Below are 56,788 nucleotides of genomic sequence, written 5' to 3' on the forward strand. Positions count from 1 at the left end.
TGGGGCAAAGGTAGGGATCTCTTTGCTCATCTGCTCAGCTTCGATCTGCTGAATGATTTTGTTGGTCATGCTGTGCTCCTAAGGTAAATCGTCTGACTTACCATCGATACGTTAACTATCGTCCCGCTCGCGAATGTATTCATCGAGCAGCTTCTTCTCTTCTCCAGAAAGTGAGCGACTTTCCAGAAGATCGACGCGTCGTTCATAGGTCCGCCCAAGGGACTGCTGTAAACGCCAACGCCGGATGTGTGCATGGTTGCCACTTAGCAACACGTCGGGAACACGCTGATCCGCATACACCTCAGGTCGGGTGTAGTGCGGGCAATCAAGCAGACCGTCGGTGAAGGAATCTTCCTCCGCCGAGTCCACATGCCCTAAAGCTCCGGGCAGCAGCCGCGTAACCGCATCGATCAGCACCATGGCCGGCAGCTCGCCCCCGGATAGCACATAGTCGCCAATCGACCACTCTTCATCGACATGAGCTTCAATGAAACGCTCGTCGATGCCTTCATAACGACCGGCGATCAGGATCAACGATTCCTGTTGCGCCAGGCCTTTGACCGCCTGCTGATCCAGCTTGCGGCCTTGTGGCGAAAGGTAGATCACCTTCGCCGCTGCTCCGGTCGCCTGCCTGGCATTCACCAGGGCGTCTTCCAGAGGCTTGATCTTCATCACCATGCCCGGACCACCGCCAAAAGGCCGATCATCCACCGTATGGTGGCGATCAGTGGTGTAGTCCCGCGGGTTCCAGCAGGTCACTTGCAGCAACCCCTGTTTGACCGCCCGGCTGGTAATGCCGTACTCGGTGATGGCCGAGAACATCTCGGGAAACAGCGTGATGACTTCTACGCGAAGGTTGCCCATCGGTTAAAAGTCCGCGTCCCATTCGACCCGCATCACGCCCGCTTCCAGGTCGATTGCCAGCACGCATTGCTCCGTATAGGGCAACAGCCGCTCGCGATCATCCAGGCTGCCTGCGCAAGGCTTGACCACCATTACATCGTTCGCGCCGGTCTCCAACAGGTGATCAACCGTGCCGAACAGCTGTTCGTCCTGGTTGATGACTTTCAGACCCGTCAACTGGTACCAGTAGTACTCGTCGCCAGGCAGGTTGGGCAAAAGGCTTCGCGAGATGCAAATCTCGTAACCGCTCAGAAGACGGGCTTCATCACGATCGTCGAGGCCTTTGAGCTTGGCGACCAGATCCTTGTGTGTGGAACGGCCACTGACCAGCTCGACCTGTTTCACCACGCCTTCGCGCCGAAGCGTCCAGTTGCGGTAATCCAACAGGTTTTCAATCGGATCGGTAAAGGAATACACCTTCACCTCGCCGCGAACGCCGTGAACCGAAAAAATCTTGCCGACGACGATCAGGTCGTCCGCTTTTTCTGGCGTCGCGCTCATACTATTCAGGCTGCAGCCTTGGCCGCTTCCTTCAGCAGCTGAGCAACACGCTCAGACGGCTGTGCGCCAACGCTCAACCAGTGAGCAACGCGATCTTCTTTAACGGACAGACGAACTTCCTGACCACGGGCGATCGGGTTGAAGAAGCCAACCTGCTCGATGTGGGAGCCGTCACGCGGGTTACGCGAGTCGGTTACGGTCAGTTGGTAGAATGGGCGCTTTTTGGAGCCGCCACGGGCAAGACGGATGGTTAGCATTGAACATCGTTCCTGTAGTCGGTGCTGCAAATCATGATGCACAGCGGGCACACGGGTACCCGAAAGGCCGCATATTCTCAAGGAATATACGGACTTTTGCAAATCCCTTTTTACCTTGGGCAAAAGGGCTGCCTGCTGATCTGCGTGATTGGCCGCCTTTATACAAGGCAGCGGTTTTCCCGCCAGGGCGGGTTCCGGTCATCGGCACGGTAGGCCGATGACCTGAATCGGGTTACATCTTCGGCATGCCGCCGCCAGGCATCATGCCGCCCAGGCCGCGCATCATCTTCGACATGCCGCCTTTGGTGGAGAATTTCTTCATCATTTTCTGCATCTGCTTGTGCTGCTTGATCAGGCGGCCGATGTCCTGCACCTGTGTGCCGGAACCCATGGCGATACGGCGTTTGCGCGAACCGCTGATCAGCTCAGGGTCGCGGCGCTCGGCCGGGGTCATGGAGTTGATGATCGCCTCCATCTGCTTGAACTGCTTCTCGGCCGCGCCCTGGGCATTGCCCATCTGCGACAGGTTGACCCCACCGATGCTCGGCAGCTTGTCCATCAGGCCACCGAGGCCGCCCATGTTCTTCATCTGCTGAAGCTGGTCGCGGAAGTCCTCGAGGTCGAAGCCCTTGCCCTTCTTGAGCTTCTTGGCGAGCTTGTCGGCCTTTTCCTTGTCGATGGTCTGCTCGGCCTGTTCGATCAGGCTGAGCACGTCACCCATGCCGAGGATCCGCGAGGCGATACGATCGGGGTGGAACGGCTCGAGCGCTTCGCTCTTCTCGCCCATGCCGATGAACTTGATCGGCTTGCCGGTGATCGCGCGCACCGACAGCGCCGCGCCGCCACGGGCGTCACCGTCGACCTTGGTGAGGATCACACCGGTCAGCGGCAGCGCATCGCCAAACGCCTTGGCCGTGTTGGCGGCGTCCTGGCCGGTCATGGCGTCGACCACGAACAGGGTTTCGACCGGCTTGACCGCAGCGTGCAGGTGCTTGATCTCGGCCATCATCTCGGCGTCGATGTGCAGGCGACCGGCGGTGTCGACGATGACCACGTCGATGAACTTGAGCTTGGCTTCGCGGATGGCCGCCTCGGCGATGGCCACCGGCTTCTGGCTGATATCGGACGGGAAGAACGTCACGCCGATGTCGCCCGCCAGGGTTTCGAGCTGCTTGATCGCCGCCGGACGGTAGACGTCGGCCGACACCACCATCACGGACTTTTTCTTGCGCTCTTTAAGGAAGCGCGCCAGCTTGCCCGCGGTGGTGGTCTTGCCCGCACCCTGCAGGCCGGCCATCAGCACCACCGCCGGTGGCGTGGCATTGAGCGCGAGGTCTTCGTTGGCCGCGCCCATCAGGCCTTCGAGCTCGGCCTGGACAATCTTGACGAATGCCTGGCCCGGGGTGAGGCTGCGCGAGACTTCGGTACCGACGGCGCGGTCCTTGACCTTGTTGACGAAATCCTTGACCACCGGGAGGGCGACATCGGCCTCGAGCAACGCCATGCGCACTTCGCGCAGGGTTTCCTTGATGTTGTCTTCGGTCAGCTTGGCCTTGCCGGTGACATGGCGCAGCGTCTGTGACAGGCGATCGGTCAGGTTTTCGAACATGGTGATCCTTTCAGGCTCCGTGAAGCCGGGGTTTGTCAGGCGCCCTGCGCCGCGACTCGGCAGGCCGTGGGCACGGCAAGCTGGCGATTATAACGAAGACTGTGGCGCGCGCACACCATGAGCACCGCCGCCGGTCTTCCTTGGCGCAGGCGTTCTATGCCAAACTCAGCCTCTTTAGGGTCTGCCTAACAGGACTTATGCTCTCCTTGTCACCCAGCCTGATCCCCAACCTGATCGCCGCCTGCCTCTACGCCGCCGCGACTTTCTATCAGGGCACCCGCCTGGCCAACGGCACCCGCGCCGACAAACGGCTGCTGGGCGTGCTTGGCGCGCTGGCGGTCGTCGCCCAGGGCACGGCCCTGTTCTGGCAACTGCTCACCCCGCTCGGACTGAGCCTGGACTTCTTCAGCGCGGCGAGCCTGATCGCCACGGCGGTCATCGCGCTCACGCTGCTGGCCTGCCTGCGCATCCCGGTGGAAAACTTGCTCCTGCTGCTCTTCCCGCTGGGCGCGGTCACCGCCCTGCTGTCACAGTTCGCGCCGCCTGGCACGGTGCCGCTGATCAACGAAGAGCCTGGCATCCTCGCGCACATCCTGCTGTCGATCCTGGCGTATGGGCTGTTCACCATTGCCGTGTTCCAGGCCCTGCTGCTGTTGCTCCAGGACCACCAGCTCAAGCACAAGCACCCGTCGGGCCTCATCCGTAATTTCCCGCCCTTGCAGACCATGGAAAGTCTGCTGTTCGGATTCCTCTGGGCGGGCTGGTGCCTGCTCTCGCTGTCGCTGATCTCCGGCTGGCTGTTCCTCGACAACCTGTTCGCCCAGCACCTGGTGCACAAGACCCTGCTGGCCTGCGTCGCCTGGGTGGTGTTCAGCGTACTGCTGTGGGGCCGCACCCGCCTGGGGTGGCGTGGCCACAAGGCAATCCGCTGGACCCTCGCCGGCTTCTGCCTGCTGATGCTTGCCTACTTTGGCAGCAAGCTGGTCCGTGAATTCATCCTGCACATCTGACGGCCCCCGACATGGATACCCTGCCGTTTGCCCCCTTGATCGGCACCCTGATACTGGCGCTGCTGTGGTCGATGCTGTTCAGCGCCGTGGATGCCGCGCGCCAGCAACTGATTGCCGCCGCGCGCAACGGCGACGCGCAGGAACCTGCTGTCGCCCCCCAGTCCCTGGTGCTCTGCGCAAGTCTGGGCAAGCTGCTGGTGCTCGGCCTGGCCTGCCTGATCGGCCAGCGCCACAGCGGCGAGCACGGCTTCTGGCTGGCGGGCCTGGCTGCCGGCGCGGCGCTCCTGGTGCTGGCCGACTACCTGCCGCGCCGCCTGGCCCGGCGTAATCCCCAGGCTCTCGTGAGCCTGGGGAACAGCTTGCTGAAACCGCCGTTGGTGCTGCTGCAACCGCTTGCCTGCCTGCTTGACGGCTGCGCCCGCCTGCTGATGCGTCCTTGGCGCACCCGGTCCGCACGCGTGGAGATGCGTGCGGAGCAGGCCGACGCCTACAACGGCGACGAACCGCGCGTCGAACTGCGGCCCGGCCTGATGGACGGCCTGCAGTCGCTGGACCGCATCACCGTCAACGACATCCTCGTCCCGCGCAGTGATGTCGACGGCATCAACCTCGACGACCCGATCGAGCTGATCATCGAGCAACTGATCATCAGCCGCCACACGCGCCTGCCGGTCTACCATGGCGATATCAACCAGGTCGAAGCGATCCTCAACACCAAGCTCATCAGCCACCTGCTGCCGCGTGCCGAGCTGAACCTGGAAAACCTCCACGCCGCCTGCTACGAGCCCTACTTCGTGCCCGAGAGCACGCCGCTGCAACTGCAGCTGCTCAACTTCCACAAGCAGCAGCGCCGCCTGGGCGTGGTGGTGGACGAATACGGCGAGGTGCTGGGCATCGTCACCCTCGAGGACATCCTCGAGGAAATCGTCGGCGAGTTCGAGGACGAGCACGGCATGGACAACCCGCACATCCATCCCCAGGCCGATGGCCGGTTCGTCATCGACGGCGCCGCCTCCCTGCGCGACCTCAACCGCAGCCTGGGCTGGCACCTGCCCTGCGACGGCGGGCCAAAGACGCTCAATGGCCTGGTCACCGAAGCGCTTGAAAGCATCCCGGCAACCGCCGTGTGCCTCAAGATCGGCCGCTACCGGATGGAAATCCTCGAAACCGAAGACAATTGTGCCAGCCGTGTACTGGTGTGGACCGTGACCCGATAGTTATACTCCGGTCACGCTTACCCAGCCCCGCCGTGTCGCCTGCTACCCGCACCTGGCGCCGCACGGCCAGTCCGCACGACTGACGCGCCGTTTTGTGGCCCTGCTTCACACCCCGATCAGTGCCCTCCTGCCCCTATCCCCCACGGGCATTCGTTCAGTCAGCGACCTACAACAATACGCTCCGGCGTCTGCGCGTCCGTGCCTGCCTGGGCCGTGCGCAGGCCATGCCCATGGAGCACCATGACTGTCAGGGACCTACGCATGACAACCAGCACCTCCTACGCCGATGCCACACCCGCGCCGGTCAACTCGCCCGCGCGGGTGGCCACCGCCAGCTTCATCGGCACCGCCATCGAGTTCTACGATTTCTACGTCTACGCCACCGCCGCGGCCCTGGTGATCGGCCCGGTGTTCTTCCCCTCGGGCTCCGGCACCGCGCAGATGCTCGCGGCGTTCATGACCTTCGGTATCGCCTTTCTGGCCCGGCCGCTGGGTTCGGCCCTGTTCGGCCACTTTGGCGATCGCATCGGGCGCAAGTCGACGCTGGTGGCGTCCTTGCTGCTGATGGGCGTCTCCACCACCCTGATCGGCGTGCTGCCAGGCTATGCCAGCATCGGCGTCTGGGCGCCAATCATTCTGTGTTTGCTGCGCTTCTGCCAGGGCCTGGGGCTCGGCGGTGAATGGGGCGGCGCCGCCCTGCTCGCCACCGAGAACGCCCCGCCCGGCAAACGCGCCTGGTTTGGCATGTTTCCCCAGCTGGGCCCGTCGATCGGCTTCCTGGCGGCCAACGGCCTGTTCCTCGGCCTGGCCATGGGCCTGACCGATGAGCAGTTCCGCGAGTGGGGCTGGCGCATTCCGTTCCTGCTGAGTGCCGCGCTGGTGCTGGTGGGGCTGTATGTGCGGCTCAAGCTTGAGGAAAGCCCGGTCTTCGCCAAGGCCGTGGCACGCCAGGAGCGGGTGAAGATGCCGGTGGTGGATGTCTTCGCCAAGCACTGGCGGCCGACCCTGCTGGGCGCCGCGGCGATGGTGGTTTGCTATGCGCTGTTCTACATCTCGACGGTGTTTTCGCTCAGCTATGGCGTCTCGACCTTGGGCTACAGCCGGGAGACGTTCCTGGGCCTGCTGTGCTTCGCGGTGGTCTTCATGGCCCTCGCCACGCCGCTTTCGGCCTGGCTCAGCGACCGCTACGGGCGCAAGCCGGTGCTGGTCGCCGGCGCCCTGCTGGCGGTGGCGTCGGGCTTCACCATGGAGCCGCTGCTGACCTCGGGATCGACCACCGGGGTGGCGCTGTTCCTGGCGATCGAGCTGTTCCTGATGGGCGTGACGTTCGCCCCTATGGGGGCGCTGCTGCCGGAGCTGTTCCCCACGCACGTGCGCTATACCGGGGCGTCGGCCGCGTACAACCTGGGCGGAATCGTCGGAGCCTCGGCAGCGCCGTTCTTTGCGCAGAAGCTGGTAAGCATGGGTGGGTTGAGCTGGGTGGGCGGGTATGTGTCGGCGGCAGCGGTGTTGAGCCTGGTGGCGGTGTTGTGCCTGAAGGAGACACGCGACACGGCGCTGTGATACACCCTGACTGCAAGGTCGCTCCTGTGGAGCGGCCTTGTGCCGCTCCACAGGATGGATGGATCAGAGCTCGACCTTCACCGACTGGGAAGCACGGGTCGCCTTGGCCCGGGCGGCTTCGATCGACTCGTCGCGTGCCAGGCATACGCCCATGCGGCGCTGGCCGTTGACCTCGGGCTTGCCGAACAGGCGGATCGCGGTATCCGGCTCGCTCAGCGCGGCGCCCAGGTTGGCGAACGCGGTCTGCTGCGATTGTCCTTCGACCAGGATCACCGCCGAGGCCGATGGCCCGAACTGGCGAACCACCGGAATCGGCAGCCCCAGAATCGCACGCGCATGCAGCGCGAACTGCGAGAGGTCCTGGGAGATCAGGGTCACCAGACCGGTGTCATGCGGGCGTGGCGAGACTTCGCTGAACCACACCTGATCGCCCTTGACGAACAACTCCACCCCGAACAGACCCCGGCCACCCAGCGCATCGGTGACCGCCTGGGCAACCCGCTCGGACTCGGCGAGCGCCTTGGGGCTCATGGCCTGGGGCTGCCAGGACTCCTGGTAGTCGCCCTTCTCCTGGCGGTGGCCGACCGGCGCGAGGAAGGTAGTGCCGCCGACGTGGCGCACGGTCAGCAGGGTGATCTCGTAGTCGAAGTCGATGAAGCCCTCGATGATGACCCGGCCCTTGCCCGCACGCCCGCCTTCCTGGGCGTAGTCCCACGCCTTGCGCAGGTCATCGGCGCCGCGCAGCAGGCTCTGGCCCTTGCCTGACGAACTCATCACTGGCTTGACCACGCACGGGTAACCCAGGTCCTCGATGGCCTTGCTGTAGTCTTCGAAGGTGTCGGCGAAGTGGTATGGCGAGGTGGGCAGGTCCAGTTCCTCGGCGGCCAGGCGACGGATCCCTTCGCGGTTCATGGTCAGCTGGGTGGCGCGGGCGGTGGGCACCACGGTGAAGCCTTCGTTTTCCAGCTCGACCAGGGTGGCGGTGGCGATGGCCTCGATTTCCGGAACGATGTAGTGCGGCTTTTCGGCCTCGATCACCGCGCGCAAGGCAGCACCGTCGAGCATGTTGACCACGTGGCTGCGGTGCGCGACCTGCATGGCGGGGGCATCGGCGTAGCGGTCCACGGCGATGACTTCGACGCCCAGGCGTTGCAGTTCGATCACCACTTCCTTGCCCAGCTCGCCACAGCCGCAGAGCAGTACACGGGTCGCGGTCGGCGACAATGGGGTTCCGATACGGGTCATCTCAGGTCCTCGAAGGCAATGCGGGGGGCTGGCCGGGGGGCGGGGCAGCCGTTGAAAGGGCGGGTAGTTTAGCAAAAAGAGGTGGGGGCTGGGTTGGGGGCTGGGGGCTGAGGGCGCTTTGGGTGGCGCTTTTGTTGGGTGAATATCCATTTGCGATGGTGGCGCTGAGTACGGTTTCGCCCTTACGGCGAGTCACTTTTGGCAGTCGCCCCAAAAGTAACCAAAAAGGCTTGCCCCTCCATTGGCCCTCCGCTTCGCTACGGGTCCCCTCCTTCCGGTGTCGCTACGGGGCTGCGCGGCCCTGCTCGCGCCTTCGGCTTCGCCGAAGGTGGGCTACGCCCACGCCCCTCCACGACACCTCCACTCGGCCGGCTGGAAAGGGGCGGTAGATCAAGATCAAAAGCAGATCAAAAGCAGATCAAGCAGCTTGAGCAGCTTGAGCACGATGCAGTCTTTGAGTTCGAAGATGCGTTTGTGCAGGCGCCGCCGCTAACTTGCGCCCCCTTTGACGGCCGAGTGGAGGTGTCGTGGAGGGGCGTGGGCGCAGCCCACCCGAGGCGAAGCCGAGGGCGCGAGCAGGGCCGCGCGGCACCGGAGCGGCACCGGAAGGAGGGGACCCGTAGCGAAGCGGAGGGCCGGAGGTGGGGGCGCCCGGTTTTGGTTACTTTTGCCACGACAAAAGTGACTCGCCGTAAAGGCGAAAAGCGATATCAGTGCCTACAACAAAACTGGATATCCACCCAACATAAGCGCCACTGCACCAACATCAACCCTACCCCACCAAAGCCCCCTTCCTCACCCGCCACGCCATCACCCCCCAAACCACCGTCACCCCGGCAAACTTCGAAGCCATCGCGGTCCCCACGACCACAGGCGTCAACGCCCCGATCATGCCAAAGAAGATAAAGGTATCGACAGGAATACTCAGCGCCGAACTCAGCCACAACCGATCCCGCAACGGCCGCCGGGTAACACTGAACACCACCCAGTCGATCAGCTCGGAAATGGCGAACGCCGTGGCGCTGGCCAGCGCGATGGCAGGCTCGGAAGTGACATACGACAACACCAGCGCCGCCAGCATCGCCGCCAAGGCGCCATGCCCGTACCGCGTCTGCACCATGTCACGCAGGATGAACACCAGCCCGCCCCACGCTGACCAGATCACGTCCAGGTGCGGGGCGCTGGAAAAGGCGAAGTTGATCAGCACTACGCTGCTGATATAGGCAACAAGAAAGAACATGGGGCATCAACCGTCGGACAAGCCGCACAGATTACTAAAGCCGCCGCCCCCGGCCAAGCGTCACTGGCACAGGATCAACCCTGCGGCGAGCGCCCGCTCATGGCACAAGCGCAACACGTCGCGCCGCTCGGGGTTGTCCATCCGCCCCCAGCGGGTGATCTCGGCCACCGTGCGCTGGCAACCGGTGCAGATGTCCTGCTCGTCCAGCGCGCAGATGCTGACGCAGGGCGAGGCGACCGGACGCTCGTCAAGGCTCATCCTCGGTCCTCCTGCGGCGCAAGGTCACGCGCATAGCGCTGGGCATTGTGCACATAGTGCGCGGCGCTGGCTTCGAGCATGCGCTTCTGGGCCTCGGTCAGCTCGCGCACCACCTTGCCGGGCGAGCCCACCACCAGCGAGCCGTCGGGGATCTCCTTGCCTTCGGGGATCAGCGCATTGGCGCCAATGATGCAGTGCTTGCCGATCCTGGCGCCGTTGAGCACCACCGCGTTGATCCCGATCAGGCTGTAGTCGCCCACGCTGCAGCCGTGCAGCATGGCGTTGTGGCCGATGGTCACGCCCTTGCCCAAGGTCAGCGGCGAGCCCATGTCGGTGTGCATCACGCTGCCATCCTGCACGTTGCTGTCCTCGCCGATGTCGATCAGCTCGTTGTCGCCGCGCAGCACGGCGCCGAACCAGACGCTGGCGCGCGCCTGCAGGCGTACCTTGCCGATCAGCGTGGCGTTGGGCGCGGTCCAGCTGGTGGGATGGGTCTCGACCCGCAGGTCGCCCAGGCGGTAGTTCATGCGATGCTCCTCAGGATACGGCGATGCAGGCGGGCTGGCCCCGCTCAAATATTGATGAAACGCTCGGGCGGCTGGTGCAGGCTGATGCGTGCGTCATACAGCAGGTTGACCAGCTCGACGATCATGATCGCCGACAGCCCCCAGATCTTGTACTCACCGAAGCGGTAGCTGGGCACGTACCAGCTGCGCCCTTGATAGTCGATCCGGTGGGTGTGGTCACGCGGGTCCTGGCGGAAAAACGCCAGCGGGACAGTGAACACCGCGGCGATTTCCGCGTCATTCGGCCGGTATTCGACGTAGTCGGGAATCAGCCCGACGAACGGTGTCACCTTCAGGCCGTGCAGCGAGATCAGTGGACTGAGCGGCCCGAGCACCTCGACCAGCCCCGGCGGCAGGCCGATTTCTTCCTCGGCTTCACGCAGGGCGGTGAACACCAGGTCGGGATCTTCAGGGTCCCGGCGCCCTCCGGGGAACGCCACCTCGCCGCCATGGGTGGAAAGGCCTTGGGCACGCAGGGTCAATACCAGCTCGGGTTCATCGCTGCGAGTGATGGGCAACAGCACCGCGGCTTCGGGAAAACGGCGATCGCCCTCCAGCGGAGCCGGGGTATGGTTGCTCATTCGGCGAAGAAGCTCGTCCAGCATTACGCACTCTCGATTCCAGGGCCTGCCCTGCATGATGCACCAAAGCCGCGAGGCGCCCAAGTCCTGCTTGGAAGCTGCTTGCGGGACGACCGCCCGGCACGCCAAGATAGCCCGACACTACAGGAAGCAAAGCATGAAATTCTGCAGCGCGTGCGGCCAGCCAGTGATCCAGCGCATTCCCGAGGGCGACAGCCGCCTGCGGTTCGTGTGCGAGCACTGCCATACCATTCATTACCAGAACCCCAACATCGTCGCTGGCGTGTTGCCCATCTGGGGCAGCCAGGTGCTGCTGTGCCGGCGCGCCATCGAGCCGCGACGGGGCTACTGGACCCTGCCGGCCGGTTTCATGGAAAACGGCGAGACCATGGAGCAAGCCGCTCGTCGCGAAACCGTCGAGGAAGCCTGCGCGCGGGTGGGGGCCATGAGCCTGTATCACTTGTACGACTTGCCGCACATCAACCAGGTGCATGTGTTCTTCCGCGCCGAACTCGCCGACCTGGACTTTGCCGTGGGCGTCGAGAGCCTGGAGGTCAGGTTGTTCGAGGAAAACCAGATCCCGTGGGGCGAGCTGGCTTTCCGCACCGTCGCGCGTACCCTAGAATGCTACTACCGCGACCGCATCGGGCAGCATTACCCCATTGGCAATGAATACATGCCGCCGATGAACGTCTCGTCGTCCCATTCCTAAGTCTTCGGGGTCCCGATTTCATGCGCTGGTTGCTTGCCCTTTTCTGCCTTGCCGTGGCTTCGGTGTCCCAGGCGGCCTTCACCGAAACCATCATCCGCAAGCCCGTGGACGCGCAGCAGCCAGGCACCACGCGCATGTCGAGCATCGACAAGGTGCTGGTGATCAAGTCCGAGCGCCGCCTGCAGCTGATAAGCCGGGGCGAGCCGCTCAAGACCTACCGCATCTCCCTGGGCAAGCAGCCCTTGGGCGCCAAGCAGCGCGAGGGCGACAAGCGCACCCCAGAGGGCTTCTACTGGCTCGACTGGCGCAAGGTGAGCGATCGCTACAACCTGGCCATGCACGTCTCCTACCCCAACATCAGCGACTCGGCCCAGGCGCGCCGCGAGGGCATCGAGCCGGGCGGGATGATCATGATCCACGGCACCCCGCTGAACGAGGAGTACCCCGAATGGTACTTCCACACCCTGGACTGGACCGAAGGCTGCATCGCCATGCGCAACGACGACATGCGTGAGGTCTGGAGCCTGGTCAAGGACGGCACGATGATCGAGATCCGTCCCTGAGGTCCTACGCTTCCGCTGTAGGCTGTCAGAAACGCCCTACCTTCCAAGCATCCCTCGCCGACAGACAAGTCGGCGCGGGACCGCATCCAAACGAACCCCGGCATTTTTAGAATCCACGCAGACGAGTAGTTCACTCGTGCAGCCTGCGGGATTTCATGATGCCCAAGATACCTTCGCACCGCTTCCACTGCCTGTTGCTGGGCCTGATGCTGGCGCCGCTGGCCATCGCCGACGACCCTGCCAGCCGGCAGTTGCGTGACCAGCGACAGCAGTTGCAACGCTTCGACCACGAACAGCGCGTGCGCCAGTGGGAGCACCGAGGCCGGCTTGTCGAAGACCAGGACGTGCCACCGCCGGTGGCGAGCACCGCATGCTGGCAGGTATCAGGCGTGCGCCTGTCGGGCCACCGTGTGCTCTCGGCGCAGGTGCTTGACGGAGCAGTGCAACCGCAGCTGAAACCGTGCATGGGCGTGGCTGACATCAACCGCCTGCTCAAGGCCATCACCCAGCGCTATGTGCAGGCAGGCTACCCGGCCAGTCGCCCGCTGCTGGCACGACGGCCCACGCCCGGCGCGCCGCTGGACATCCGGATTGTCGAGGGCTTTGTCGAATCCGTCGAATTGGCGGACCCGTCGCAGCCGTTGTCCATGCGCGGGGCGTTTCCCGGACTGGTCGGCGACCCGCTGCGCTTGCCGGACCTGGAACAGGGGCTCGACCAGCTCAACCGGCTGGCGGCTTTCGACGTCACCGCCGACGTGCGACCTGGGGAGATGCAAGGCGGCACGCGGGTCATCGTGCAGCCTCGACAGGTGGCGCGGCGCTGGCGCCTTGGCACCACCTACGACAACCCCGGCAGCGAGTCCCTGGGTGCGCACCGCCTGGTGTCCACCGCGATCGTCGACAGCCCGTTCGGACAGAACGGCCTGCTCAGCCTGGGGTACACGAAGGCCGCTGGAGACGCCCTGGGCAGCAGCGGCGGCCCTTCCTTTCACTACGATGTGCCCTACGGCCCGTGGAGCTTCGCACTCAACGCCGTTCACTTCAGCAACCAGGCCAGCACCCCGGAAAAGCTTCACACCTACGACAGCAAGACGCGCTTCTACCAGCTGAACGTGGAGCGCGCCCTGTGGCGCAATCAGCAAGGGATGCTCAGCACCCTCGCGCGGCTGGATCACAAGCGGTTGCTCAGCAGCTTCGACAACGCGCCGATAGCGAACCAGAGCCCGACCCTCACCAGCGTCGAACTGGGCGTCAACCTGCTCTGGCTGGAAGGGGGTCTGTGGAATGCCTACATGGGGGTCGCGCAAGGCGTGGACTGGTTCGGTGCGGACCGCGAGCCGCCAGGCAGCGCTGCCTTCAAACCCCTGCACCGCACCTACCGCGCCAACCTGTTTCATCTGCGCCAAGGCCCCTCCCGCCACCCCTGGCGCTGGCAGAGCGAGCTCAATGTTCAGTACAGCACCGACGACCTGCCTGGCACCGAACAGTTGGCTCTCAATGGCGACCATACCGTGCGTGGCTTTCGTGAGCGGTTCTACACGGGCTCCACGGGCGCCGTATGGCGCAATACCCTCAGCTATCCCCTGCCCTTTTCCTGGCCAGCCAACTTCGAGCTGCGCCCTCACCTGGGCCTGGATCACGGCCGCACCCGCTCAGCCGAAAAAGTCCCGGCTCATCGCCTGACCGGCGCGACGCTCGGCCTGAACCTCACCTTCCCCGGCAACCACATCCGCCTCGACTACCAGCACCCGCTCCACGCCAGCGGCATGCGCCGCCAGGACCTGGAGCCGGGTTACTGGGTCGTGCGCTGGGCACTGACGATCTGATTCACCACAACAAGAGCGAAAAAACCTGTGAAAACCACCCTGCACTCTCCCCGTCTGCGTCCCGACGCCCTGCGCTGGGCCATCTTTGTCAGCCTGCTGGCACCCCCCGCCGCAATCGCCAATGGCCTCACCCCCGCCTCAGGGCCCGGCGGCACCCCCCTCATCAACAACGGCCACGGCGTCCCGGTGATCGACATTGTCGCCCCCAACGCAAACGGCCTCTCGCACAACCAGTTCCTTGACTACAACGTCGGCCGCCCGGGCGTGGTGCTCAACAACGCCACCGCCACCGGCCAGTCCCAGCTGGCCGGTGCGTTGTCCGCCAACCCGCAGTTCCAGGGCCAGGCCGCCTCGACCATCCTCAACGAAGTCATCAGCCGCAACGCCTCGCTGATCGAAGGCCCACAGGAGATCTTCGGCCGCCCTGCCGACTACGTGCTGGCCAACCCCAACGGCATCACCCTCAACGGCGGCAGCTTCATCAACACCACCCGCGCCGGGTTCCTGGTCGGCACGCCGGATATCCAGGACCAGCAACTCAAGCACCTCGACACCCTTGAAGCAGCGGGCTCGCTGCTGGTGCTCAAGGGCGGCCAGAGCAACCTCGAGGGCGCACTCGACCTGATCGCCCCGCGCATTGAAAGCCTGGGCCCGCTCGAGGCCCGGGACGACCTGACGCTGACCGCCGGCCTGAACCGTGTCGAGGCCGCCAGCGGCGAAGTGCTGCATCACCTGCCGGGCACCGCGGGCACCCTGGATGCCAGCCTGTTCGGCGCCATGCGCGCCGGGCGTATCCGCATCCACAGCACCGCCGAGGGCGCTGGCGTGCGCATCGGCGCGACCACGCTGCATGCGCGTGATGGCATCGACATTCGCTCGGGAGGCAGTCTGGCCGTTGGCGGCACTGGCAGTCGTCAGGCACGATTGCTGAGCGATCGCGGCACGCTTTCGCTGACGGCCCGTGATGGGCTCTCCCTGAGTGCTACGACAGGCAAGGCCGACCGTATCGAAGCACAGGCAGGCAAGGACTTGCGGCTCACCCCACAGATGCGTGAAAAGATCAAGCGCCAGAACGAGGACTGGGACAGCCAATGGCTGTTCGTGACGACCGAAACCTATGAACGGGACCGCACCCAGACCGACCAGCGCCAGCTGGGCAGCGAACTGCACGCCAGCGGCGACATCGCCTTGCGCTCGGGCGAGAACACCTTGATCAAAGGCTCCCAGGTCGAGGCTGGCGGCACGCTGTCGGTCGACAGCGGCGGCGCCGTGGACATCGTCGCTGCCGTCGACAGCACCCAAGTGAAGGAGCAGGTCCGTCACCGCAAGCACCTGTGGCGCGGCGACCGGGATTCCAGCAGCTACCAAGAAACGGCCGTCGGCAGCGGCCTGCGCGGCGAACGCGTCGACCTCAAGGCCGAGGGCGACCTCAAGATCGCCGGCAGCCGTGTCGAGAGCCGTGCCGACATGGCTCTCAAGGCCAGGGAGATCGAGGTCGGCACGGTCTCGCTCAAACGCGAGGGGAGCGTTCGTGACTACCGAGGCGATCTGGTCTCCGGCACGTTCTTCGGCGATCGCCAAGGCAATGACAGTCAGGGTGACGAGGTCCAGGGCAGCAGCATCCAGTCGGGCGGCACACTCGACATCACTGCCGAACAGATGCGCATCAAGGGCAGCAACGTGCACAGCGAGTCAGACGGTGTGTTGTACAGCAGCAAAGGGTTGCTGGCGCTGGAGTCGGCGCAAGGCAGCTCAAGCGTCCAGCAGCGTGACAGCGACAGCAAGCTGTTCGGCCTGATCGGCAGCAAGCGCGAGCACACCACCCGTGAGCGCCAGGTGCTGGTCACCGACGTCACCTCCAGCACCAACCTGCGCCTGGCCAGCGCCGAGGAGATGCAGCTTCACGGCGCCAAGGTCTCCGCCGGGCAGGCCTTGCAGTTGCAGGCGGAAAAGGACATCAGCATCGCCAGCGCCGAAGGCAGCCGCGACAGCCAGACCCTGACCCAGACCCGCGGGCTGAGCGCCAAGGCCGCGCAGACCCAGGACGCCCAGGACGGCAAGCCCGATTCACGGCAGTTCACCGCCAGCGTCGGCTATCAGGTGGACCAGAAGACCAGCAATACCGGGCAACGCACCCAAACCGCCAGCGAACTCGACGGCGCGACGGTCAGCATCAGCACAGGCAGCGCTCTGGAAATCAACGGCTCGAAGGTCAACGCACGCGAGGGCGACCTCGACATCAAGGCCGAGCGCGTCACCCTCGGCGCCACCCGCAACGAACAACAGTCGCAGACACGGACCACCGACAGCGGCGGCGGCCTGGCCGTCAGCGGCGGCATCGACCGGATCGGCAGCGCCTTCGAAGGCCACCACAACCGCCACCAGGTGCGCGAAAAAACCTCGACCGCCCAGCGCACCGAGCTTGGCGCCAGCGGCGACCTGAAGATCACCGCCCGCGAGGTGATCAGCGACGCCGCGCGCACCCAGGCAGGCAAGCAGTTGCTGGTCGATGCCGAGCGTATCGATAACCGCGCGGTGCACGATACCCATGAGCGCGAGGAAAGCACCGACAACTGGCGCGGCAACCTCGGCGCGAGCGTCGAGTACCGCGGCCTCACCCGCCCCATCGAGAGCCTGGTGCTGGGCCAGGAAGCCGCGCGCTTCCAGCAAGGCTCGGTGGAAGATGCGCTGGCGGCGCCCAGCGTCGGCGCCGACCTTGCCCTCGTGCATGTCGAGCGCACGGCCACCGACAGCCGCAGCACCGCGCAGGTCACCGAGCTGACAGGCGCGACGGTGCACGCCCAGGCGCCAGTCATCAACGACGAAGGCACCGCCTACCGCGCGAGCGCCGAAACGCTGCGGATCGACGCCGACAGCCACACCCTGCTGGCCGCTCGGGATAGCCAGACCAGCAGCCTGCAACGCCTGGACTACGAGGGCGACCTGCGGGTCGACACCAACACCGGCACCGACGTCAATGCGCGCCTGGCGGGCAAGGGCGGCTCGCTTGCCACCAGCAAGGTCCAGGAAACCGCCCGCCCCGGCAGCCTGTATGGGCAGACGGGCATCCAGGTGCAACTGGGCAGCGATGGTCTGTACGAGGGCACGCGCATTGACGGCGGGGACGGCAAGGTACTGATCTCGAGCAAGGGTGACCTGAAGCTGCCCCAGGCCAACGACAGCCAGCACACGCTGGAGCGCGCGCTGGACGGCAGCGGCTGGGCCAAGGGTGGCAACAGCCCGACCGGCACGGGGCTGGAGGCGCGCGGGTACCTCGATCAGCGCATCCGGGATACCGTCGACACCCAGGCGCGGGTCGCGCAGATCGATGCCAAGGGTGAGGTCAGCCTGCACAGCGGCGGTGACCTGTTGCTCGAAGGCACGCGCATCGGCGGGCGTACCGCCAAGGCTGGCGACATCAGCCTCGACAGTGACGGCCTGCTACAGGTCAAGGCAGCCAGCGATACCCACAAGGCCAACGGCAGCACGCTGGGCGGCGGGCTGGAGATCGGCGCCAGGCACGGTGACGCCAACAGCGGCAGTCTGGGCGGACATTTCGAGACGGGCAAGGTCAACGAGAACGACGCCACCGCCAGCAACGCCAGCTTCACCTCGTCGGGCACACTGAGCGTGGCCAGCCAGGCGCGTGACGACCAGGCCATCGATGTCCAGGGGCTCGACGCCGCCGCCACGCACATCAGCCTGAAGGCCGAGAACGGCGGCATCCTGGTCGCGTCATCGAGCAACAGCGAGCACCACGACAACCTCGAGGTGGCCGCCGGCGCCGGCTTCAACATGACCCGCGCGGCAACGGCCGACGCCAGCACCCAGGGCCTGCACGGACGGGTTCAGCTGGCCATGGACCGGCGTGACAACCTGACCCACAACCCGAGCCAGCTGCGCGCCGACCAGGTGTCCTTCAACAGCCTGGGCGACACGCGCATCGAAGGCGTGCGGGTCGAGGCCGACCGCATCGAAGGCCAGGTGGGCGGTGACCTGCGGGTCGCAAGCCGCAAGGACAGCGTCGACAGCCTCACCCTCAAGGTCGATGGCCGCCTGAGCAAGGAGACCAATCCGCAGGGTTACCTCAATGCGACCAAGGCGCTCGCCGGCCCGGCAGGCGGCAAGGTCGGCGACAAGGCAGGCGCGGCGCTGAGCAAGGTCGAGCCTGGCCTGTCGCCGACCTTCACCCTCGACCTGTCGCACCGACAGAACGACAGCGTCGCCAGCCAGAGCGTGCTCAAGGGTCATCAGGGCATCGATCTGCAGGTCGCGGGCGACACCCGCCTGACCGGCGCCACGCTGTTGTCGGGCGCGGGCAGCGTCGAGCTCGGCGGCAGCACGGTCAGCCAGCAGACGCTCGGCGGGCGCGACTACCGGCGAGACGTGGCGATCGATGCCTCGAACGCGCCGGTCGACCTCGGCACTGCTGTGCTCAACGGCATCAGGCACAGCGGCGCCAGCAGCGGCGAGAACCCGCTCGACCTGGGCCTGCTGAAGACCAGTGGCCATGACCGCAGGGAGCAGTGGAGTGCCGGTATCCAGCAAAAGACGCCGTCCCAGCCGTAAGCGCGTTACCAGCTGATACGCCGTTGCAGCTGGGTGGCCCCGGCGTCCAGCCATTGACTGCCGCGCAGCACGGGCAGCAGCGCGGCGTCAGGCTGGAGTTCCACCTTCAGCCGGGCCTGGCGAGCCAGCAGGTCCGCATCCAGCGACGCCTGGTGCTGGCCTGTCAACGCCAACTGGCCTGCCAGGTGCCAGCCCTTGCTGCAATCAACCTGCAGCCAGCCCTGCCCTAGTCCTAGCGACCAGGGTGCGACCAGCGCGAGGTCATCCACCGCGATCCGCCCTTGAGCGCCACGGCACTGCTGCCCGGCACCCTGGAGGTGGATCGCGCCTTTCCATTGCCCGGCCAGGCGATAGGCGGAATCGGCACTGCGTTGGGTGCCCAGTGCCTGCAATTGCGCGTGCCAGTCCCATGGCCAACCTCGCACCTGCACTTCCCACTCCTGACCCTGGTAACCGAACCATGCCTGGGCATGCAGGCGCCAGGGTCGCCAGTGCCAGCGCAGCGGTCCGGCCTCGGCCACCTGCCGGGCCTGGCCTTGCCACAGGCTGCCCGTCACGCCCTGTGCCGGCAATGCCAAGGCGCGGGCCAGCCATGTGGCGGGCAATTCCAGCAGCACGGTCAGGCCGAATACCAGCGCCACCCACAACGATGCACGGCGGCTCACGGCTGCACCTGCACATCGAAGCGCAGCCCTGCCGTGTCCTGCTCGAGCGTCCACTGCAACGGCCGCACGCCTTCGCCTTGCAACGCCTGCAACCACTGCTGCAAGGCACGCGCATCGGCGACTTGCCCGTGCAGTTGCCAGACAGCACCTCTGGCATCGACACCCGCCAGTTGCACGTGCCGCGCCTGGGCCGACTGGCGCAGCCGTTCAAGGCTCATGGAAGGGCCGCCGGGCAGGCCCGCTGCCGTCTCGGCCAGCGACTTCCACTGGGCGAGCTCGCGCCATTGGGCCACGCCTTCGCGCAGTCCGAGGATCGCCAGCAACAGGCCGATGACGGCCCCGGCAAGCGGCTTGCGGTAACGCGTCAGCAAGGCACTGTTCATGTGGCACCGCCGAGGTCGAACACCACCTGCCACTGCGCCGGCTGTGCGCCGGGCTGCACCTGGACCTTGGCATCGGCGGCGCTGGCCATGGCTTGCCAGGGTGGACTCTGGCCCTCACCGCTCAGCCCCAGTTGCCAGCGCTGGCCGTCGAAGCGCACGGCGTGCAGGCGCCACTCGGGGTTCTGGCCGAGCCAGTCCTGCAATTGCGCCTGCAGGCCATCGAGCTTGCGCAGGTGCAGCTGCTGGTCCTGCGTCTCGTCGCGCAGGCGCTTGAGGGCCTGGGCAGCCTGACGCGGCGACGCCTGATCACCGGTCACCGCCAGCACCTGCGAGCGGTAGAGCTGGGCCTGGCGCCACTGCTGGGTCAGCCACAGGCCTCCCCAGAGCGTCGCCAACAAGACGCAGGCCACGCCAAGGCGCGCGTGGCCCGGCGGCACCCCGGAGCGCCGCCGGGTGCGGCTTGCCTCGAACAAGGCCGGCAACCCGTCCAGCACGGCCAGGCGCGACGGCCAGCACCCCTGCAAGGGCTCAAGCCGCAGGCCGGTCCAGGGTGCCGGTCGCTGATCACCCAGCATCGCCGGCCAGGCCAGCCAGTGTTCGCGGCCGTCTTCACCACGGCCGCGAAGCAGCGCACCGCCGTCGTCTCGCCGCCACTGCCAGGCCTCACCGTTCGCAGGTTCAGGCAACAGCTGGAATTCGGCCCAGCAGCGCTCGACCGGCACGCCCCATCCGGCGCACACGGCCTGCCACTTCCCCATCAGCTCGCGATCGACGCACACCAGCCGCAACTCGCCCGAGCGGCGCTCGAGGCAGGCGCACAGCACCTGCTCCGGGCCTTGCAGCAGGCGGTCCTCAAGCAGCAACGGCCACTCCTCGCGCTTGAGTCCGGGCGGCGCGGGCAGCTGGAAATGGCTGCACGACGCGCCCGGCACGATCAGCGCGACCTGCGCTTGCAGGTCCGCGGGCGGGCGCCCCTCGCCCTCCCGGCGTGCCCCGCCCGCCTCCACCAGCAACCAGTCCCACGGTCCGGCGTCCAGTCCCGGGCGCAGCAGCAGCCAGGGGCGCGCGGCAGAAGGCCGTCGCCATTCACGTTTCATGAGCGCCCCCAGGGCAAGGCGAAGGTACACACATACGGCGCTCCATCATGCTGAAAGTGCACCCGCACGCCACGGTCAGGGCGCGCGGGCTGGTCAGAGGGCCAGGCCAGCCAGCGGCCGCCCTGGTAGAACAGAAAACGTGGGCTGGTCACGCCCTTGAGTTGCTCGCGCGCTAGCCAGCGCGGCTCGCCCGCGGCATACAGGTCGGCCGAGCTGTCGAGCCGCAGCGTCTGCTCGCGGGCGTCGTAGCGCAGGCGCTGGCGTTGCAGGCGCGCGCCGCCCTTCGCTTCAGGCCAGGCTGCCGCGGACACCCACAGCAGCTGGTTGCGGTCGGGCTGCCAGTCGAGCCAGCGCATGGCCAAGGGCAGGCGTTGCTCGGACAGCCGGCGCAACGCCGGGCTGTCGAACCGGCGCTCCAGCGCCAGGCAGAACTCCAGCACGGCGCCAGACTCGGCGGGACTGTCGAGACGCTCGCGCACCTTGATCCAGCCATTGACCAGCGCCGCCAGCATCACCCCGAGCACGGCGGTGAGCGCCATGGCCACCATCAGTTCGATCAGGGTCAGGCCTATTTGCCGACGCTTCATGGCCGCACCAGGAAGATGTTGTACTGCCCAAGCGGCAGACGCGCATCACGGTCGGCGAACAGGTGCAGCTGGCCACGGCGCAGGTGGGTCACGCCGGTGCGGCGCAACTGCAGCTGCCAATGACAGGCCTGCCCGCCCTGGTGCAGGACGCCCTGGTCCTGGTGCGCCTTGGGCCAGTACTGCTCGACGCTGAAGCGCGCCTGCAGCTCGCGCGCGCACAGCACCCCGAGACGATGCTGCTGCACGGCGTCCTGGACCGCCAGGCGCTGACGCAACACCTGGCTGGCCATGACCGCCAATACCGCGGCAATGCCGAGCGCCACGCTGACCTCAAGCAAGGTAAAGCCCCTCTGGCCGCGCTTCACGGGTTCACGGCCAGGCGCAGCTGCCCGTCACGCCGCCACGTCCAGCGCTGGCTGCCTTGCGGCCATTGCCACAGCACACTGCCAGGCGCCGCCCAGCCATCGGGAGTGAACACCAGCTGCGGTGCACGGCTGGCCGGCCAGTCCGGGCGCAGGTCCTTGGGCCAATCACCAAGCGCCACCGGCTCGATGACCCAGCCACTGCCCACACGCCGCACGAACTCAGGCCGCTCGCCATTCCAGCGCACGCCACGCAACTGCCCGGCGTGGCGTGCCAGGCCGGCCTGCTCGCGAATGCCCGCGGCCAGCCGGGTCAGCGCCTGCTGCACGCCGGCCTTGCCGCTGTCGAGCCAGGCGACGCTGAGCCCGGTCATCAGCCCGGCGATGGCCAGCACCACCAGCAGTTCGATCAGGCTGAACCCACGCTGCCCGTCCATGCTTCAAAGCGCCCAGTTGCCCAGGTCGGCATCCAGGTCTTCGCCCCCTGGCACGCCATCGGCGCCCAGGGAAAAGATGTCGACCCGGCCGTGCTCGCCAGGCATGCGGTACTGATACGGCGTGCCCCACGGGTCTTCGGGCAGGCGGCGGATGTAGCCGTCGCTGCGCCAGGCACGCGGCAGCGGTTCCTGCACAGGCTTTTTCACCAGCGCGGCGAGGCCTTGCTCGTTGCTGGGAAAGCGCAGGTTGTCGAGCCGGTACATGTCCAGCGCCTGCTCGAGGGTGGCAAGGTCGGCCATGACCTTCTGGCGCATGGCCTTGTCCTGGTTGCCCAGCACGCTGGGCGCGACCACGGCGATCAGCAGGCCGATGATGAAGATCACCACCATGATCTCCATCAGGGTGAAGCCACGCTGGCGCGCGCGTTGTCGGTGCATTGTCTTGCTCCTCGTCACAGTGTCAGGCCCTGGTTGAGCTGCATGATCGGCAACAGCACCGCCAGCACGATGAACAGCACCACGCCGCCCATCACCAGGATCATCAGGGGTTCGAACAACGCCATGGCCGTGTCGACCTGGCGGGCAAAGCCGCGCTCCTGGTCGTCGGCCACGCGTTCGAGCATGTCGGCCAAGGTGCCGCTGGCCTCGCCGCTGCCCACCATGTTCACCAGCAACGGCGGAAACCGGCCGCTGGCATCCAGGGCACGGTGCAGGCTGGTGCCGCCCTGGACCTGCAGGCTGACCTGCTCCAGGGCCAGGCGCACACGGCGGTTGGCGACCGTCGCCGTGGCCACCTGCAGGGCTTCGAGCAGGGTCACGCCGCTGCCGGTGAGAATCGCCAGGCTGCGCGACAGGCGCGCGCTTTCAAGCACCTGCAACAGGCTGCCAATGCGCGGCAGGCGCAGCAGCAGGTCGTCGCGGCGCAAGCACCAGTGCGGTTTGCGCAACAGCCAGCTGGCCAGCACGCCGAGCATCACGCCCGCGCCCAGCAACCACGGCCCGGCGCTGACCAGGCCCTGGCTCAGCCCGATCAGCAGCGAGGTCAGCAGTGGCAGGGTTTGCCCGGAATGGGCGAACTGCTCGGTAAGCTTGGGCACCACGAAGGTCATCAGGCCAACCACCACGGCCAGCGACACGCCCATCAGCACGCTGGGATAGATCAGCGCGGTGCGGGCCTTGTGCTGCTGGCGCTGCACCTGCTCCAGGTGGCCGGCCAGGCGTTCGAGCACCTGGGCCAGGCGCCCGGAACGCTCCCCCGCCTCGACCAGCGCGCAGTACAGGCCGGTGAACGGCGGTCCTTGGCGGGCCAGGCTGCGCGCCAGACCCAGGCCTTCGGCCAGCGAGCCGCGCAGCGCCACCAGCAGGCCCTGCAAGGCCGGCTGACGCAGCTGACGCTCCAGGGTCGCCAGGGCATCGACCAAGGGGATGCCGGCACCGATCAGCGTCGCCAGTTGCCGGGTCAGCTCGCACAGCTGGGCGCGGGTCAGGCGTTGCCGGCGCGGCTGCGACACGCCCGCCTCGACCCGCTGCAACTGGCGGGCGAACAGGCCCTGCTCGCGCAGCAGTTGCCGGGCATGACGCTCGCTGTCGGCCTGCACGCTGGCCTTGTGCGGTTTGCCGGCAAGGTCGAGGGCCTGATAGCGATAAGTCGGCATCGGTCAGCCCTGCACCGCGCGCAGCACTTCGGCCAGGCTGGTGTCGCCGCGCGCCAGGCAGTCGCTGGCCATCGCCGCCAGGCTTTGCCGGCGCTCAGCCAGGTAGTCCTGCATGGCCGGTTCGCTGGCGCCGTCGTACAGCAGGGCGATCAGGCCGGCGTCCAGCTCGATGAATTCGTACAGGCCCAGGCGCCCGTTGTAGCCACTGCCCTGGCACCGCTCGCAGCCTACCGCGTGGTAGCTCTGGCTTAGGCCCTCGAGCTCGGGCCAGAGCTGGCGCTCGGCCGCTTGCAACGGCTGCGCCTGGGCGCAGCTGCACAGGCGCCGCACCAGGCGCTGAGCCAGCACCCCGCGCAGGCACGAGGCGATCAGGAATGGCTCGATGCCCATGTCGCGCAGCCGCGTCACGGCGCCTACCGCGCTGTTAGTGTGCAGAGTCGAGAGCACCAGGTGGCCGGTCAGGCTCGCCTGCACGGCGATCTGCGCGGTCTCCTGGTCGCGGATTTCGCCGAGCATGATCACGTCCGGGTCCTGGCGCAGGATGGCGCGCAGGCCGCTGGCGAAGGTCAGGCCGGCGCGCGGGTTGATGGCGGTCTGGCCGATACCGGCGATGGCGTACTCCACCGGGTCCTCGACGGTGAGGATATTGCGGCTGCCATCATTCAGGCTGTTGAGGCTGGCATACAGCGTGGTGGTCTTGCCCGAGCCCGTGGGGCCGGTGCTCAGCACGATGCCGTTGGGCCGCCCGAGGCAGCCGCGTAGACCTTGCAGCGCCTGCTCGGGCATGCCCAGGTTGGCCAGCGACAGCAGGCTGGCCTGCTTGTCGAGCACGCGCATCACCACCCGCTCGCCGTGGATCCCGGGCAGTGTCGAGACGCGCACATCCACTTCGCGGCCCGCGGCGCGCAGGGTGATGCGGCCGTCCTGGGGCTGGCGCTTCTCGGCGATATCCAGGCGCGCCATCACCTTGATCCGCGACACCAGCATGACCGACAGCGCGCGTGGCGGGCGCAACACTTCGCGCAGGTGGCCGTCGATGCGCAGGCGCACCACCAGGCTCTGCTCGAAGGTCTCGATATGAATGTCGGAGGCACGCAGGCGCAGGGCCTGGCCGAACAAGCCGTTGATCAGGCGGATCACCGGCGCTTCGTCGTCACTTTCCAGCAGGTCTTCGATACGCGGCATTTCGCTCATCAGGCCATCGAGGTCGACGTGCTCGCCAATGCCTTCGATCAGCGCCGCGGTGGCCGCATCGCCGGTCTGGTAGAGCTGCCCCAGACGCTCGTCGAAATCGTCCGCCGCGAGGTATTCGAGCGCCTGCGGCTGGCCATGCACGCGCAGCAGCTCGTGCAGCTGGTCGCTGTCGGCATCGTGGCGCAGCCACAGCTGCCAGCCTTCGCCCGACGGCGCCATGGCCAGCCCGGCCTGCCGTGCCAGGCGATACGCCAGCATCACCAGTCGCCCCCGTCGAGGCGTGCGCGGCTGGCGGGAAACGCCTGCAACAAGGCCGCGCCTTCATCCACCCGGGGCAAGGCCAGGGCGGTTTCCTGCTGCAGGCGCTGGTATTTTTCCTGGCTCAGGCCGGCGAGGCTCGGACCATCGCGCAAGATGCGCGGGCGGATGAACACCATCAGGTTCTGCTTCACGCCGCGGTTGGCGTCGGAGCGGAACAGCCGGCCCAGCCCCGGGATATCGCCAAGCAACGGGACTTTCTGATTGTTGGTGCTCACCTCGTCGCTGATCAGCCCGCCGAGGATCACCAGGCCGTTGTCCTCGACCATCACCTTGGTCTTGATCTCGCGCTTGTTGGTGATCACGTCGCTGGCCGAGGCCGTGTCGGCGATCGAGGACACCTCCTGGACGATATCCAGGCGCACGGTGTTGTCGATGTTGATCTGCGGCTTGATGCGCAGCTTGACCCCGACTTCCTTGCGTTCGATGGTCTGGTACGGGTTGGCGTTGTTCTGGGTGACGGAGCCGGTGACAAAGGGCACTTCCTGACCGACCAGGATCGATGCCTCGGCGTTGTCCAGGGTCAGCAAGGTGGGCGTGGACAGCAGGTTGAAGCCGGTCTTGCCCTTTAGCGCGTTGACCAGCATGGCAAAGTTGAAGCCGCCACCGAAGTGACCGATGCCAGCGGTCGCGCCGCTGACGGTGGACAGCACGTCCGCCAGGTCGCCGCTGTCGCCGCTGGCCGCAGCCCCGGCGATGCTGGCGATGTTGGCGCCGCCGGTGCCGAAGTTGACGATGCCAGCGCCCAGGTTCTCGTCGGCGAACAGCCATTGCACGCCCAGCTCCTCGGCACGCGTGTCGGACACTTCGGCGATGATTGCCTCGACCACGACCTGGGCGCGGCGGATGTCCAGCTGCTCGACGATGCTGCGGTAGGCCGCCACTTCGCTGTCGGGCCCGACCATGACCACCGCGTTGGTGCCTTCTTCATATTCCAGGCGAATGCCCGAGTCGCTGGCGGGCAGCGGCGCCTTGGCCTCGCCTTCGCCCTGCCCGTCGGCGGCGGGGGCGGCGCCTACCTGGCTGAGCCCGCGCAGCACCTTGACCACCTCGGCGGCATTCGCATGGCGCAAGTACATGACCTGGGTATTGGAGCTGTGCAGGTTGTCACGCGGCTGGTCAAGCTGGGCCAGCAAGGCCCGCACCCGCTCGCGGCTGTCGGCGCTGCCGCGCACCAGCAGCGCGTTGCTGCGCGGGTCGGCGACCACCTGGGCGCTGTCGGCGCCCTGCTCGCTGGCCAGCAGGCGGGTGATCAGGCCGCTGGTGTCGGCGGCGCTGGCGTGGCGCAGGGGCATGATCTGCAACGGCTCCTCGCTGACCTGGTCGAGCTGGCGCAGCAGGCTGTCGATGCGCTCCAGGTTGCTGCGCCAGTCGGTAACCACCAGCAGGTTGGCCGCTGGGTATGGGGTAATGACGCCGACACGCGGATCGATCAGCGGCTTGAGGATGCCCAGCATCTGCTCGCTGGCGGCATTGCGCACATTGAATACCCGCGTGGCCACGCCGTCGCTGCCCTGGCTCGGTTTGCCGGCTGGCTCGACCGGCACCGGCTCCAGCCGCGCGGCCTGGTCAGGCACGATCTTCACGCTGCCGTTGGGCAAATCTACCGCGGCGAAACCCTGGGCACGCAACTGAGCCAGGAAGATGTCATAGATCGACTCGGCGTCATGGCGGTCGACGGTGCGCACCGTGACCTTGCCCTTCACTCGTGGGTCGACGATGAAGGTGGTGCCGGTGATGCGCGACACGCTGTCGATGAACTCCCCCAGGTCGGTGTCGACGAAGTTGACTTCGTACTGCGGCGTCTCGCCCTCCTCCAGCACCTCCGGCTCATCGGCGCGGGCGGTGGACAGGGCCAGGCACAGCAGGCCGGCCAGGCAGTATCTTGCGATCATCACTTATCCTTGGCGCTTGAAGCCGGTCACGGCAGGCCGTGGCGGCCAGGGCAGACGTTCGCGCCGCCCCTGGTTGTCGAAAATCAGGCCCTTGTCGTCGATGCCCTGCAGCACGATCCCCGGCGCCAGGCGCTGGCCTTGGCCAAGGGTGCGCACCTGCTGGCCGTAGCGCAGCACCACCACCGTGGCGCGCAAGGGCTCGGCCTTGAGCCCGCCCAGGTACTCGAGCGGCAGGCGGGTCAAGGGGATGTCGCCGCTGGCTGCCGCCTGCTGCCAGTGGCCCACGAGCAGTCCCGGGAGCGCCACCTGATCCAGGCGGGGCACGCTGGCCGGCACCGGTTCGCGGCTCAGTTGCAAGACGCACTGCGCGGCCAGCCAGGCGGCGACGCTCAGCAATGCGCCATTGACGATCTGGGCGGAGCGGGTCAAGCGTTCACCTGCCGGGGATGCCAGCCAGGATGCCCCTGCACATAGCGCACCTCGGGCAGCTGCAGGACGGGCAGTTGCCAGTCGGATGGCTGCTGCGCGAGCCAGTTTTCCACGCGCTGCCACAGGGGCTCGCCCGCGCCCGCATCGAAGTGCAGGCCAAAGGTGCGGCACAGGCCCTGGGTCGGGGCAAGCCCGGCGACCCGCTTGCCCATGGCGCTATAGCTGACCTGCCACGAATCGCCCAGCCAGCGTGGCAGGTCCTGGCTGTTGTCCAGTAGCAGCGGGTCGCCGAAGAGTTGCTCGGCGGCGTTTTCCAGCACCTGCCCGACCTGCCGCGCCGGGGCGTCGACCACGGGCGCGGGGTAGCCGCCGGTGAGGGTGATCAGGTGCTCACGGGTGATGGTCTCGCCGGCCCGCAGCGGCACGTCGTAGCGCAGCCCCGGCAGCAGCACCGGCATGCTGCCGTCGCCGGCCAGGGCCTGGTGCAACAGACGGTCCCAACTGCCGGCGCGGGTATCGCGGCGCCAAAGTGCCTGGGGCGCACGCGCCAGGGGCTGGTCGAGCCAGGCGGCGTGGCCGGCGCGCTGTTGTTGCAGTTGCGCGCGTAATTGCCCGGCCCGGGCGTGCGCGGTGGGGCCGAGTGTTTGCTCGAAGGCCGGAAAGAACCGCGCTTCGAAGCGCCATTGCCCAGCCATCTGCTGGCAGCGAACGCGAAACGCCCCGCTGCCCCGGCACCCGCCGAACAACACCGGCACCCGGCGCCCGCTGGCCTGGGTCACCTCGACCGGGGCCGGCCAGAAGTCCTGGCCACGGGCGCAGAGCACGGCATCCAGCTGCGGCACCCGCTCCGCCAGCCACAGACCCGGGCCGGTGCCCACGTCGGCCAGGGCCACGACCAGGTCGGCCTCGCGGCGCGCCTGCTCGAAGCTCGGCAACAGCGATTCGTACCAGTGCTTGAGCGAGGCTTTCTGATCCTGGGCGTATGGATCGGTGACGCCAACCACGGCGACCCGCACGCCGCCCCGGTCGAACAGCTGCAGGCCTTTGACGCCCAGGGCCTGAGCCTGGCCCGAAGCAAGCCCGGCGCCCAGGGTGACGGCGGTCGACTGTTGATAGAGACCGGCGCTGCGTTGCGGCCAGAGCACGCGCTCATCACTGCTGACGCGCACGTCGCTGCCCAGCAACTGGCTACCCTGAACGCCGCTGGCTCCCTGGGTCAGGTAGGCCAACCCACTGCCGTTCCAGCCCTGGCCGTTCTCCAGGGTCAGGCTGTTGCCCGTGCCGCTTTCAGTACGCAGCTGTTCGAGCAGCGCCGCCAGCACCGCGAAGCCGCCCAGGCGGGCGTTGTCGGCCAGGCTGGCGTCGAGCAAGGGTGCGAGGTCGGCGTGGCCGGCACGGGCGCTGCTGCCGGTCATCCACGGCGCGCGGCCCAACTGGGTGACCGGTCCCAGGCGGGTGGCCGGCACCACGGCCTGACCCGGCTGGCGGGCATCTAGGGTATCGGCGACATACAGCAGGTCCAGCGATCGTTCGCTGTCGGCGCGACTGCCCGGGATCGCGGAGCAGGCGCCCAGCAACGGCGCCATGGCGCCCACGCCCATCCAGCTGATCAACTCCCGTCTGCGCATGCTTGCCATCGACCCCGACCGCCTTCCCTGCTGTTTGACTGTGGGCCGGGATATTGCGGAGCTTAGGTGACAGTTTGATGGCAGTTATTGGACAAGCATTCCGGAAAGATCCTACAAATCATTTGCTAAGAACCGGATGTTTTAAAGGCACGTTAACAAAACTGCCAATGAATCATCACATAGCCGCTCTAAAGTCCCGGTTTCTTCCAACACAGCTGCATCAAAAAGAAGGAATCACTGATGAGTCGAGATACCGGCGACAACCTGGACCGGAACCTCAGCGGCAACCTGCCGATGGCCAGTGTCATGGACGCCTACCTGAGCCGCCGCACCGTGATGCGTGGCAGCCTGGGCGCCGCGATCGCCATGATCGCCGGAACCGGCCTGACCGGCTGCTTCGACGGCGGCGGCGATTCGGACAACGATCCGGTCGTCGAACCACCAGTGACCGAACCCGAAGTCCCGAAACTGGCCCTGGGCTTTACCTCGATTCCCGGCTCGCGCACCGACGCCTGCGTTGTCGCCGCGGGTTACAGCGCCTATGTGCTCGCCCCATGGGGCACGCCGCTCAACAGCAACGGCAGCGCCTGGAAAGCCGACGGCAGCAATACCTCGGTCGACCAGGCCAATGCCATGGGCATGCACCACGACGGCATGCACTTCTTCCCCATCAACGGCAGCTCCGAAGACGGCCTGCTGGCGATCAACTTCGAGTACATCGACGCCGATGCCCTGCACCCGGCCGGCCCGACCACCGATGCCAGCGGCAACCGCCCGGCCGAGGAGGTGCGCAAGGAGATCAACGCCCACGGCGCTGGCGTGGTGCGCCTGAGCAAGGTCAACGGCCGCTGGCAGGTGGTCGACAACGACCCGCTGAACCGCCGCTTCACCACCGCGACCCTGATGGACATCGCCGGCCCGCTGCGCGGCACCGACCACGTCAAGACCCCGTTCTCCGTCGACGGCACCCAGGCCCGCGGCACCAACAACAACTGTGGCAACGGCTTCACCCCGTGGGGCACCTACCTCACCTGCGAAGAGAACTGGCCCGGCATCTTCGTCAACAAGGGCGTGCGCCCGGCCGACCAGCAGCGCATCGGCGTGTCCACCAGCAGCGGCAACTATGACTGGGAGACCGCGGCGGGCGACCCGTCCGAGGTGAACGGGGAATTCACCCGCTTCGACGTCACCCCGACCGGCGCCACCGCCCTGGACGACTACCGCAACGAAGCCAGCACCTATGGCTACATCGTCGAGATCGACCCGTACAGCGCCAGCACCCTGGCGGTCAAGCGCACCGCGCTCGGGCGCTTCCGCCACGAAGGCTGCTGCCCTGGCCTGCCCGTGGCCGGCAAGCCGGTGGTCTGGTACACCGGCGACGACTCCAACAACGAATACCTGTACAAGTTCGTCTCCACGGCGCTGTGGGACGAAGCCGACGCCAACCCGGCCGACCGCCTGGCCACCGGCGCCAAGTACATGGACCACGGCAACCTCTACGTGGCGCGCTTCAATCCTGACGGCACGGGTGTCTGGCTGCTGCTCGACGTCAATACCCCGACCACCACCGGCAGCACCCTGGGCGCGCTGTACGGCGACCTCGCCGGGATCATCCTGCACACCCGTGGCGCCGCGGATGCCGTGGGCGCGACGCCGATGGACCGCCCGGAATGGACCACGGTCAATCCGCTCAACGGCGATGTCTACCTGACCCTGACCAACAACAGCGCGCGCACCCCGGAGAAGGTCGACGCGGCCAACCCGCGCGGCCCGAACCGCCACGGCCATATCATCCGCTGGCACGACAGCGACGATCACCTGAGCTTCACCTGGGACATCTTCGTGTTCGGCGCCAACGCCGCGGGCACCGCCGACATCAACCGCTCGGGCCTGACCGAACTGAACCAGTTCGCCAGCCCCGACGGGATGAGCTTCGATAGCCGCGGCATCCTGTGGTTCCAGACCGACAACGGCGAGTCGACCCTGACCAGCTACACCAACGACCAGATGCTGGCCGTGATCCCGACCGACCTGGTCGATGCCAACGGCACGCAGGTCCCGGTGAACGCGCAGAACCAGGTCGACCTGCGGCGCTTCTTCGTGGGGCCGAACGGCTGCGAGGTGACCGGCATCGCCTTCACGCCCGACAACAAGTCGCTGTTCGTCAACATCCAGCACCCGGGCAACTGGCCGTACACCGATGTCGCGACCGCCGTCACCCCGGCAGGCTCCAGCGTGCGCCCACGAGCCTCGACCGTGGTGATCCAGCGTGATGACGGCGGCGAGATCGGCATCGCCTGATCAGCCGCGCCTCAACCGTGAGCCGTTGCCCTACCAGGGCAGCGGCTCGCGGCTTTTCACCCTCACCTGTTGCGCCGGCACCCGCGCGTGCCACTGCACCACGCCCAGCGCCTCGACCTCGAACTCGCTGCGCATGCGTCGCCCCTCGCCCTCGAATTCCAGTTGCAGCAGAAAATGTCCGCTGTTGAGCATCAGCCCCGCGCTGAGCCGCTCGAAGGTTTCGTCATCCACCGCCCCTAGTGCCTGGCGCAGCGCCGAGGCATCCACATAGCCCGACGCCGGGCGGCCACTGACGATACGGCTGAGCAACGAGCGGGCGAAGCGGCCCTCGTACAGCGCCTCGAGCAGGGGCAGGTGTTCAAGGCCCAGGGCATTGGCGTTGAGCCGCCAGCCGGTGGTCTCGGGCAGCGCGCAGAGCGCCGGGTAACGCGCCTGGCGGTTGGCGTCCGGCTCGAGCAGCAGGTTGAGTTCGCTGGTGTCGAGCATCGCCTGGTTGGCGGCCAGCCGTGCCGGTGACTGGCGCAGGTACTGGTGGTTTTCCGCGCCGTGCAGGCGCACCTGGTGATCGTTGTCGAGCCAGTCGGCCAGGGCATCGGTCAGGCGCTCGGCGGCCAGGTCGTCGCCCAGCAGGTGACGCAGTTGCCGCTCAGCCATTTCGCTGTCCTCGCCGAGCAGCGCATTGACGTTGAAGCAGGTGTGCAGGTCGCGCACCCGCAGCTGCGCCGAGCCGTCGCCCACGTCATAGCTCAGCGGCTGGCCACGCAGGGCCTGCCAGAACAGCGGGCTGACCCGCCAGGCGGGGTCTCGCAACGCTTGCTCGGCAAACGCCAGGCCGGCCTGTTCCATCGCCCGCACCTGCACCCGCTGTTGCAGCAGGCGCACGCCGTCCACCTGCTGGCGGCCATCCTGCACCAGCCAGGTCAGGCCCGCCGCGAGCATCGCCAGCGCCACCATCACCATCAGCAGCGCGGCGCCGCGCTGTTGTCTGCCACCCATGCCTTTCACCCCTATGTTCATCGAGGCGCCAGTCAACACGGCGGATGTTGCAGGCACATGGCAAAACCGTCTGCGAGTCACGTTCACGTCATAAAGCGCAGGCAGGATTGGCCTTCCTTTTCATGAGCTTGGAGTGGTTTCCCATGGGTGGCATCGGTATCTGGCAATTGGTGATCGTGCTGTTGATCGTATTCCTGCTGTTTGGCACCAAGCGCCTGAAGGGACTGGGCAGTGACGTCGGCGAGGCGATCCAGGGCTTTCGCAAGTCCATGGGCCCTGGCACCGACGAGCCCGCCGCGCCCGTCCAGGCCGAGCAACCGGCACCGCTGGCCGCACGCACCGTGCAGCAGCCGCAAGCGGACCGTCAGGCCTGATGTTCGACATCGGCTTTACCGAACTGCTGCTGGTGGGCGTGGTGGCCTTGCTGGTCCTGGGGCCAGAGCGCCTGCCGGTCGCGGCGCGCACTGTCGGCCGAGGGCTTGGCCAGGCGCGCCGGGCGATGAACGCACTGCGCGCGCAGGTCGAGCGTGAGCTGGATGCGCCGAAGCTGGATGACCTCAAGCTCGACAGCGCGCCCTTGAAACGCCTTGAACAGGACATCCGCCAGGGCATCAGCCTGGCGCCGTCGGCCAATGACGCCACGCGCGTGGCCGCCGTCAAGGAAAACGCCTCATGACCGCTGCTGTTGAAAATGCGCACATGCCCCTGGTCGACCACCTGCGCGACCTGCGCAAGCGCCTGGTGCGCTGCCTGCTGGCCGTGACCCTGGTGTTCGTCGGCCTGTTCCCCTTCGCCCAGACGCTCTACACGCTGATCTCCGAACCGTTGCGGCGCTTCCTGCCCGAAGGCGCCAGCATGATCGCCACCAGCGTGACCTCGCCTTTCCTGGCGCCGTTCAAGCTGACCTTGATGTGCGCGCTGTTCGTCGCCATGCCGGTGCTGCTGCATCAGGCCTGGGGCTTCATCGCCCCTGGCATGTATCGCCGCGAACGGCGCATCGCGATGCCGCTGCTGGTGTCGAGCATCGTGCTGTTCTATGCCGGCATGGCCTTCGCGTTTTTCGTGGTGTTCCCGATGATGTTCGGCTTCTTCGCCAGCGTGACCCCGGACGGGGTGGCGATGATGACCGACATCAGCCTGTACCTGGATTTCATCCTGGCGCTGTTTCTGGCGTTCGGGCTGGCGTTCGAGATACCCGTGGCGACGTTCATCGTGGTGTGGGCGGGGTTTGCGGACGTGGCGACGCTGCGCCGTAGCCGGCCTTATGTGATCGTCGGGTGTTTCGTGGTGGGGATGATTCTGACGCCGCCGGATGTGTTTTCACAGACCTTGCTGGCGGTGCCGATGTGGCTGTTGTTCGAGGTGGGGTTGATAGCCTGTGGGGGGTTGAGCAGGCGGGAGGAAGCGGTGAGAAACCGTCAGGAGTGCATTGATTGACCTGACGCCTTCGCTGGCAAGCCAGCTCCCACAGGTACCGCGCCGCACTTTGAAGCAGCGCGGTACCTGTGGGAGCTGGCTTGCCAGCGAAAGGTTCAGTAAGGTCTAGAATCGTTCAAGCTTCCAGACCTCATATGCTGGCGTCTCATACGGGTGACTACGCTTGAGCGCGGCAACGACCTGAACAATCAGCTCGTCCGCCACCACCAGCTCCACCCGCCACTCTTCAACCTGCTCGACCACGCCGGTCTGCCCGAGAAACGGCTGGCTGCCGTCCAGCGGGCGAAACTGGCCCTGGCCCAGCACCTGCCAGGCGCAGTGGTCATAGTCGCCGATGCGTCCGCCGCCTTCGGCGAACACTTCGGCCTTGACCGCTTCGACATGGCTGGGCGGGACGAAGAAGGCGAGCTTGTACACCTTTAGTTCACCCAGACCCGCGCGTTGCGGAACATGCGCATCCAGGCGCCGTCTTCCTGCCAGTCATCCGGACGCCACGAGTTCTGGGCGGCGCGGAACACACGCTCAGGGTGCGGCATCATGATGGTGACGCGGCCGTCACGGCTGGTCAGGCCGGTGATGCCACGCGGCGAGCTGTTCGGGTTGGCCGGGTAGGCTTCGGTGACCTTGCCGTGGTTGTCGACGTAGCGCAGGGCCACGCAACCGGACACGTCGGCTTCGAGCAGTGCCTGTTCGTTGGCGAACTCGGCGTGGCCTTCGCCGTGGGCGATGGCGATCGGCATGCGCGAACCGGCCATGCCCTGCAGGAAGATCGAGTTGGACTTCTGCACCTCGACCATGGCCACGCGGGCCTCGAACTGCTCCGAGCGGTTGCGCACGAAGTGCGGCCAGAACTCGGTGCCCGGGATCAGCTCGTGCAGGTTGGACATCATCTGGCAACCGTTGCACACGCCCAGGGCGAAGCTGTCGTTGCGCTCGAAAAACGCCTGGAAGGCATCGCGGGCACGGCTGTTGAACAGTGCCGACTTGGCCCAGCCTTCACCTGCGCCGAGCACGTCGCCGTAGGAGAAGCCGCCACAGGCGACCAGGCCCTTGAAGGTTTCGAAGTCGACACGGCCGGCGAGGATATCGCTCATGTGCACGTCGATCGCGTCGAAGCCGGCGCGGTCGAAGGCTGCCGCCATTTCCACCTGGCCGTTGACGCCCTGTTCGCGCAGGATCGCCACTTGCGGGCGCACGCCCTTCTTGATGTACGGCGCGGCGATGTCGTCGTTGACGTCGAAGCCGAGCTTGGCGCTCAGGCCCGGGTTGTCTTCCTCGAGCAGCGCGTCGAATTCCTGGTCGGCGCAGTCGACGTTGTCGCGCAGGCGCTGGACCTGGTAGCTGGTCTCGGCCCACTGGCGCTGCAGCAGGCGGCGATCGCCCTTGAACAGCTCCTCGCCACCCAGGCGCACGACCACTTCGCTGTTGTTGATCGGCTTGCCGATCACCGCGACGCAGTCCTCGCCCAGGCCGGCGGCGCTGAACTGGGCCAGCACGTCCGGAGTGGCGTCCTGGCGAACCTGGATCACCGCGCCGAGCTCTTCGTTGAAGAGGATGGCGGCGATCTTCTCGCGCTTGCTGGTCAGGGTGTCGAGCTCGAGGTCCAGACCGCAGTGGCCGGCGAAGGCCATTTCCAGCACGGTGGTCATCAGGCCGCCGTCGGAACGGTCATGGTAGGCCAGCAGGTGGCCGTCGGCGTTCAGGCCCTGGATCACGGCGAAGAAGGCCTTGAGGTCTTCGGCGTCGTCGACGTCAGGCGCCTGGCTGCCCAGCTTGGCGTGGGTCTGGGCGAGGATCGAGGCGCCCATGCGGTTCTTGCCACGGCCCAGGTCGATCAGGATCAGGTCGGTTTCGCCCTTGTCCATGCGCAGTTGCGGGGTCTGGGTCTTGCGGATGTCGACCACCGGGGCGAAGCCGCTGACGATCAGCGACATCGGCGAGGTGACGCTCTTCTGCGCGCCCTCGTCGCTCCACTGGGTCTTCATCGACATTGAGTCCTTGCCGACCGGAATGGTCAGGCCCAGCTCCGGGCACAGCTCCATGCCGACTGCCTTGACGGTGTCGTACAGGCGGGCATCTTCACCCGGGTGACCGGCGGCGGACATCCAGTTGGCCGACAGCTTGATGTCGGACAGCTTGCCAATGCTGGCCGCGGCCAGGTTGGTCAGGGTCTCGCCGATCGCCATGCGCCCGGAAGCCGGGGCGTCGAGCAGGGCCAGCGGGGTACGCTCGCCCATGGCCATGGCTTCACCGGTGTAAACGTCGAAGCTGGTCGCGGTGACGGCGCAGTCGGCGACCGGAACCTGCCAGGGGCCGACCATCTGGTCGCGGGCCACCAGGCCGGTGATGCTGCGGTCGCCAATGGTGATCAGGAAGCTCTTGCTGGCCACGGCGGGGTGGCGCAGCACGCGCTCGACCGAGTCGGCGAGCTCGAGGGTGCTTGGGTCGAAGTCATCGCCCAGCTCGGCTTCGCGGGTGACCGAGCGGTGCATGCGCGGCGGCTTGCCGAGCAGCACGTCGAGCGGCATGTCCACCGGGCTGTTGCCGAAGTGGCTGTCGGTGACGGTCAGGTGCGGCTCGGCGATGGCTTCGCCGACCACCGCGAACGGGCAGCGCTCGCGTTCGCAGATGGCCTTGAAGCGCTCGAAGTTGGCCGCGTCGACGGCCATGACGTAGCGCTCCTGCGACTCGTTGCTCCAGATTTCGTGCGGGGCCATGCCCGGCTCGTCGTTGGGCACGTTGCGCAGTTCGAAGCGGCCACCACGGCCGCCGTCGTTGACCAGCTCCGGGAAGGCGTTGGACAGGCCGCCCGCGCCCACATCGTGGATGAAGGCGATCGGGTTGGCGTCGCCCAGCTGCCAGCAGCGGTCGATGACCTCCTGGCAGCGGCGTTCCATTTCAGGGTTTTCGCGCTGCACCGAGGCAAAGTCCAGGTCGGCGGAACTGGCGCCGGTGGCAACCGACGAGGCGGCGCCGCCGCCCAGGCCGATCAGCATGGCCGGGCCACCGAGCACGATCAGCTTGGCGCCGACGGTGATCTCGCCTTTCTGCACGTGGTCTTCGCGGATGTTGCCCAGGCCGCCGGCCAGCATGATCGGCTTGTGGTAGCCGCGCACTTCATCGCCGTGCGGGGTGCTGATCGACTGCTCGAAGGTACGGAAGTAGCCGGTCAGCGCCGGACGGCCGAACTCGTTGTTGAACGCGGCGCCGCCCAGCGGGCCTTCGATCATGATGTCCAGCGCGTTGACGATGCGCTCGGGCTTGCCGTACGCCTGCTCCCAAGGCTGTTCGAAGCCCGGGATGCGCAGGTTGGAGACGGTGAAGCCGTTGAGGCCTGCCTTCGGCTTGGCGCCACGGCCGGTCGCGCCTTCGTCGCGGATTTCGCCGCCGGAGCCGGTGGAGGCACCCGAGAACGGCGAGATGGCGGTCGGGTGGTTGTGCGTCTCGACCTTCATCAGAATGTGCACCGGCTCCTGCACCGCGCCGTACTGGCGGGTTTCAGGGTTCGGGTAGAAGCGGCCGGCCACGCTGCCGACGATCACCGAGGCGTTGTCCTTGTAAGCGGACAACACGCCTTCGCTGTGCATCTGGTAGGTGTTCTTGATCATGCCGAACAGGCTTTTTTCCTGATCCTGACCGTCGATGTCCCAACTGGCGTTGAAGATCTTGTGGCGGCAGTGCTCGGAGTTGGCCTGGGCGAACATCATCAGTTCGATGTCGTGCGGGTTGCGCTTGAGCCCCTGGAAGGCGTTGACCAGGTAGTCGATCTCGTCATCGGCCAGGGCCAGGCCCAGGTCGGCGTTGGCCAGGGCCAGGGCGGCACGCCCGCCACCGAGTACATCGACGGCGGTCAGCGGCTTGGGCTGGGCATGGCTGAACAGGCCGGCGGCCTCTTCGAGCGTACCGAGCACGCGCTGGGTCATGCGGTCGTGCAGCACGGCGGCGACGCTGGCGGCGTCGGCTTCGCTGAGCTCACCGGCAACGTGGTAGGCGATGCCGCGCTCCAGGCGCTGGACGTTGCCCAGGCCGCAGTTGTGGGCGATGTCGCTGGCCTTGCTCGACCACGGCGAGATGGTGCCAAGGCGCGGCACGACCAGGAACAGGCGGCCGGTCGGCTCCTGCACCGGCACGCTCGGGCCGTACTTGAGCAGACGGCCCAGGACCTGCTGTTGGTCGTCGGACAGATCGCCGTCGACTTCGGCGAAATGGGCGAATTCAGCATACAAGCCAGTAACAGCGGGGACTTTCTGGCTCAGTTGCTCGAGTAATTTACCGTGGCGAAAGGCAGAAAGGGCAGGAGCGCCGCGCAGGATCAACATCGTCGGGACAGCCTCAGGAAGGGGTGTGCTTAGAGGCCGTGCATTCTAGCCTAAATCGCGGGTTTCGGCACCCGCCACGGGGTAATCCCGAGCAGCGGCGTAACTGGACTTGAGGGTCAAAAAAAGCGCCCTTGACGGCGCCCTTCTGGCACTTACCGCAAAATCTGCTACCAGACAACCTCGCGGTTGTCGAGATATGGCGGGACCTGTGCTTTGCGTATACTGCAACCTATGTTCGCCCACACTGCTTTGCGCCAGCGCTGCGCCAGATGGCTCTTCGCAACCGGTCTCTTCCTGATGCTCGGTGCCTGTGTTGAAAAACCCAGCACCCTGGAGCGTGTCAAGGAGGACGGCGTGCTGCGCGTGGTCACCCGCAACAGCCCGGCCACCTACTTCCAGGACCGCAACGGCGAAACCGGCTTCGAGTACGAGCTGGTCAAGCATTTCGCCGACGATCTGGGCGTTGAGCTGAAGATCGAGACCGCCGACAACCTCGACGTGATGTTCGACCAGCTCGGCAAGCCTGCCGGTCCCGTGCTGGCCGCGGCCGGCCTGGTCAGCAGCGAGCAGCGCAAGGCCCAGGCACGCTTCTCCCACTCTTACCTGCAGGTGACCCCGCAGGTCATCTACCGCAACGGCCGCCCGCGCCCCACCAGCCCCCAGGGCCTGGTCGGCAAGAAGATCATGGTGCTCAAGGGCAGCAGCCATGCCGAGCAACTGGCGGAGCTGAAAAAGCAGTATCCCGCGCTTGAGTACGAAGAGTCTGACGCGGTAGAGGTGGTCGACCTGCTGCGCATGGTCGATGAAGGGCAGATCGACCTGACCCTGGTCGACTCCAACGAGCTGGCGATGAACCAGGTGTACTTCTCCAACGTGCGCGTGGCCTTCGACCTGGGCGATGCGCGCGATCAGCGCTGGGCCGTGGCGGCGGGCGAGGACAACAGCCTGCTCAACGAGATCAACGATTTTCTCGACAAGGCGCAGAAGAACGGCACCCTGCAGCGGCTCAAGGACCGTTACTACGGCCATGTCGATGTGCTGGGGTACGTCGGCGCCTACACCTTCGCCCAGCATCTGCAGCAGCGCCTGCCCAAGTACGAAAAACATTTTCACACTTCAGCCAAGGAAGAACAGGTCGACTGGCGGTTGCTGGCCGCGATCGGCTACCAGGAGTCCATGTGGCAGCCGGAGGTCACCTCCAAGACCGGCGTGCGTGGCCTGATGATGCTGACCCAGCGCACCGCCCAGGCCATGGGCGTGGCCAACCGCCTCGATGCCCGGCAGAGCATTGAAGGTGGCGCGAAGTATTTCATGCTGGTCAAAGAGCAGCTCGATGACAGCATCAAGGAGCCTGATCGCACCTGGTTCGCGCTTGCGGCCTACAACGTCGGCAGCGGCCACCTGGAAGATGCCCGCACCCTGGCCAAGCGTGAAGGGCTCAACCCGAACAAGTGGCTGGACGTGAAAAAGATGTTGCCGCGTTTGTCACAGAAGCAGTGGTACAGCAAGACCCGTTATGGCTATGCGCGGGGTGGCGAGCCGGTGCATTTCGTGGCCAACATCCGTCGTTATTACGACATCCTCACCTGGGTGACCCAGCCGCAGCTGGAGGGCCAGGTGGCCGAAGGCAACCTGCATGTGCCCGGGGTGAACAAGGACAAGCCCGCGGAGCAGTCGCCGCCGATGTGAGCATCAGTGGCTCACGGGTGGACCGATTGGGGCCGCTTCGCGCTCCATCGCGGCACAAGGCCGCTCCCACAGGTTTCGGCGGTAGCATGAGGGTGATTTCCAGAGCGAACCTATTTCTTGTGAGCTGCCCGTATCCTGTGGCAGCTGCCCATTCACTTTGGGAGCTGCCCATTCCCTGTGGGAGCGGCCTTGTGCCGCGATGGGGCGCGAAGCGGCCCTGTAAGCTACACCTTGGCCCGTCTGGCCTTGAAAAATTCGCTCAGGATCCGCCCGCACTCCTCCGCCAGCACCCCACCCTCGAACATCACCCGATGGTTCAGAAACCCCTGCTCGAAGAACTGCCCCTGGCTCTGCACCACGCCCGCTTTGGGCTCCAGCGCCCCATACACCACGCGGCTCACCCGCGAGTGCACGATCAACCCCGCGCACATGCTGCAGGGTTCCAGCGTGACATACAGCGTGCTGCCCGGCAGCCGATAATTGCTCACCGCCTGCGCCGCCGCGCGGATCGCCACCATCTCGGCGTGGGCGCTAGGATCACTGCCGCTGATTGGGCAATTGAAGCCCCGCCCGATCACCTGCCCATGCTGCACCAGCACCGCGCCCACCGGCACCTCGCCAAGGGTCGCCCCTTCGGCCGCCAGCTCCAGCGCCATGCGCATGAATTCCTGATCGCGGCTGCGATCGATGATCTGCGGGCGCATCACACCACCTCGATCGCGGCCATCAGGCCGGTTTCCATGTGGTCGATCACGTGACAATGGAACATCCAGGTGCCTGGGTTATCCGCCACCAGCGCGACCTGCGCCCGTTCGTTCTTGCCCAGCAGGTAGGTGTCGGTGAACCACGGCTCGACGATCTTGTGCCGGTTGGAGGCGATCACCTTGAAGCTCATGCCATGCAAGTGGATCGGGTGCTGGTACTGGGTCATGTTCTTCAGTTCGAGGATGTAGCTCTTGCCCTTTTTCAGGGTCGCGATTGGCCGGTCGGCGCAGGTCTTGTCGGTGATGTCCCACGCCTGGCCGTTGATTTGCCACAGGCTCGGCGGCTTGCCGTTGTCGGTGTTGACCGACACCTTGCCCACCCACTCGAAATTGAAGTTGATCTTTTCGGCGTTGGCCAGGTCCGGCTCGGCGATGGGGTTGGGCGGCAGCGCGGGCGGCCAGTCGCCCGGCGCCTCCTCGCTGGCCACCGAGCGCAACGTGCCCAGGCGCACGAAGCCGTCACGCAATGACACTTCCTCGCCCGCCTGCGGAATACGGATCGCCAGGCAGATACGCATGCCCGGCCCCAGCCAGTATTCCTTGCCCAGCGGCCGCGGCGTGATCGGGTTGCCGTCCAGCGCGTAGACCATCGCCTCGAAGTTGCCCCTGAGGTTGATGCGGTACGTCCAGGTGTTGTCCAGGTTGAGCAGCCGAACCCGCACCACTTGCCCCGCCGGTAGCTCGGTCACCGATTCGGGATCGCCATTGATGGTGATCAAGCGCCCGGCCGTACCGTTGCGCGCCGCCTCGCGCGGGATGCTGAACGGCAGCCAGCCGCCCTGCTCGTCCACATGCCAGTTCTTCAGGCTCAAGGTGCGCTCGTGGCGAAAGCCGGTCGGCTCGCGCTCTTCGACAATCAGCGGCCCCACCAGGCCCCGGCCCAGCTCTTCCGAGCTGCTCACATGCGGGTGGTACCAGTAGCTGCCCGCATCCGGCACGCGAAACTTGTAGTCGAAGTACTCGCCCGGCAACACCGGCAACTGCGAAACATACGGCACGCCGTCCATTTCCAGCGGCAGGCGAATGCCGTGCCAGTGAATAGTAGTAGCGACCGGCAGATGATTGATGAAGCGTACCCGCAACCAGGTCCCCTGTCGCACCCGCAGCTCGGTGCCTGGTGCCGACGGACCGAATGCCCAGGCCTCGGTCTTGAAGCCCGGCACCAGCTCGACGTCCAGGGGCGCCGCGATCAGCTCGTAGTCATGCCCCGCATTCTCGTCCTCCACCTTGCCCAGCCAGTAGCGGGCCGCGCCCCCGGCGCCCAGGCCAACCACCATCAGGCCGGTCAGCCCCTTGAGCATTTGTCGACGGGTAAAGGACATCGGAACAGGTACCTCGTAATGCGAAATCAGCTAGCCCCGGCGGGGGGCTGCGGCGATGAAGGGCGAATACGATACACCTGCGAATGGGAAAGATTAAGTGAAGAGTTGTTGCAGGGGGCTGGGACAGGGAAGCTGGGGACGAGAGCGACGCGCGCGATTTGTGCGGTGGTAAATCACTAATTTCCGGGTTCCGCTGCGTGAAACCGTTATACGCTGCGTGAAATCGATAAGAAAACGGTAGTTTTGCGAGAAACCGTTACAAAAGCTACCGTTTTCGTGGCGCGCGAGGCGTCTAACGGACCGCCGCCGCCCTCATCGAGTGAGCCACATCCTCGACCAACGCTTTGGCCATGCCGGTGAGGTAATGCGATTCCCAAAGGAACCGCCCATTGCCCTCGACCCCGGCTTCCAGCGTCATCTTGTAGGCGCAGTCCAAGAGCACTGCCGCTTGCTCCATGGCGTATTCCGCATCGTGCCCTGGCGTCACCTTGAACAAGCGGTCAGCGATCTTCCCGCCAACGCCTTCGCCAAACGTGCCGATACCTGAAGTCTTCAAGTCATTGATATCCATGTTGCCTGATCTCCATCGCACGCGCCCTGGCGCGCACACTTATCCCTGTGGGAGCGGCGGTTCGGCGCTCCGACTTGTCCCGCGATAAATCCAACTCGGTCTGCCTGACTCAGTGCGTAACCCGCACCCGAGCCAACGCCATCTCGACCAGACTGCGAGCATTTTCAATCTCATGCATCGCCGCCAAGGCCATCACCTGCCCGGCAGGTTTGGGATTGAGCAGCACCGTCTGTTGCGCGACGGTCAGGGCGCAGACCAGGTATTCGGAGGTCTGGAGAAGCAAGGCTTCTATGGAGGGGGGTGGATCAGTTTCAAAGGGTGGATCCGGGACGATCTTCAACATGGCTGTATCTTCTCCGAAATGAGCTGCCACAACTCTGCTGTCAAACAGAAGGTGGCAGCGGTACGCGGGTTGACAGACCGGGAGAAGACAACAGAGAAGACCGGCGCACCGAAGTGCCCCACGTACAGCCGCCATAACACGGATCTCACGTGGTTATCTTCTGACACGGTCTGTCAAAACCGGTCGTTGATGAGCAACGACGGACCGAGACTAGACCTGCAAGAAGCCCCCCGCAAGCACCCAAAGGCCGTTGCAGGATAATTCGGAAATGTCCTACAAGATATAGGCATAGTCTTAAACTTTCGCGTTTATTCCCGGTTTAGAAAGCAAATGACCGAGCTGGAGAATACCTTTATATGGCCCCGGGCTTCGCCCGGGATCGCGGGCAAGCCCGCTCCTACAGGTACGGCGCAGGCCTGGGGTACAGTGCTTTACCTGTGACAGCATGTACCAACAAGCCGCTGGGGTCTTATTTGCTTTCCCAAGGATTTATGACTGTTACGCCTGCCGCTTCATAAGGAGCAGTATCGCGTGAGGCCACAATGAATCCACGGGATGCTGCAATCGCTGCAATATAACCATCAGGCGTTGGGAATCCTCGCCCACGGCCTTTTGCAGTGACAGCCAACCCTGCATAGCAACGAGCAGCATCTGTATCGAAGTTCAACACTCGCCCTTCGAACAACCCCAAAAGACCTTCGAAAGCCTTGTCCAGCATGTGTTTACGCTTGCCCGCTGGCAGTGCAGCAATCCCGAACGTCAATTCGGCAATGCTCACGCTGGAGAGGTAAAGCGTGTCTGCTGCTTGTTCGTTCAACCAGGCCCGGACCTTCGGGTCTGGTGTCGGCTTCATCGCCTCGGATACAACATTGGTGTCCAGGACGATCATTCAAACCTCATCGGCTCAGCTGGCGTTTTGTCGCGCACCTGGTCAAGCACTGCAAAGTCTTCATTGGTCAGGCCGACCTCCTTGCCCAGTGCTGCCAGAGCATCGCCGAGACGCAGTCGCTGATCAGGTTTCACCGCATTGGCCAGGATTTCCCGCACCTCAGCTTCCGCACTGCGGCCATGCTGGGCAGCGCGAACTCGAAGTGCGCGATGCACTTCATCAGGCACATTTCTTACCGTCAAGATTGGCATAGTCACACCTCACGGAATGCATTCAATGAAAGCAAAAATAAGGCAATGCAGTCATCATGGCAAGAGCAGAACATCACCTGTACCACGCAAAGAGCTGCCTGCGCCGCCAAAACCTGCCAGAAAATGCCAGACGAGAAATGCAAGAAGCCCGCAATTACGCGGGCTTCAGGGTATTTCTTATCAGCTACGGCTAGCTGCCGGACGCGGGATCACTCCCACTCAATCGTCGCTGGCGGCTTGCTCGACACATCGTACGTCACGCGGGAAATACCCTCGATCTCGTTGATGATGCGGCCGCTGACAGTCTCCAGCAGCTCGTACGGCAGGTGCGCCCAGCGAGCGGTCATGAAGTCGACGGTCTCGACCGCGCGCAGCGCGACAACCCACGCGTAGCGGCGGCCATCACCTACAACGCCAACCGACTTGACCGGCTGGAACACCACGAATGCCTGGCTGGTCTTGTGGTACCAGTCGGCCTTGCGCAGCTCTTCGATGAAGATGTGGTCGGCACGACGCAGCAGGTCGGCGTATTCCTTCTTCACTTCACCGAGGATACGCACGCCCAGGCCTGGGCCCGGGAACGGGTGACGGTAGACCATGTCGTACGGCAGGCCGAGCTCGAGGCCGATCTTGCGGACTTCGTCTTTGAACAGCTCGCGCAGCGGTTCGACCAGCTTGAGGTTCATTTCCTCAGGCAGGCCGCCGACGTTGTGGTGCGACTTGATCACGTGGGCCTTGCCGCTCTTGGCGCCAGCCGACTCGATCACGTCGGGGTAGATGGTGCCCTGGGCGAGGAACTGGATGTTGTCCAGCTTGCTGGCCTCGGCATCGAACACGTCGATGAAGGTGCGGCCGATGATCTTGCGCTTCTTCTCAGGGTCGGACTCGCCTTCCAGGTTGCCCAGGAACTGCGCTTCGGCGTTGGCGCGGATGACCTTGACGCCCATGTTCTCGGCGAACATGGCCATGACTTGCTCACCTTCGTGCAGGCGCAGCAGGCCGTTGTCGACGAAGACGCAGGTCAGCTGGTCGCCGATGGCGCGGTGCAGCAATGCGGCAACCACCGAGGAGTCGACGCCGCCGGACAGGCCGAGCAGGACGTTGGCAGAACCTACCTGTTCGCGGACCTGGGCAATGGCGTCTTCGACGATGTTGGATGCGGTCCACAGGGCCTCGCAACCACAGATGTCGAGGATGAAGCGCGACAGGATGCGGCCGCCCTGCTTGGTGTGGGTCACTTCCGGGTGGAACTGCACGCCGTAGTAGCCGCGCGCGTCGTCGAACATGCCGGCGATCGGGCAGCTTGGGGTGCTGGCCAGTACGTGGAAGTTCTCTGGCATCTGGGTGACCTTGTCACCGTGGCTCATCCACACGTCGAGGCCGAACACGCCGTCATCGTCGATGTGGTCTTCGATGCCGTCGAGCAGGCGGCTCTTGCCGACCACGTCGACACGGGCGTAGCCGAATTCGCGCAGGTCGGAACCCGAGACCTTGCCGCCCATCTGCTCGGCCATGGTCTGCATGCCGTAGCAGATGCCCAGCACCGGTACGTTCAGGTCGAACACCGCCTGTGGCGCGCGCGGGCTGTTGGCTTCGTGGACCGACTCGGGGCCACCGGCCAGGATGATGCCGCGCGGGTTGAAGGCGCGGATCGCTTCATCGTCCATGTCGAACGGGTGCAGCTCGCAGTACACACCGATCTCGCGCACGCGGCGGGCGATCAGCTGGGTGTACTGGGAACCGAAATCGAGGATCAGGATGCGGTGAGCGTGAATGTCGAGGGCCATGACTCAATCTCGTCAGTGGAAATCGGAAACGACGCGGGGCTGTCATCAACAGCCCCGCTTTGGGTAATGCCGGAAGCCTTAACCTACGCGGTAGTTTGGCGCTTCCTTGGTGATCTGCACATCATGCACATGGGACTCGGCCATGCCGGCACCGGTGATGCGCACGAACTCCGGCTTGGTGCGCATCTCTTCGATGGTGGCGCTGCCGGTGTAACCCATCGAGGAACGCAGGCCGCCCATCAGCTGGTGGATAATCGCGGCCAGGGCGCCCTTGTACGGGACGCGGCCTTCGATACCTTCCGGCACCAGCTTCTCGGCACCGGCCGAGGAGTCCTGGAAGTAGCGGTCGGACGAGCCTTGCGACTGCGCCATCGCGCCCAGCGAGCCCATGCCGCGGTAAGCCTTGTACGAACGGCCCTGGAACAGCTCGACTTCACCCGGGGCCTCTTCGGTACCGGCGAACATCGAACCCATCATCACGCACGAGGCGCCAGCGACGATGGCCTTGGACAGGTCGCCGGAGAAGCGGATGCCACCGTCGGCGATCAGCGGAACGCCGGTGCCTTCGAGAGCGGCGGCGACGTTGGCGATGGCGCTGATCTGCGGCACGCCGACACCGGCGACGATACGGGTGGTGCAGATCGAGCCTGGGCCGATACCGACCTTGACGGCGTCAGCGCCCGCTTCGGCCAGGGCCTTGGCCGCGGCGCCGGTGGCGATGTTGCCGCCGATGACCTGAACCTGCGGGTAGGTTTCCTTGACCCAGCGAACGCGGTCGATCACGCCCTTGGAGTGACCGTGGGCGGTATCAACCACCACCACGTCGACCCCAGCGGCAACCAGGGCGGCAACGCGCTCGCCGGTGTCCTTGCCGGTACCGACGGCAGCGCCGACGCGCAGGCGACCCTGGTCGTCCTTGCTGGCCAGCGGGTAGGCCTTGGCCTTCTCGATGTCCTTGACGGTCATCATGCCCTTGAGGTTGAACTGGCCGTCGACGATCAGGACTTTTTCCAGGCGGTGCTTGTGCAGCAGGTCGCGGACTTCGATCTTGTCGGCGCCTTCGCGCACGGTGACCAGACGCTCTTTGGGGGTCATCACTTCACGGACAGTGACGTCCAGGCGGGTTTCGAAACGCACGTCACGCGAGGTCACGATACCGACCAGGTCGCCGTTCTCCAGCACTGGAACACCGGAGATGTTGTTCAGGCGGGTCAGCTCGAAGAGGTCGCGCACGGTGGCGTCGGCATCGATGGTGATCGGGTCCTTGACCACGCCAGCCTCGAACTTCTTGACCTTGCGGACTTCGCTGGCCTGTTGCTCGATGGTCATGTTCTTGTGGATGATGCCGATGCCGCCTTCCTGGGCCATTGCGATGGCCAGGCGTGCTTCGGTCACGGTATCCATGGCAGCGGAAACCAGGGGAATGTTCAGCTCGATGCCACGGGTCAAACGGGTCTTGAGACTGACTTCATTGGGAAGTACCTCTGAATAACCAGGTACAAGGAGGATATCGTCGAAAGTCAGTGCTTCTTGGCTGATACGCAGCATCGCGGATGCTCCCGGGCGGGAAAAATGGAAGCGCGCCATTATACTCAAGCGTGGCGCGGCACTCAATGCATAAGAACCGCAAATATGGGCCTTCGGTCAGGCACCTGGCAGTTTTACCTGCACGACGGCCACGCGCTGGTCGAGCCAGTCGGCAAAGGCGTCGATGAAGGCAGGCGTGAACCCGGCATCGCCCCAGTTGTTGAAGATGAAGCCCAGGTTGGAAAACGCGCACGGCTGCAGGAACAGAAAGCCGTTGATGTCATCTTCGAAGCCGCACAGCGGGCAGGTGAAGTTGTCGGTCTGGCCGGGCATCCATTCCTCCAGGCTCTCGAACAGCGGCTCGCCGACTTCTCGCCGGCATTCGGGGCAGCCGGCCTCTTCGAGAAAGCCTTCGAGCGGGGTGAAGATGCAGCGGTCGGTGACCACCTCCAGGCCACTGACAGCCTGGCCAAACGGCAGCCGCTCGGGGTGCAGCGCGACCTTGCGCGCACCCTCGGCCAAGGCATAGGCCATGCGGTTGCCGGTGCGCCCGCAGGTGCTCAACTGTTCCTCGATGACCTTTTCGCGCACCAGCCAGCGCAGAATCGCCCGGGCGCGGGCTTCGTGCGCAATAACCGTGGAATGCTTGGGAACGATGATGCTCTGGGTGCTCATGGAGAAACGGCCTGAAAACTGCGGTAGGCGTTGATTCTACCTGTTGCGTCAAGCCCCCCGTTAGCGGGCGATCAGCGCCAGGCCGCTGGCACGCACCAACAGGGTGACCAGGCGCACGAACGCCTTTATGATGCCCAGCATGATCAAAGACCCCTTCGAAAGACTCGGCCTGGACCGCGAGGTCCTCACCGTCAGCCAGCTCAACGGCCGCGCTCGCGTGCTGCTCGAGGACGTGTTCCGCAGCGTGTGGGTCGAGGGCGAGATTTCCAACCTCGCCCGGCCTGCCTCGGGCCACATCTACTTCACCTTGAAGGACAGCGGTGCCCAGGTGCGCTGCGCGCTGTTCCGGCAGAACGCCACGCGGGTCCGCCAGGCCTTGCGCGACGGGCTGGCAGTGCGGGTGCGCGGCAAGGTCTCGCTGTTCGAGGGCCGGGGCGACTACCAGTTGATCCTCGACACCCTGGAACCGGCCGGTGACGGCGCGCTGCGCCTGGCTTTCGAGGCCTTGAAGGACAAGCTCAGCGCCGAGGGCCTGTTCAGCACCGAACGCAAGCGCGCGCTGCCGGCGCATCCGCAGCGCATCGGCATCATCACCTCGCCCACCGGCGCGGTGATCCGCGACATCATCAGCGTGTTCCAGCGCCGCGCGCCGCAGGTCGAGCTGTTTCTGATTCCGACCGCCGTGCAGGGCCGCGAGGCCATCGGGCAAATTGTCCGCGCCCTGCGCCTGGCGGATGCGCGCGGCTTCGATGCGCTGATCCTGGCCCGTGGCGGCGGCTCGCTGGAAGACCTGTGGTGCTTCAACGAGGAAGCCGTGGCCCGCGCCGTGGCCGAGTGCGTGACGCCCATCGTCAGCGCCGTGGGCCACGAGACCGATGTGTCGATCAGTGATTTTGTCGCCGATGTGCGCGCCCCGACGCCATCGGCCGCCGCCGAGCTGCTGGCGCCCGACAGCAGTGGCCTGCAACACCGCCTCGAAGGCCTGCAGCGCCGCCTGCTGCTGCGCATGCAGAACCGCCTGGCCCACGACCGCCTGCGCCTGGACAGCCTGGCCCGGCGCCTGCGTCACCCCGGTGAACGCTTGCGCCAGCAGGCCCAGCGCCTGGACGACCTGGACATGCGCCTGCGTCGCGCGTTCATGCAGCGCATGGCCCAGCGCCACGAGCGCCTCGGCCGGCTGGACACGCGCTTGGCCGCCCAGCATCCGGGCCGCGCCTTGAAGTTATTGAACCAACGCCTGGAGAGCCTTGCCGAACGCCTGCCCCGGGCGATGCGCGATGTGCTCAAGGACCGCCGCCAGCGTTTCCAGGCGCAGTTGCAGACCCTGCAGGTGGTCAGCCCGCTGGCGACCCTGGCGCGCGGATACAGCATCCTGCTGGATGACCGCGGCCAGGCCATTCGCAGCGCCGCGCAGACGCAGAACGGCCAGCGCCTCACCGCCCGCCTGAACGAAGGCGAGCTGAAAGTGCGCGTCGAAGACAACCACCAGACCCCGGTCACACTTTCCCTACTGGACTGAACCATGCCCCGCCTGTTCGCTCCCCTGCTTGCCCTGTCCCTGCTGCTGCTCGGCACCGCCGCGCACGCCAGCTATATCACCCGCCAGCTGAACAAGCCGGTACCCGGCGGTGTTGCCGTGGTCGACCTCGGCCCTTCCGCCCAGGCCCCCGGCGCGCGCTTCGATGGCAAGCCGGTGCTGGTGGTCCAGGAACAGGACACCTGGCTGGCCATCGTCGGCCTGCCACTGACCCAGAAGCCCGGCACCGCCAGCCTGAGCGCAGGCACGCGCACGCTGAGCTTCAACGTGGGCAGCAAGAAGTACCCTGAACAGCGCATCACCTTGAAGAACAAGCGCCAGGTCAACCCTGATCCGGCCGACCTCAAGCGCATCGACCGCGAGCTGGCCGAGCAGATCACCGCGTATCGCAGCTTCAGCCCTGCCCTGCCGAGCAACCTGATGCTCGACAAGCCGGTCAGCGGGCCACTGTCGAGCAAGTTCGGGGTGCGCCGGTTTTTCAATGGCGAAGAGCGTAATCCTCATGCAGGGCTGGACTTCGCGGTGCCGGCGGGAACGCCGATCAAGACACCGGCCAATGGCAAGGTGATCCTGGTGGGTGACTACTTCTTCAATGGCAGGACGGTGTTCGTCGATCATGGGCAGGGCTTTATCAGCATGTTCTGCCATATGTCGAAGATCGACGTGAAGCCGGGACAATCATTACGACGGGGTGAAGTCGTCGGCCGGGTGGGTTCGACCGGACGGGCGACGGGGCCGCACATGCACTGGAATGTCAGCCTGAATGATGCGCGGGTGGATCCGGCGATCTTTATCGGGGCGTTTCAGCCGTAGTACCGGGCCGCCCCTTCGCTGGCTTGCCAGCGAGGGTGCAACACCTTGACCACGCCTAGCGCCACCCCTGATCCCACTGCAATAAATCATCAAATTCTATAAAGATCAGGCTACTCGATCCTGTATCAACCCCATTTTTAAGCATTCCTCTCAATTTTTTTCCAGCCCTTGCCATCCCTCACCCCACTGGTTAGGGTTGAGGGCATGAAGACCCCAATCACCCTCATCCTGCTTCGCCAACACCGCAGCCTCTGCCTGGTCAGTGCACGACTACCAGGGTGAATCGCGTCGCCTCGCCTTTTCATCTCGTTTTCGTTTGGCAGGCCCGATCACGGCCGCACACTCAAGGATTGCTTCCATGACCATGCTCAAAGACCCTTCCAAGAAGTACCGCGCCTTCCCGACCATCGACCTGCCCGACCGCACCTGGCCGTCGAAGACCATCACCCAGGCGCCGATCTGGTGCAGCTCCGACCTGCGTGATGGCAACCAGTCGCTGATCGAGCCAATGGACGCGGCGAAGAAGCTGCGCTTCTGGCAGACCCTGGTGCAGGTGGGCGTCAAGGAAATCGAAGCATCCTTCCCGTCGGCCTCGCAGACCGACTTCGACTTCGTGCGCAGCCTGATCGAAGACGGCCATATCCCGGACGACACCACCATCCAGGTGCTGACCCAGGCCCGTGAAGACCTGATCGCCCGTACCTTCGAGTCGCTGCGCGGCGCGAAGAAGGCCATCGTTCACCTGTACAACGCCACCTGCCCGTCGTTCCGCCGCATCGTCTTCAACCAGGACAAGCAGGGCGTGAAGGACATCGCGGTGAATGCCGCCAAGCTGTTCGTCAAGTACGCCGCGCAGCAGCCGGACACCCAGTGGACCTTCCAGTACTCGCCCGAGACCTTCAGCGCCACCGAGCTCGAGTTCGCCAAGGAAGTCTGCGACTCGGTGATCGAGGTGTGGAACCCGACCCCGCAGAACAAGGTCATCCTCAACCTGCCAGCGACCGTCGAAGTCTCCACCCCGAACGTCTACGCCGACCAGATCGAGTGGTTCTGCCGCAACGTCAGCCGCCGTGACAGCGTGATCATCAGCCTGCACACCCACAACGACCGTGGCACCGGCGTCGCGGCCACCGAGCTGGGCCTGATGGCTGGCGCCGACCGCGCCGAGGGATGCCTGTTCGGCAACGGCGAGCGCACCGGCAACGTCGACCTGGTGACCCTGGCCTTGAACCTGTACACCCAGGGCATCGACCCGCAGCTGGACTTCTCCGACATCGACGGCGTACGCAAGGTGGTCGAGGAGTGCAACCAGTTGCCGGTACACCCGCGTCATCCCTACGTGGGCGACCTGGTTCACACCGCGTTCTCCGGCTCGCACCAGGACGCCATCCGCAAGGGCTTCACCCAGCAGAAGGAAGACACGCTGTGGGAAGTGCCTTACCTGCCGATCGACCCGGCCGACATCGGCCGCAGCTACGAGGCGGTGATCCGCGTCAACAGCCAGTCGGGCAAGGGCGGCATCACCTACCTGCTCGAACAGGAATACGGCATCAGCCTGCCGCGCCGCATGCAGATCGAGTTCAGCCAGGTGGTGCAGGGTGAAACCGACCGCCTGGGCCTTGAGATGACCGCCCAGCAGATCTACAGCCTGCTGCACCGCGAATACCTGCAGGCCAACACGCCTTATGCGCTGGTCAGCCATCGCCTGCAGGAAGAAAATGGCCACAGCGCCGTTGAAGTGGAAGTCGCCAGCGAAGGTGAGACCACCCTGCACTGGCGCGGCAAGGGCAATGGCGCCCTCGAAGCCCTGGTAGCCGGCGTGCCCGTGGCCGTGGAGATCATGGACTACAACGAGCACGCCATCGGTGCGGGCACCAACGCCAAGGCCGCGGCGTACATCGAGCTTCGCGTGGCGGGTGGCCGTCCGGTGCACGGCGTGGGGATTGATGAAAACATCACCACTGCAAGCTTCAAGGCGCTGTTCAGCGCGTTGAACCGCTCGCTGAGCCAGCAGGAAGCCAAAGCGGCGTGATCCGCTGATTCAGACGTGAAAAACCCGCATCCCAGGATGCGGGTTTTTTTACGCCCTGCGCAGAGCGCATCCCATAAAAAAGGGCGCCGACCAGGCGCCCAACAAGCACACAACGAAATTCCAGTCAGTCCAGCAACGCCATCGCCTGCGCGCTGCATTCCTGGATTCGGGCCCAGTCCTGGTTCTTCACCCAGCTACTGTCGAGCATCCAGGTTCCGCCTACGCACATCACATTGGCCAAGGCCATGTAGTCGCGCGCGTTGCCGGGATTGACGCCGCCGGTGGGGCAGAAACGAATATCGCCAAACGGGCCGCCGAAGGCTTTGATGGCCGCGACGCCGCCGCTGATTTCCGCGGGGAACAGCTTGAAGCGGCGATAGCCGAGGGCGTAGCCCATCATGATCTCGGAGGGCGTGCTGATGCCGGGCAGCAGCGGGATGTCACTTTCGACACCCGCCTCGAGGAGGTCCTGGGTAATGCCAGGCGTCACCACGAACTGCGCGCCAGCCGCTTCGACGGCGGCGAACATGCGCCGGTCAAGCACGGTGCCGGCTCCGATGCACAGCTCTGGGCGCTGCTCGCGCAGCACTTCGATGGCCTTGAGGCCGTGTTCGGAACGCAGGGTCACTTCGAGCGTGCGGATGCCGCCAGCGGCAAGGGCGTCGGCCAGCGGCAGGATGTCCTGCTCGCGGGCAATGGTGATCACCGGCAGGATGCGCGCCTGGCCGCAGATCGCATCGATCCGGGCGGCTTTCTCAGCCATGTTGAGCAGCGGTGATGGGCGTTCAAGCGTGGTCATGACTGCGGATCCTTGGCTCATGGGCACCAGTAGAGGTCGAGGGGGTCTTGGAGGAAGGCGCGGATCGGCATCTCGGCCAGGTCGTCGCCCGCCAGCGCGGCGCGCAGGGTTTCGAGCTTGCCGGGGCCCTGCACGGACAACAGCGTGAACGCAGCGCTGGCCAGCAGCGAGCGGGTCATGCTCAGGCGCTGGTGCGGCACGCTGGGAGCAAGCATCGGCAGGCAGCGTCGGCTTACGCCCGGCGCGAGTCCCGCATCGATGTTGGGGCTGTTGGGGAACAGCGACGCGGTGTGGCCGTCATCGCCCATGCCCAGTACCAGCACATCGATCGGCGGCAGTTCGGCCAAGGCGTGATCCGCGTCCTCGGCGGCGGCTTCGAGGGTCGCGCTGGCACGGTACAGGCCCAGGAAGCGGGCTTTCGCCGCCTCACCCGTCAGCAGGTGACGCTTGAGCAGGCCGGCATTGCTGTCGGCATGCTCGGTCGGCACCCAACGCTCATCCGCCAGCGACACCACGACCTTCGACCAGTCCAGGGTTTCTTGCGAGAGCGCCTCGAGAAACGGCACCGGGCTGCGCCCGCCGGACAACACGACGGTCGCCTGGCCCTTGGCCGCAATCGCCTGGCGCACGCGTTGCGCGACGTCCCTGGCCTGCTCGCTGGCAAGCGTTGCCGGATCGGCCAGTTCATGCACCGTCACGGTGTTCGGTAATTGCAGTTCAGATATCGCCATACCACGCCCTCCCATCTCGGGTGATCAGTGCAATCGAGCTCATCGGCCCCCAGGATCCAGCCGCGTAGGGCTTGGGAGCATCGCCGGCATTCTTCCAGCCGGCGATCAGCTGGTCGCACCATTTCCATGCATATTCGATTTCGTCCTTGCGCACGAACAGGTTCTGGTTGCCGCGCATCACTTCGAGCAGCAAGCGCTCGTAGGCATCCGGAATCCGCGCGCTGCGCCAGGTGTCGGAGAAGTTCAGCTGCAAGGGCCCGCTGCGTAGCTGCATGCCCTTGTCCAGCCCTTGTTCCTTGGTCATCACGCGTAAGGAGATGCCTTCGTCCGGTTGCAGGCGGATGACCAGCTTGTTGCCGATCTGCAAGCGCTGCTCGGGGGCGAAGATGTAGTGCGGCGTCTCCTTGAAGTGGATGACGATCTGCGACAGCTTCTGTGGCATGCGCTTGCCAGTGCGCAGGTAGAACGGCACGCCCGCCCAGCGCCAGTTGCGGATGTCGGCGCGCAGGGCGACGAAGGTCTCGGTGTCGCTCTGCGCGTTGGCGTTGTCTTCTTCGAGGTAGCCCGGCACGGACCGCCCTTCGCTGTAGCCGGCAATGTACTGCCCACGCACCACGCGTGTGCTCAGGCCTTCGCCGGTGATCGGCGCCAGCGCCTTGAGCACCTTGACCTTCTCGTCGCGGATGCTGTCGGCCGAGAGATCGGCCGGCGGGTCCATGGCGATCAGGCAGAGCAGCTGCAGCAGGTGGTTCTGGATCATGTCGCGCAGCTGCCCGGCCTTGTCGAAATAGCCCCAACGGCCCTCGATGCCGACCTTCTCGGCCACGGTGATTTCCACGTGGGAGATGGAGTTCTGGTTCCACTGGGTTTCGAACAGGCTGTTGGCGAAGCGCAGCGCGATGAGGTTCTGCACCGTCTCCTTGCCCAGGTAGTGGTCGATACGGTAGACGCGGTTTTCCGGGAAGAATTGCGCCACGGCGTCGTTGACCCGGCGCGACGATTCCAGATCGTGGCCGATGGGCTTTTCCAGCACCACGCGAGTACGCGCTGCCAGGCCGACCTTGTCGAGGTTCTCGCAGATCGCGCCATACACCGCCGCGGCCGTGGCGAAATAGGCAATGAGCGGCAATTCGCCCGCCGCCTGTTCGGCCAGGGCCTGGTAGCCCTCGACTTCAAGGAAGTCCACATGCAGGTAACTCAGGCGGCCAAGGAAACGCTCCAGCGCCAGGTCGTCCACATCGGCGAGCGGCACGTGCTGGCGCAGGTGAGCCTGGATCGACGCGAGGTGCGCCTCGGCGCTGCCCGCCTCGCGGCCAAGCGCCAGCAGCCGCGTGTCGGCGTGCAACAGGCCAGCGCGGTCGAGCTGGTAGAGAGCAGGAAACAGCTTGCGCAGGGCCAGGTCGCCGAGGGCGCCAAAGAGGGCAAACGTGCAAGGTTCAACGCTGATCACAGCCATGATGTTGGTTCTTTTATTAAAGTGGGACTAGAAATACCGGTTTCAATCGGCGTTTTCAAGGAATAATGTAGTAAGAAATACAACATATCCGACAGGCGCCATATTCGTGTGGTGTACCACGGGGGCCATCAGTACGATAGGCCATCGTGCAAAAAAGCCCGCTGCCAATGGTAGTCGGCTGTCTTCCCGACTCAAGGACACACCATGGACCGCGTGCGAAACCTCCTGGAACAGATCCAGGGACGCCTCGAAGAGTTGAACAAGGCCGAACGCAAAGTCGCCGAAGTCATCCTGCTCAACCCGCAACAAGCCACCCGTTTCAGCATTGCCGCGCTGGCGCAGGCCGCCAAGGTCAGCGAGCCGACCGTCAACCGCTTCTGCCGCTCGTTCGGCGTCAGCGGTTACCCCGAACTCAAGCTGCAACTGGCGCAAAGCCTGGCCAGTGGCGCCGCGTATGTGAGCCGCGCGGTGGAAGCCGACGATGACCCGGCCTCCTACACCCAGAAAATCTTCGGCAGCGCCATCGCCTCGCTCGACAGCGCCTGCCAGCAACTCGACCCGCAACAGGTCAGCCGCGCCGTCGACATGCTGATCCAGGCCCGGCAGATCCACTTCTTCGGCCTGGGCGCATCGGCACCCGTGGCGCTGGACGCGCAGCACAAGTTTTTCCGCTTCAACCTGGCCGTGTCGGCTCACGCCGACGTGCTGATGCAACGCATGCTGGCCTCGGTGGCGCATACCGGCGACCTGTTCGTGATCATTTCCTACACCGGCCGCACCCGCGAACTGGTCGAGGTCGCCCGCCTGGCCCGCGAGAGCGGCGCCTCGGTGCTGGGGCTCACCGCCGCCGGCTCGCCTCTGGCCATGGCCTGCAGCCTGAGCCTGCACATCCCGCTGCCCGAGGACACCGACATCTACATGCCGATGACCTCGCGGATCATCCAGCTGACGGTGCTCGACGTGCTGGCCACCGGCATGACCCTGCGCCGGGGGGTGGATTTCCAGCCACACCTGCGCAAGATCAAGGAAAGCCTCAACGCCAGCCGCTACCCGATCGAAGACGACCTCAACTGAGGCGATGCGCCTGCAGGTGCAGGTGCGCCCGCTCTCCCGGGGCCAGGCTCAGGCCGTCATCGCAGCCGCTGGCGGCCTCGACGCAGACAAAGCCCTGGGTCTCGCGGCCACTCACGCCGAGTAACGGACGCTTGCCAGGGTGCCAGACCACGGTGTCATCGCTGTTACCGGTGTCGATGCACAGCTGGCGCTGCCAGGCGGGGTC

The 56,788-nt window shown here is 65.6% G+C and carries 53 protein-coding genes and 1 pseudogene (1 of these 54 cut by a window edge); 16 read left to right on the plus strand and 38 right to left on the minus strand.

Annotated elements, in window-relative coordinates:
- The 5 genes and pseudogenes from VJS90_RS05505 to ffh form a co-directional block, all read right to left on the minus strand.
- Positions 1–69: pseudogene (locus tag VJS90_RS05505) on the minus strand (50S ribosomal protein L19); the annotation flags it as partial.
- 42 nt (positions 70–111) lie between these two features.
- Entirely contained in the window at positions 112–864 is a 753-nt protein-coding gene (trmD, locus tag VJS90_RS05510; protein WP_324119828.1) for a tRNA (guanosine(37)-N1)-methyltransferase TrmD, read from the minus strand.
- Between the two features lie 3 nt (positions 865–867).
- Positions 868–1,404 carry a ribosome maturation factor RimM gene (rimM, locus tag VJS90_RS05515; RefSeq protein WP_324119830.1) on the minus strand — a complete coding sequence of 179 codons (537 nt, stop codon included), beginning with the start codon at positions 1,402–1,404 and terminating at the stop codon, positions 868–870.
- Between the two features lie 5 nt (positions 1,405–1,409).
- Complete coding sequence (rpsP, locus tag VJS90_RS05520) at positions 1,410–1,661, minus strand: 30S ribosomal protein S16 (protein WP_158459523.1); 252 nt, start codon at positions 1,659–1,661, stop codon at positions 1,410–1,412.
- Positions 1,662–1,893: 232 nt separating this feature from the next.
- The gene (gene ffh, locus VJS90_RS05525; RefSeq protein WP_324119834.1) at positions 1,894–3,270 is read right to left on the minus strand and encodes a signal recognition particle protein; all 1,377 of its coding nucleotides are present in this window, start codon (positions 3,268–3,270) and stop codon (positions 1,894–1,896) included.
- Positions 3,271–3,467: 197 nt separating this feature from the next.
- Here ffh and VJS90_RS05530 point away from each other — a divergent pair, with 197 nt between their 5' ends.
- The 3 genes from VJS90_RS05530 (at position 3,468) to VJS90_RS05540 (ending at position 7,060) form a co-directional block, all read left to right on the plus strand.
- Positions 3,468–4,280, plus strand: a complete 813-nt coding sequence (locus tag VJS90_RS05530) for a cytochrome C assembly family protein (RefSeq protein WP_414704896.1) — start codon at positions 3,468–3,470, stop codon at positions 4,278–4,280.
- Between the two features lie 11 nt (positions 4,281–4,291).
- Positions 4,292–5,497, plus strand: a complete 1,206-nt coding sequence (locus VJS90_RS05535; RefSeq protein WP_324119838.1) for a transporter associated domain-containing protein — start codon at positions 4,292–4,294, stop codon at positions 5,495–5,497.
- Positions 5,498–5,758: 261 nt separating this feature from the next.
- The gene (locus VJS90_RS05540; RefSeq protein WP_324119840.1) at positions 5,759–7,060 is read left to right on the plus strand and encodes an MFS transporter; all 1,302 of its coding nucleotides are present in this window, start codon (positions 5,759–5,761) and stop codon (positions 7,058–7,060) included.
- Positions 7,061–7,123: 63 nt separating this feature from the next.
- Here VJS90_RS05540 and purT read toward each other — a convergent pair whose 3' ends face one another.
- The 5 genes from purT to VJS90_RS05565 all read right to left on the minus strand — a co-directional run bounded on the left by purT (position 7,124) and on the right by VJS90_RS05565 (position 10,974).
- Positions 7,124–8,305: a formate-dependent phosphoribosylglycinamide formyltransferase gene (purT, locus tag VJS90_RS05545; protein WP_324119842.1), complete on the minus strand. Its 1,182-nt coding sequence runs from the start codon at positions 8,303–8,305 to the stop codon at positions 7,124–7,126.
- A gap of 772 nt (positions 8,306–9,077) precedes the next feature.
- Positions 9,078–9,545, minus strand: a complete 468-nt coding sequence (locus tag VJS90_RS05550; protein ID WP_324119845.1) for a VUT family protein — start codon at positions 9,543–9,545, stop codon at positions 9,078–9,080.
- 60 nt (positions 9,546–9,605) lie between these two features.
- Positions 9,606–9,803, minus strand: a complete 198-nt coding sequence (locus VJS90_RS05555) for a DUF1289 domain-containing protein (protein WP_324119847.1) — start codon at positions 9,801–9,803, stop codon at positions 9,606–9,608.
- A complete protein-coding gene (locus VJS90_RS05560; protein WP_324119848.1) occupies positions 9,800–10,330 on the minus strand; it encodes a gamma carbonic anhydrase family protein in 531 nt (176 codons plus the stop codon). The genes VJS90_RS05555 and VJS90_RS05560 overlap by 4 nt, the downstream gene beginning before the upstream one ends.
- Before the next feature lie 44 nt (positions 10,331–10,374).
- Positions 10,375–10,974 carry a CoA pyrophosphatase gene (locus tag VJS90_RS05565; RefSeq protein ID WP_324119850.1) on the minus strand — a complete coding sequence of 200 codons (600 nt, stop codon included), beginning with the start codon at positions 10,972–10,974 and terminating at the stop codon, positions 10,375–10,377.
- 133 nt (positions 10,975–11,107) lie between these two features.
- On the opposite strand from VJS90_RS05565, the gene VJS90_RS05570 reads away from it, so the two are divergent.
- The 4 genes from VJS90_RS05570 to VJS90_RS05585 all read left to right on the plus strand — a co-directional run bounded on the left by VJS90_RS05570 (position 11,108) and on the right by VJS90_RS05585 (position 18,620).
- Positions 11,108–11,662: an NUDIX hydrolase gene (locus VJS90_RS05570; protein ID WP_324119852.1), complete on the plus strand. Its 555-nt coding sequence runs from the start codon at positions 11,108–11,110 to the stop codon at positions 11,660–11,662.
- 20 nt (positions 11,663–11,682) lie between these two features.
- A complete protein-coding gene (locus VJS90_RS05575) occupies positions 11,683–12,225 on the plus strand; it encodes a L,D-transpeptidase family protein (protein WP_324119854.1) in 543 nt (180 codons plus the stop codon).
- A gap of 158 nt (positions 12,226–12,383) precedes the next feature.
- Positions 12,384–14,051, plus strand: a complete 1,668-nt coding sequence (locus VJS90_RS05580) for a ShlB/FhaC/HecB family hemolysin secretion/activation protein (protein WP_324119856.1) — start codon at positions 12,384–12,386, stop codon at positions 14,049–14,051.
- Between the two features lie 27 nt (positions 14,052–14,078).
- Positions 14,079–18,620, plus strand: a complete 4,542-nt coding sequence (locus tag VJS90_RS05585) for a hemagglutinin repeat-containing protein (RefSeq protein ID WP_324119858.1) — start codon at positions 14,079–14,081, stop codon at positions 18,618–18,620.
- A 5-nt stretch (positions 18,621–18,625) separates the two neighbouring features.
- On the opposite strand, the gene VJS90_RS05590 is transcribed toward VJS90_RS05585, so the two are convergent.
- The 12 genes from VJS90_RS05590 to VJS90_RS05645 are packed head-to-tail and all read right to left on the minus strand — an operon-like array spanning position 18,626 to position 29,279.
- Positions 18,626–19,285, minus strand: a complete 660-nt coding sequence (locus VJS90_RS05590; RefSeq protein WP_324119860.1) for a hypothetical protein — start codon at positions 19,283–19,285, stop codon at positions 18,626–18,628.
- Positions 19,282–19,668, minus strand: a complete 387-nt coding sequence (gspM, locus tag VJS90_RS05595; protein ID WP_324119862.1) for a type II secretion system protein GspM — start codon at positions 19,666–19,668, stop codon at positions 19,282–19,284. Before gspM ends, VJS90_RS05590 begins: the two co-directional genes overlap by 4 nt.
- Positions 19,665–20,765, minus strand: coding sequence for a GspL/Epsl periplasmic domain-containing protein (locus VJS90_RS05600; RefSeq protein WP_324119864.1), 1,101 nt, complete (start codon positions 20,763–20,765; stop codon positions 19,665–19,667). The genes gspM and VJS90_RS05600 overlap by 4 nt, the downstream gene beginning before the upstream one ends.
- On the minus strand, positions 20,762–21,352 hold the full coding sequence (locus VJS90_RS05605; protein WP_324119866.1) for a prepilin-type N-terminal cleavage/methylation domain-containing protein: 591 nt from the start codon (positions 21,350–21,352) through the stop codon (positions 20,762–20,764). Before VJS90_RS05605 ends, VJS90_RS05600 begins: the two co-directional genes overlap by 4 nt.
- On the minus strand, positions 21,349–21,717 hold the full coding sequence (locus VJS90_RS05610; RefSeq protein ID WP_324119868.1) for a type II secretion system protein: 369 nt from the start codon (positions 21,715–21,717) through the stop codon (positions 21,349–21,351). Before VJS90_RS05610 ends, VJS90_RS05605 begins: the two co-directional genes overlap by 4 nt.
- Positions 21,714–22,151: a type II secretion system minor pseudopilin GspH gene (gene gspH, locus VJS90_RS05615; RefSeq protein WP_324119870.1), complete on the minus strand. Its 438-nt coding sequence runs from the start codon at positions 22,149–22,151 to the stop codon at positions 21,714–21,716. The genes VJS90_RS05610 and gspH overlap by 4 nt, the downstream gene beginning before the upstream one ends.
- A gap of 3 nt (positions 22,152–22,154) precedes the next feature.
- A complete protein-coding gene (gene gspG, locus VJS90_RS05620; RefSeq protein ID WP_324119872.1) occupies positions 22,155–22,589 on the minus strand; it encodes a type II secretion system major pseudopilin GspG in 435 nt (144 codons plus the stop codon).
- A gap of 14 nt (positions 22,590–22,603) precedes the next feature.
- A complete protein-coding gene (gene gspF / locus VJS90_RS05625) occupies positions 22,604–23,806 on the minus strand; it encodes a type II secretion system inner membrane protein GspF (protein WP_324119873.1) in 1,203 nt (400 codons plus the stop codon).
- Between the two features lie 3 nt (positions 23,807–23,809).
- Positions 23,810–25,258: a GspE/PulE family protein gene (locus tag VJS90_RS05630; RefSeq protein ID WP_324119875.1), complete on the minus strand. Its 1,449-nt coding sequence runs from the start codon at positions 25,256–25,258 to the stop codon at positions 23,810–23,812.
- Positions 25,258–27,213, minus strand: a complete 1,956-nt coding sequence (gene gspD / locus VJS90_RS05635) for a type II secretion system secretin GspD (RefSeq protein ID WP_324119878.1) — start codon at positions 27,211–27,213, stop codon at positions 25,258–25,260. Before gspD ends, VJS90_RS05630 begins: the two co-directional genes overlap by 1 nt.
- 3 nt (positions 27,214–27,216) lie before the next feature.
- Positions 27,217–27,642 carry a pilus assembly protein PilZ gene (locus VJS90_RS05640; RefSeq protein ID WP_324119880.1) on the minus strand — a complete coding sequence of 142 codons (426 nt, stop codon included), beginning with the start codon at positions 27,640–27,642 and terminating at the stop codon, positions 27,217–27,219.
- Positions 27,639–29,279: a lipoprotein UxpA gene (locus VJS90_RS05645; RefSeq protein ID WP_324119882.1), complete on the minus strand. Its 1,641-nt coding sequence runs from the start codon at positions 29,277–29,279 to the stop codon at positions 27,639–27,641. The genes VJS90_RS05640 and VJS90_RS05645 overlap by 4 nt, the downstream gene beginning before the upstream one ends.
- A gap of 231 nt (positions 29,280–29,510) precedes the next feature.
- Here VJS90_RS05645 and VJS90_RS05650 point away from each other — a divergent pair, with 231 nt between their 5' ends.
- Positions 29,511–31,571, plus strand: a complete 2,061-nt coding sequence (locus tag VJS90_RS05650; RefSeq protein WP_324119884.1) for a PhoX family phosphatase — start codon at positions 29,511–29,513, stop codon at positions 31,569–31,571.
- Positions 31,572–31,601: 30 nt separating this feature from the next.
- Here the strand turns inward: VJS90_RS05650 and gspK are convergent, their stop codons facing one another.
- On the minus strand, positions 31,602–32,567 hold the full coding sequence (gene gspK / locus VJS90_RS05655; protein WP_324119885.1) for a type II secretion system minor pseudopilin GspK: 966 nt from the start codon (positions 32,565–32,567) through the stop codon (positions 31,602–31,604).
- A gap of 143 nt (positions 32,568–32,710) precedes the next feature.
- Between gspK and tatA the strand changes: the two genes are divergently transcribed.
- The 3 genes from tatA to tatC are packed head-to-tail and all read left to right on the plus strand — an operon-like array spanning position 32,711 to position 34,004.
- Complete coding sequence (gene tatA, locus VJS90_RS05660; RefSeq protein WP_324119937.1) at positions 32,711–32,941, plus strand: twin-arginine translocase TatA/TatE family subunit; 231 nt, start codon at positions 32,711–32,713, stop codon at positions 32,939–32,941.
- Positions 32,941–33,243 (plus strand): Sec-independent protein translocase protein TatB, encoded by a 303-nt coding sequence (gene tatB / locus VJS90_RS05665; RefSeq protein ID WP_324119887.1) that lies wholly within the window; start codon positions 32,941–32,943, stop codon positions 33,241–33,243. The genes tatA and tatB overlap by 1 nt, the downstream gene beginning before the upstream one ends.
- Positions 33,240–34,004, plus strand: coding sequence for a twin-arginine translocase subunit TatC (gene tatC / locus VJS90_RS05670; RefSeq protein ID WP_324119889.1), 765 nt, complete (start codon positions 33,240–33,242; stop codon positions 34,002–34,004). The genes tatB and tatC overlap by 4 nt, the downstream gene beginning before the upstream one ends.
- A 105-nt stretch (positions 34,005–34,109) precedes the next feature.
- Here tatC and VJS90_RS05675 read toward each other — a convergent pair whose 3' ends face one another.
- Together VJS90_RS05675 and purL are read right to left on the minus strand one after the other, a co-directional pair.
- The gene (locus VJS90_RS05675; protein WP_324119892.1) at positions 34,110–34,421 is read right to left on the minus strand and encodes a YqfO family protein; all 312 of its coding nucleotides are present in this window, start codon (positions 34,419–34,421) and stop codon (positions 34,110–34,112) included.
- 2 nt (positions 34,422–34,423) lie between these two features.
- The gene (gene purL, locus VJS90_RS05680; RefSeq protein ID WP_324119894.1) at positions 34,424–38,323 is read right to left on the minus strand and encodes a phosphoribosylformylglycinamidine synthase; all 3,900 of its coding nucleotides are present in this window, start codon (positions 38,321–38,323) and stop codon (positions 34,424–34,426) included.
- A gap of 231 nt (positions 38,324–38,554) precedes the next feature.
- Here purL and mltF point away from each other — a divergent pair, with 231 nt between their 5' ends.
- Positions 38,555–40,012 (plus strand): membrane-bound lytic murein transglycosylase MltF, encoded by a 1,458-nt coding sequence (gene mltF, locus VJS90_RS05685; RefSeq protein ID WP_324119896.1) that lies wholly within the window; start codon positions 38,555–38,557, stop codon positions 40,010–40,012.
- Positions 40,013–40,236: 224 nt separating this feature from the next.
- On the opposite strand, the gene tadA is transcribed toward mltF, so the two are convergent.
- The 9 genes from tadA to VJS90_RS05730 form a co-directional block, all read right to left on the minus strand.
- Positions 40,237–40,716: a tRNA adenosine(34) deaminase TadA gene (gene tadA, locus VJS90_RS05690; RefSeq protein ID WP_324119898.1), complete on the minus strand. Its 480-nt coding sequence runs from the start codon at positions 40,714–40,716 to the stop codon at positions 40,237–40,239.
- The gene (locus VJS90_RS05695) at positions 40,716–42,098 is read right to left on the minus strand and encodes a multicopper oxidase family protein (RefSeq protein ID WP_324119901.1); all 1,383 of its coding nucleotides are present in this window, start codon (positions 42,096–42,098) and stop codon (positions 40,716–40,718) included. Before VJS90_RS05695 ends, tadA begins: the two co-directional genes overlap by 1 nt.
- Before the next feature lie 292 nt (positions 42,099–42,390).
- Positions 42,391–42,669, minus strand: a complete 279-nt coding sequence (locus VJS90_RS05700) for a DUF3077 domain-containing protein (RefSeq protein ID WP_324119903.1) — start codon at positions 42,667–42,669, stop codon at positions 42,391–42,393.
- A gap of 109 nt (positions 42,670–42,778) precedes the next feature.
- Positions 42,779–43,012, minus strand: coding sequence for a hypothetical protein (locus VJS90_RS05705; protein WP_324119905.1), 234 nt, complete (start codon positions 43,010–43,012; stop codon positions 42,779–42,781).
- 469 nt (positions 43,013–43,481) lie between these two features.
- Entirely contained in the window at positions 43,482–43,901 is a 420-nt protein-coding gene (locus VJS90_RS05710; RefSeq protein WP_324119907.1) for a type II toxin-antitoxin system VapC family toxin, read from the minus strand.
- Positions 43,898–44,152, minus strand: a complete 255-nt coding sequence (locus VJS90_RS05715) for a FitA-like ribbon-helix-helix domain-containing protein (RefSeq protein ID WP_324119909.1) — start codon at positions 44,150–44,152, stop codon at positions 43,898–43,900. Before VJS90_RS05715 ends, VJS90_RS05710 begins: the two co-directional genes overlap by 4 nt.
- 209 nt (positions 44,153–44,361) lie before the next feature.
- Positions 44,362–45,939 carry a glutamine-hydrolyzing GMP synthase gene (gene guaA, locus VJS90_RS05720; protein WP_324119911.1) on the minus strand — a complete coding sequence of 526 codons (1,578 nt, stop codon included), beginning with the start codon at positions 45,937–45,939 and terminating at the stop codon, positions 44,362–44,364.
- Between the two features lie 78 nt (positions 45,940–46,017).
- The gene (gene guaB / locus VJS90_RS05725) at positions 46,018–47,487 is read right to left on the minus strand and encodes an IMP dehydrogenase (RefSeq protein WP_324119913.1); all 1,470 of its coding nucleotides are present in this window, start codon (positions 47,485–47,487) and stop codon (positions 46,018–46,020) included.
- 96 nt (positions 47,488–47,583) lie between these two features.
- Positions 47,584–48,141, minus strand: coding sequence for a sugar ABC transporter ATPase (locus VJS90_RS05730; RefSeq protein ID WP_324119915.1), 558 nt, complete (start codon positions 48,139–48,141; stop codon positions 47,584–47,586).
- Between the two features lie 139 nt (positions 48,142–48,280).
- On the opposite strand from VJS90_RS05730, the gene xseA reads away from it, so the two are divergent.
- From xseA to leuA, 3 genes are all read left to right on the plus strand, one after another.
- A complete protein-coding gene (gene xseA, locus VJS90_RS05735; RefSeq protein WP_324119917.1) occupies positions 48,281–49,660 on the plus strand; it encodes an exodeoxyribonuclease VII large subunit in 1,380 nt (459 codons plus the stop codon).
- Between the two features lie 3 nt (positions 49,661–49,663).
- A complete protein-coding gene (locus tag VJS90_RS05740) occupies positions 49,664–50,491 on the plus strand; it encodes a peptidoglycan DD-metalloendopeptidase family protein (protein WP_324119919.1) in 828 nt (275 codons plus the stop codon).
- A gap of 358 nt (positions 50,492–50,849) precedes the next feature.
- Positions 50,850–52,523 (plus strand): 2-isopropylmalate synthase, encoded by a 1,674-nt coding sequence (gene leuA, locus VJS90_RS05745; RefSeq protein WP_324119921.1) that lies wholly within the window; start codon positions 50,850–50,852, stop codon positions 52,521–52,523.
- Between the two features lie 124 nt (positions 52,524–52,647).
- Here the strand turns inward: leuA and VJS90_RS05750 are convergent, their stop codons facing one another.
- From VJS90_RS05750 to zwf, 3 genes are read right to left on the minus strand one after another with little or no spacing between them, the layout of a single operon-like run.
- Positions 52,648–53,322 carry a bifunctional 4-hydroxy-2-oxoglutarate aldolase/2-dehydro-3-deoxy-phosphogluconate aldolase gene (locus VJS90_RS05750; protein WP_324119923.1) on the minus strand — a complete coding sequence of 225 codons (675 nt, stop codon included), beginning with the start codon at positions 53,320–53,322 and terminating at the stop codon, positions 52,648–52,650.
- Between the two features lie 17 nt (positions 53,323–53,339).
- A complete protein-coding gene (gene pgl, locus VJS90_RS05755; RefSeq protein ID WP_324119925.1) occupies positions 53,340–54,053 on the minus strand; it encodes a 6-phosphogluconolactonase in 714 nt (237 codons plus the stop codon).
- Positions 54,040–55,509 (minus strand): glucose-6-phosphate dehydrogenase, encoded by a 1,470-nt coding sequence (zwf, locus tag VJS90_RS05760; protein WP_324119927.1) that lies wholly within the window; start codon positions 55,507–55,509, stop codon positions 54,040–54,042. The genes pgl and zwf overlap by 14 nt, the downstream gene beginning before the upstream one ends.
- 213 nt (positions 55,510–55,722) lie before the next feature.
- Between zwf and hexR the strand changes: the two genes are divergently transcribed.
- Positions 55,723–56,583 carry a DNA-binding transcriptional regulator HexR gene (gene hexR, locus VJS90_RS05765; RefSeq protein ID WP_324119939.1) on the plus strand — a complete coding sequence of 287 codons (861 nt, stop codon included), beginning with the start codon at positions 55,723–55,725 and terminating at the stop codon, positions 56,581–56,583.
- Here hexR and VJS90_RS05770 read toward each other — a convergent pair.
- Positions 56,576–56,788 carry the 3' portion of a D-hexose-6-phosphate mutarotase gene (locus VJS90_RS05770; RefSeq protein ID WP_324119929.1) on the minus strand. It continues 642 nt past the right edge of the window, so only the last 213 of its 855 coding nucleotides appear in the window; its start codon lies off the right edge, out of view; its stop codon occupies positions 56,576–56,578. The two genes, hexR and VJS90_RS05770, sit on opposite strands and share 8 nt — an antisense overlap.

The organism is Pseudomonas sp., assembly GCF_035277045.1.
Classification (GTDB): Bacteria; Pseudomonadota; Gammaproteobacteria; order Pseudomonadales; family Pseudomonadaceae; genus Aquipseudomonas.

Coding starts and splice junctions, on each gene's coding strand:
- trmD (WP_324119828.1), bottom strand. CDS start 864: ATGGGCAACCTTCGCGTAGAAGTCATCACGCTGTTTCCCGAGATGTTC.
- rimM (WP_324119830.1), bottom strand. CDS start 1,404: ATGAGCGCGACGCCAGAAAAAGCGGACGACCTGATCGTCGTCGGCAAG.
- rpsP (WP_158459523.1), bottom strand. CDS start 1,661: ATGCTAACCATCCGTCTTGCCCGTGGCGGCTCCAAAAAGCGCCCATTC.
- ffh (WP_324119834.1), bottom strand. CDS start 3,270: ATGTTCGAAAACCTGACCGATCGCCTGTCACAGACGCTGCGCCATGTC.
- VJS90_RS05530 (WP_414704896.1), top strand. CDS start 3,468: ATGCTCTCCTTGTCACCCAGCCTGATCCCCAACCTGATCGCCGCCTGC.
- VJS90_RS05535 (WP_324119838.1), top strand. CDS start 4,292: ATGGATACCCTGCCGTTTGCCCCCTTGATCGGCACCCTGATACTGGCG.
- VJS90_RS05540 (WP_324119840.1), top strand. CDS start 5,759: ATGACAACCAGCACCTCCTACGCCGATGCCACACCCGCGCCGGTCAAC.
- purT (WP_324119842.1), bottom strand. CDS start 8,305: ATGACCCGTATCGGAACCCCATTGTCGCCGACCGCGACCCGTGTACTG.
- VJS90_RS05550 (WP_324119845.1), bottom strand. CDS start 9,545: ATGTTCTTTCTTGTTGCCTATATCAGCAGCGTAGTGCTGATCAACTTC.
- VJS90_RS05555 (WP_324119847.1), bottom strand. CDS start 9,803: ATGAGCCTTGACGAGCGTCCGGTCGCCTCGCCCTGCGTCAGCATCTGC.
- VJS90_RS05560 (WP_324119848.1), bottom strand. CDS start 10,330: ATGAACTACCGCCTGGGCGACCTGCGGGTCGAGACCCATCCCACCAGC.
- VJS90_RS05565 (WP_324119850.1), bottom strand. CDS start 10,974: ATGCTGGACGAGCTTCTTCGCCGAATGAGCAACCATACCCCGGCTCCG.
- VJS90_RS05570 (WP_324119852.1), top strand. CDS start 11,108: ATGAAATTCTGCAGCGCGTGCGGCCAGCCAGTGATCCAGCGCATTCCC.
- VJS90_RS05575 (WP_324119854.1), top strand. CDS start 11,683: ATGCGCTGGTTGCTTGCCCTTTTCTGCCTTGCCGTGGCTTCGGTGTCC.
- VJS90_RS05580 (WP_324119856.1), top strand. CDS start 12,384: ATGCCCAAGATACCTTCGCACCGCTTCCACTGCCTGTTGCTGGGCCTG.
- gspM (WP_324119862.1), bottom strand. CDS start 19,668: ATGAACAGTGCCTTGCTGACGCGTTACCGCAAGCCGCTTGCCGGGGCC.
- VJS90_RS05600 (WP_324119864.1), bottom strand. CDS start 20,765: ATGAAACGTGAATGGCGACGGCCTTCTGCCGCGCGCCCCTGGCTGCTG.
- VJS90_RS05605 (WP_324119866.1), bottom strand. CDS start 21,352: ATGAAGCGTCGGCAAATAGGCCTGACCCTGATCGAACTGATGGTGGCC.
- gspH (WP_324119870.1), bottom strand. CDS start 22,151: ATGGACGGGCAGCGTGGGTTCAGCCTGATCGAACTGCTGGTGGTGCTG.
- gspG (WP_324119872.1), bottom strand. CDS start 22,589: ATGCACCGACAACGCGCGCGCCAGCGTGGCTTCACCCTGATGGAGATC.
- gspF (WP_324119873.1), bottom strand. CDS start 23,806: ATGCCGACTTATCGCTATCAGGCCCTCGACCTTGCCGGCAAACCGCAC.
- VJS90_RS05630 (WP_324119875.1), bottom strand. CDS start 25,258: ATGCTGGCGTATCGCCTGGCACGGCAGGCCGGGCTGGCCATGGCGCCG.
- gspD (WP_324119878.1), bottom strand. CDS start 27,213: ATGATCGCAAGATACTGCCTGGCCGGCCTGCTGTGCCTGGCCCTGTCC.
- VJS90_RS05645 (WP_324119882.1), bottom strand. CDS start 29,279: ATGGCAAGCATGCGCAGACGGGAGTTGATCAGCTGGATGGGCGTGGGC.
- VJS90_RS05650 (WP_324119884.1), top strand. CDS start 29,511: ATGAGTCGAGATACCGGCGACAACCTGGACCGGAACCTCAGCGGCAAC.
- gspK (WP_324119885.1), bottom strand. CDS start 32,567: ATGGGTGGCAGACAACAGCGCGGCGCCGCGCTGCTGATGGTGATGGTG.
- tatA (WP_324119937.1), top strand. CDS start 32,711: ATGGGTGGCATCGGTATCTGGCAATTGGTGATCGTGCTGTTGATCGTA.
- tatB (WP_324119887.1), top strand. CDS start 32,941: ATGTTCGACATCGGCTTTACCGAACTGCTGCTGGTGGGCGTGGTGGCC.
- tatC (WP_324119889.1), top strand. CDS start 33,240: ATGACCGCTGCTGTTGAAAATGCGCACATGCCCCTGGTCGACCACCTG.
- purL (WP_324119894.1), bottom strand. CDS start 38,323: ATGTTGATCCTGCGCGGCGCTCCTGCCCTTTCTGCCTTTCGCCACGGT.
- mltF (WP_324119896.1), top strand. CDS start 38,555: ATGTTCGCCCACACTGCTTTGCGCCAGCGCTGCGCCAGATGGCTCTTC.
- tadA (WP_324119898.1), bottom strand. CDS start 40,716: ATGCGCCCGCAGATCATCGATCGCAGCCGCGATCAGGAATTCATGCGC.
- VJS90_RS05695 (WP_324119901.1), bottom strand. CDS start 42,098: ATGTCCTTTACCCGTCGACAAATGCTCAAGGGGCTGACCGGCCTGATG.
- VJS90_RS05700 (WP_324119903.1), bottom strand. CDS start 42,669: ATGGATATCAATGACTTGAAGACTTCAGGTATCGGCACGTTTGGCGAA.
- VJS90_RS05705 (WP_324119905.1), bottom strand. CDS start 43,012: ATGTTGAAGATCGTCCCGGATCCACCCTTTGAAACTGATCCACCCCCC.
- VJS90_RS05710 (WP_324119907.1), bottom strand. CDS start 43,901: ATGATCGTCCTGGACACCAATGTTGTATCCGAGGCGATGAAGCCGACA.
- VJS90_RS05715 (WP_324119909.1), bottom strand. CDS start 44,152: ATGCCAATCTTGACGGTAAGAAATGTGCCTGATGAAGTGCATCGCGCA.
- guaA (WP_324119911.1), bottom strand. CDS start 45,939: ATGGCCCTCGACATTCACGCTCACCGCATCCTGATCCTCGATTTCGGT.
- guaB (WP_324119913.1), bottom strand. CDS start 47,487: ATGCTGCGTATCAGCCAAGAAGCACTGACTTTCGACGATATCCTCCTT.
- VJS90_RS05730 (WP_324119915.1), bottom strand. CDS start 48,141: ATGAGCACCCAGAGCATCATCGTTCCCAAGCATTCCACGGTTATTGCG.
- xseA (WP_324119917.1), top strand. CDS start 48,281: ATGATCAAAGACCCCTTCGAAAGACTCGGCCTGGACCGCGAGGTCCTC.
- VJS90_RS05740 (WP_324119919.1), top strand. CDS start 49,664: ATGCCCCGCCTGTTCGCTCCCCTGCTTGCCCTGTCCCTGCTGCTGCTC.
- leuA (WP_324119921.1), top strand. CDS start 50,850: ATGACCATGCTCAAAGACCCTTCCAAGAAGTACCGCGCCTTCCCGACC.
- VJS90_RS05750 (WP_324119923.1), bottom strand. CDS start 53,322: ATGACCACGCTTGAACGCCCATCACCGCTGCTCAACATGGCTGAGAAA.
- pgl (WP_324119925.1), bottom strand. CDS start 54,053: ATGGCGATATCTGAACTGCAATTACCGAACACCGTGACGGTGCATGAA.
- zwf (WP_324119927.1), bottom strand. CDS start 55,509: ATGGCTGTGATCAGCGTTGAACCTTGCACGTTTGCCCTCTTTGGCGCC.